Origin of the sequence: Kosakonia sp. (assembly GCF_032052965.1) — a bacterium.
Classification (GTDB): domain Bacteria; phylum Pseudomonadota; class Gammaproteobacteria; order Enterobacterales; family Enterobacteriaceae; genus Kosakonia.
In genome coordinates, this window is record NZ_DAMBVN010000006.1 from 56,600 (window position 1) to 114,270 (window position 57,671).

Here is a 57,671-nt window from a genome sequence, read left to right on the forward strand (position 1 = left end):
TGGAGTTTTGGGCCATCCGTAGCCCGACTGAATAATACAGCGAGCACACAATATGCAGGAACAACAAGCCTCCGGCAGTGATGCCGCCCTGGCAGGAGCAAGCGGTAACAACCCGCTGGTTGCAGCGGCCAATCCGCTGCTCAATGCGATACCGCAAATTCGCCATTCGGTTTCTCATGATGATCAAACGGGTCTGCGTCAACATTTGATTGATGAGATCCGCCGTTTTGAAGTGCGCTGCCAGCAGTCTGGTCTGGCTTACGAGGTGATCGTTGGCGCGCGCTACTGTTTATGCACCGCGCTGGATGAAGCGGCTGCGCTGACTCCTTGGGGAAGTCGCGGCGTGTGGTCCGGCAGCGGTCTTCTGGTGACGTTCCATAACGAAACCTGGGGTGGCGAAAAGTTCTTCCAGCTGCTGGCGCGCTTGTCGCAAAACCCGCGCGAGCACATTGCGCTGCTGGAACTGATCAACTTCTGCCTGTTACTGGGTTTTGAAGGGCGTTACCGGGTAATGGATAACGGCCGTACCCAGTTAGAAACCATTAAACAACGTCTGTGGCAGATGATCCGGGGTGTGCGCGGTAACTATCCGCCGCCGCTGTCGCCGCATCCGGAAGATCAGCCAGTCATGCGTAAACTCTGGCGACCGGTGATCCCATTATGGGCCTGTGCCGGACTGGCAGGCTTCCTGGCCTGCCTGTTCTACATCGTGCTCAACTGGCGTCTGGGTGACAACACCAGCCCTGTGCTGGCAAAAATCTACCAGACGACATTACCGGAATCCTCGGTGACCCAGCCTGTGCAGAGTCTGCCGCCAGTGCTTAACTTGCGTGCTTTCCTGCGGCCTGAGATTCAGGCCGGGCTGGTGTCGGTGCGCGATGAAGCGGATCGCAGCGTAGTGACCCTGAAAGGGGATGGGCTGTTTGCTTCCGCCTCCACGGTTGCCCGCGACAGCTACGAACCGGTTATTGACCGGGTCGCGCAGGCGATGAATAACGTCAGCGGTAAGGTGCTCGTGGTGGGCTATAGCGATAACGTGCCGATCCGCAGCGCGCGATTTGCCTCTAACTATGAGCTCTCGCTGGAGCGTGCCCGCTCGGTACAGTCGCTGCTGCAAAAACATCTTTCGCGCCCGGAAAGGGTCAAAGCCGAAGGGCGAGGGGAGATGGATCCCATCGCGCCGAACAATACGGCGGAAAACCGCGCCCGTAACCGTCGCGTGGAAATTACTTTGCTGGTTTCGCCGGAAAATACGGCGGCCGAGCTGAACGGACTGCCGCAAGGAAACTAAGGATGAATATGTTGCTTTCATTGCTGACCAACCGCATTTTGTGGGGTTTCCTTGGTGTAACCGGGCTGGCAGCCGTTATCTGGATGATTGGCCCGCTGCTGTCGGTAGTGGATTCCCGCCCGCTGGAGTCAGAGCAAAACCGCATGATCACCATTGCGGTGATGTACCTGATCTGGGTCCACAGCCACATTGTGCCGCGCCTGTATAACGCGTGGCTCAACCGCAAGTTGATGGACAACCTGAAAAGCGAAGAGGCGAAAGATCCGACCGAACGTAAACGGCTGACCAGCGATGATCAGGTGTTAAACGATCGCTTCGAAGAAGCGGCGCAGGTGCTGAAAAAAGCCCATTTCAATCAGCCGGGTCAGCGTGGCCAGTGGTCGCAGCGTTTCAGTACCCAGTACCTTTACCAGTTGCCATGGTATGTGATCATTGGTGCGCCGGGTTCTGGTAAAACGACTGCGCTGGTCAACTCCGGTCTGCAATTCCCGCTGGCCGACAGGTTTGGTAAAACGGCGCTGCGTGGCATTGGCGGTACGCGAAACTGTGACTGGTGGTTTACCAACGAAGCCGTGTTACTGGATACCGCAGGCCGTTACACGACGCAAGAGAGTGAACAGGCGCAGGATGCCAGCGAATGGCTGAAGTTTCTGGGTCTGTTGCAAAAATACCGTCGCCGCCAGCCGATCAACGGCGTGATCGTGACGGTGAGCATTGCCGATCTGCTGACCCAGTCCGCAGAAGCGTCTCGCGAGCAGGCGCTTAACTTACGTCAGCGTTTGACCGAACTGCACGAACAACTGGGTATTCGATTCCCGGTGTATGTGCTGGTCACCAAGGCGGACTTGTTAAAAGGCTTCCGTGCATACTTCGCCGGGTTTGACAAAGCGCAGCGTGATCAAATCTGGGGATTCACCTTCCCGTGGGAAAAGGCCAGGCTGGCAGACTTCGATCTGCAGGGCAGCTTCCTGCAGGAATTTGCCCTGCTGCAACAGCGTCTCGATGCGGCGCTGCCAGACACACTGCTGCGTGAAAGTGATGCGCAGGCGCGTGCGGAGTGCTTCCTGTTCCCGCAGGAGTTTGCCGCCATTCGTCCATTGCTGGCCGAGTACCTGAACACCATTTTTGCCCGATCAAACTTCGAAACCGAATTCTCACCGCGTGGCATCTATTTCGCCAGCGGTACGCAGGAAGGCTTGCCGTTTGACCGGGTAATGGGTGAACTCAACCGTGCCCTGTCACTGCCGCAAGGGAAATCCAGTGATAACTGGGACGCCGTCAGCAAAGATGAACCGGTGCCGGGCGGGAAAGGGCAGAGTTTCTTTATTAAGCATCTGCTGCAAAATGTCATTTTCCAGGAAGCGGGCATTGCCGGGCAAAACCGCTGGTGGGAACTGCGCAGCCGGGCGGTGATTTGGTCCGGGTATGCAGCGTTGCTGGCGCTGCTGGTGATCCTCAGCGCATTGTGGTTTACCAGCTACGGCAATAACAAAGCCTATCTGGATGAGGTACAGGCGAAAGTTCCGGCGCTGGATCAGGAGATCAAAGCCCTGCGCAACCGCCAACAGGGCGACCTGTTTGCACTGTTGCCGCTGCTGAATGGCCTGTCGGCGTTACCGCAAAGCGAAGCGTTTGACATCAACCACCCGCCTGTTACCCGCCGGATGGGGCTGTATCGCGGTAATGATGTTGCAGATGCCTCGCAGACCCTGTACCAAAAAGCCTTACAACAGATGCTGTTGCCGGAAGTGGCGATGCGTATTACCACCTGGTTACGTAATGACAATGGCAGCGATGTGGAATACAGCTACGAAGCGCTGAAAGCCTACCAGATGCTCTATCAGCCGAAGCATTATGACGGCAAGTTCCTGCATTCCTGGGTCATGCTGAACCTGGAACGTAATCTGCCGCAGAATGTTACCAAAGCGCAGATTAACCAGCTGGAGTGGCACCTGCGCCAGTTGCTGGAGCCGCAAATTCAGTCTTCGCCGTATGCCAAAGATGAAGCGTTAATTGCCCGTGAACAGGCGTTGATTAACCAACAACCGCTCTCTACCCGGGTATATGGTCGGCTAAAGCGCCTACTGGAGCGGGATGACAACCTCAAACCGGTGTCGCTGGCCTCCCTGGGCGGCCCGCAGAGTGAACTGGTATTCTCCCGTAAAAGTGGCAAACCGGTCGGTGAGGGGCTGCCGGGACTGTATACCCCGGATGGTTACTGGAACGTGTTCAATGCGCAAATCGCGCCGGTCACGGCGTCGCTGCACGAAGATGATGCCTGGGTTCTGGGATCTACCACGCAACCGGAAGACAAACAGCAGACCGATAATGCCGTGCGTCAACTGTATGCACGCGATTTCATCACCCTGTGGGACAGCTTCTTAAGCGATATTCAGCTCAACAACAGTGCGGATCTGAACCAGCGCATTAACACCGCGCGTCTGCTCTCTGGCAACAACTCGCCGCTGCGCCGACTGGTCATGAACTTAAGTCAGCAACTCAAACTGACGCGTGATGAGCCAGCCGACGGCAAAGACGAGGCACAAAAAAGCAGTAATCGCGGCACGCAAATGTTGGAAACATTGTTCAGCAACCGCGACGGCGCTGCCGCCACCACCAATGCGGCCGCAAGCCAGACGCCAGAACAGCGCGTAACAGAACACTTTATGCCCATCATCGAACTGGCGCAGCCGCTGGAAAAAGGCGGCAAGACCATCGTGTTTGATGATTTTCTCAAACAGGTCGATGAGTTGTACCGCTATCTGACCGCGGTGCAGGATGCCGCCAACAGCGGAATGCAACCGCCGGGTGGCGAAGCCATCAGCCGTTTGCAAGCCAGCGCCGGGCGTTTGCCGGGTGGTCTGCAAACCATGTTCAGCAATATGGCGGTCGGCGCAAGCAGTGATACCCAACGCCGGGACCTGGAAAATGTGCGCAAGCGCATTAGCGTCGAAGTCGGCAGTTTCTGCCGCCAGGCCATTGCCGGACGTTACCCGCTGGTGCGTTCTGCCAGCACCGAAGTGACACCGGACGATCTGGCCCGTATGTTCGCGCCGGGTACTGGCCTGATGGATGTTTTCTTCCGTGACAATCTGACCAATAAAGTCGATACCACGCAGTCGACCTGGCGCTTTATGCCGGGCATTGATGGCAAAACGTTGCCGGGCAGTGAAGGGCTGTTGGTACCGTTCCAGCAGGCGCAATCAATCCGCGACGCGTTCTTTGCCAACGGCAGCGGGACACCGTCGTTTCGCACAACGGTGCGTACCGTGCGCATGGATAACACTATCCTTAATATGACGCTGGATGTGGATGGGCAGTTATTGCGTTACAGCCACGGCCCGCAGGCGGTGCAGGTGGTGAGCTGGCCAGGAACCGGCGGCACCAACCAGGTGCGTATGCAACTTGGGCTGACCAATGGCACGACGGCTACACTGGTAACCAACGGGGCCTGGGCGTTAAATCGCTTCTTTGATAAAGCGCGTGTCAGTCCTGGCAGCAGCAGTCTGAGCCGCCAGGCGACATTCACGGTTGACGGGCATCAGGTGACGCTGGAGTTTGCGCCGAACAGTATTCGCAACCCGTTCCAGCTCCCCCGTTTCGCATGTCCTTGAACTGCAAAGGAACGCCAATGACTACGACTACTGCAATTAGTTGGTATGGAAAACTGCCCACTGCCGGTGACTTTTTACAGCGTCGCTTTCCGGACGCCCTGCAACGTCAGTGGTCTCACTGGTTTCAGGTGGGGCTGATGAGCTGGCAAACTGAGGATCAGCGTGCCAGTGACAGGCAGTTCAGCAATGCGCCGATCTGGAATTTTGTTGTCCCGCCGATGCTTGGAGGGCAGCAAGTGCAAATGGGCTGCTTATTACCCGGTCGTGACAGCGTCGGACGGCAATACCCGGTCTGCGCGCTGATGGCGATTAACCCGCTGGAGTGGACACCGCGCCATCTGGCGCAGGCGGGCGACTGGTACCAGCATCTTGGCCGCACGCTGTTGCATGCGGTGCGTAATGGCTACTCGCCGGAACAGCTGGACCAGGCACTATTGTCGATCCCGCCGGTGCAACTGCTGGAGCCGGAAACACGCTCAGAAATTCTGGATGTGATTGGTTATGAAGGTGACGGCGAAACGACCATTGGCTGGCGACAGGCCGCCGAGTGTTTTGATCCGCTGCGCCAGATCAGTTTCTGGTGGACCAACCGCAGTGACGGCTACCCGCTTTACACGCATGTGCATAGCGGGAATTTTACCGGTCAGTTATTCACGCTGCTGTTCGACCCGGCAGGCGGCGCAAGACCGGGTCGCCACGGACTTTATCCACCGATGTTTGAAGAGTAAGCAGGTAGCGGATGACGATTGAATCTTTACTGGCTCCGGTCACGGCGGAGCAGCCATGCGGCGAAAACCTGGAATACGATGCTGATTTTCTGGCAATGGAACAGGCGAGCCAGGGAAAAGCCGAACAGCAGTTTGGCAGCACCATTATTCCGGCAGAGCCGGCCGACTGGAACCGCGTAGAAAGCCTGGCGACCAGCCTGCTGGAGCGCACCAAGGACATTCGCGTGATGCTGGCGTTAACCCACGCGTGGACACGCCGCCGCGGGCTGGAAGGCTATGCAGACGGTCTGTTATTGCTGGGTCAGGCGCTGGCGCTGTACTGGGATCAACTGTGGCCATCGCTGAATGATGGCGGTGAGTTTGATCCGTTTTACCGCATTAACGCGCTGGCGGCGCTGAGTGATAAATCGGCACTCACCACCACGCTGCGCCAGTGCACACTGCTGCGCAGCAACGGTGATGAACTGAACCTCCGCGATGCGCAGGCCTTGCTGGACGGCAGCAAAACCGACTGTGCGGGTTATCCCGGCGGGCGGGTACGCCTGATTGACGAACTGACGCGCGGTGGCCAGCCCGGCATTGCTGCGGTCGGTCAAATTGAAGAGCGGCTGAAGACGATCCGTACATGGCTTCTGGAACAACTTGGCGAAAGCGGGGTACCGGAAATGGAACAGCTCCTGAAAACTGTCGGCACCATTACCGGTGCCAGCCGCGCCAGCCACGCCGACGCACCGCAGGAAACGGCAACGCAACCGCAGCCGACAACCAGCGCGCCCCAGCCAGTGGCCACGCCGCTGCCTGCCAGCGCTGACTGGCGCAGTGCGCAGGTGACGACCCGGGCGGACGCGCAACTGATGCTGGAAAAAGTGAAGCAATATTTCACCCAGCATGAGCCGAGCCATCCCGCACCGCTCATGATTGACCGCGTTCAGCGGCTGATCGAACTGGACTTTATGGAGATTATTCGCGATCTGGCGCCCGATGGCGTAAATCAACTGCAAAACATCTTTGGGCGTCAGGATTGACGCGAACCGAGTTATGACGGCAGGCGTCTTGCCTGGCCTCAAACCTTCACCGCGCATATTCGATGGAGAACATCATGGCAATAAGTAACAGTGGTCAGAAATTTATCGCACGTAACCGTGCGCCGCGCGTACAGATTGAATACGACGTGGAAGTCTATGGCGCGGAGCGCAAAATCCAGCTGCCGTTTGTGATGGGTGTAATGGCAGATCTGGTCGGCAAGCCGGTGGAAAACTTACCTTCTATTGAGGATCGTAAATTCCTTGAGATTGACGTCGACAACTTTGATGAACGCATGAAAGCGCTGAAACCGCGCGTTGCGTTCAACGTCGACAATACCCTGACCGGGGAAGGCCGCCTGAATGTCGATCTTACTTTCGATAGCATGGACGACTTCCTGCCAGATGCCGTGGCCCGCAAAGTTGAACCCCTCAATAAACTGCTGGAAGCGCGCACGCAGCTTTCTAACCTGCTGACCTATATGGACGGCAAAAACGGCGCTGAAGAGCTGATTGCCAAAGTGTTGCAGGATCCAACACTGCTGAAATCGCTCAGCCAGTTACCGAACAGTGAAGACAGTGCGCAAGGTAAAGAGGAGTAAACCATGAGCAATCCTTCTCAACTGCAAGAACAGCAGCAGGGCGCACAGGCCTTTAGCCAGGATGAATTTAGCGCGCTGCTGAGTAAAGAATTCCGCCCAAAAACCGATCAGGCACGTTCTGCGGTGGAAAGCGCGGTCAAAACCCTGGCGCAGCAGGCGCTGGAAAATACCGTCACCTTTTCTAACGACACGTACCGCACTATTCAGAATCTGATTGCCGGTATTGATGAAAAGCTGTCACAGCAGATCAACCAGATTATTCACCATGAAGACTTCCAGAAACTGGAAAGCGCCTGGCGTGGCCTGAGCCACCTGGTGAACAATACTGAAACTGACGAGATGCTGAAAATCCGCTTTATGAGCATCACCAAGCAGGAACTGGGTCGTAACCTGAAACGCTATAAAGGCGTGGGCTGGGATCAAAGTCCGCTGTTCAAGAAAATCTACGAAGAAGAATATGGCCAGTTCGGTGGTGAACCGTTTGGCTGCCTGGTGGGCGATTACTACTTCGACCACAGCCCGCAGGATGTTGAACTGCTGGGTGAAATGGCGCGTATCGGTGCGGCGGCACACTGCCCGTTCATTACCGGTACTGCCCCGAGCGTGATGCAGATGGAGTCCTGGCAAGAGCTGGCCAACCCACGCGACCTGACCAAAATTTTCCAGAACACCGAATACGCGGCATGGCGTTCGCTGCGTGAATCGGAAGATGCCCGCTATCTGGGACTGGTGATGCCACGCTTCCTCTCGCGCTTACCTTACGGCATTCGCACTAACCCGGTTGACAGCTTCGACTTTGAAGAAGAAACCGATGGTGCAAACCACAACAACTATTCGTGGGCAAATGCCGCTTATGCGATGGCGACCAACATCAACCGCTCCTTTAAAGAGTACGGCTGGTGTACGTCGATTCGCGGTGTGGAATCCGGTGGTGCGGTAGAAAACCTGCCGTGTCACACCTTCCCGAGCGATGACGGCGGCGTGGACATGAAATGTCCGACCGAGATTGCCATCAGCGATCGTCGTGAAGCGGAACTGGCGAAAAACGGCTTTATGCCGCTGATCCACCGCAAAAACTCCGACTTTGCCGCCTTTATTGGCGCGCAGTCGCTGCAAAAACCAACGGAATACCATGATGCCGATGCCACTGCTAACGCGCGTCTGGCGTCCCGTCTGCCGTATCTGTTCGCCTGCTGCCGCTTTGCGCATTACCTGAAGTGCATCGTTCGCGACAAAATCGGTTCTTTCCGTGAGCGTGACGAAATGGAACGCTGGCTGAACGACTGGGTCATGAACTATGTCGATGGCGATCCGGCGAACTCCTCCCAGGAAACTAAAGCCCGTAAACCGCTGGCGGCGGCGGAAGTGCAGGTACAGGAGATCGAAGATAATCCGGGTTACTACGCGGCCAAATTCTTCCTGCGTCCGCACTATCAGCTGGAAGGGCTGACCGTGTCACTGCGTCTGGTGTCCAAACTGCCTTCGCTGAAGACCAAAGAGGCGTAATCACGCCAGGTCGCAGACCGTCAACGTCTGCGACCTGCGTTATTTTCAGTAACAAAGGGAAAGGTGATGAAAATAAGCCGTGTGTTAGCGGGCAGTCTGTTGGTGGTATCGACCCTGGTTGCCGGGCAAACAAAAGTTTACGAATATCCGCGCGCAGAGTCGTTGCCCGAAGACGACACGGCCGTGTTCCAGCGCGATCCGGCATTGTTAAGCAGCCAGGATCTGCATATGAGCGGCGAGCGCTTTTTGAATGCCTGGACCTCAAAAACAAACGAACGTGAACGCATCAAAGCCGATCTTTATCTGCAAGGTGTCCTGGATACCACGGAAGGAACGGTGTGGTGTGGCTACAACCGCTTAAAAACCACCAGCATCCATGAAGTGGTGTACAGCTATTTCAGCCATCTTTCGCCGCAGCGCCTGCAACAGACGCGCGCCACGGTATTAATTCTCGAAGCGATGACGCAGCAGGGTACGGGTCATTGCCCGCGCAAAAAGCCCTAGCACAGACATAACGATTTTGGCCCGTCAAACTCATCTACCAGAAGGAAAGTGATAATGAGCAACAGACCATCATTTGTCGCCGCCTGGGGCGCCGCTGCACAAATCTACGATCCTCAGGATCCGTTAAGCAAAGTGAAAAATACCATTGGCGGCAAAGTGCGCACCAATTTTGAAATTCCGGAAAGCGAAGGCGGCTGGGTAAACAGTTGCGCGGTACGCATGAGTTATGTGCTCAATTATACCGGGTACCCGGTTCCCCGTATCAATGGGCTGACCGTGTCGGGCGCGGATAAAAAATGGTATTTCTTTCGCGTTCAGGACGTTATTGACTGGCTGACCCGACAGTGGGGAAAACCGGATTTAATTGTTAGTTATCCTTCGCTGCCGGTAGAAAAACTGCAAAATAAAAAAGGTATTATTTTATTTTCGGTGAAGGGATGGAGTGATGCCGCAGGCCACGCCACCTTCTGGAATGGATTAACCTGCTCCGACCATTGCTACTTTAATGCGCCGGACACGAATTACACGACAACCAAAGCCAGTTTTTGGGAGTTACCATGAGACACGTATATTTCGGCGCGCTGCTGATGTGCTGCAGTTCATTAGCCAGTGCGGCGACGGATTCGATGGCTTTTGTCAAAGAGATGCCTTACCGGCAGGTGGTCAAAGATATGGTGCTGGCGCGCTGTATCGCCCAGGTTTCGGAGCCAAATTCCGCCTATTCGCTGGATGCAGCGCGCAGCGCAAATGCGCTCAGGGAATGGGTGCCATTTGATATTGAAAATGGCAATGAAAAAATTAATGCATTAATCAATAAATTCAAGAATATTCCCAATCAGTTCCACACAGAGAGCGCGCAAAATGTGAAGGGCGTAACCCTCAATTGCCTGCGTCTGTATCACAGCGCGGAACTCGATACGTTAGCAAAAGACGTTTTAGTGAAAGATCCTGATCACACTTGGAATCAGGATAATGCGAATCCGTAATTAAGACTGGTAATGACGGAATGAATTCTTTCCCTCATCCGAGGGGATGAGTATTTCTGAATGGATATATTATCTATCCGGAAATAATAGAGGCAGAGGTAAAATATGGACGGTTTTATTCGGCCCCATGCTTACCCGTTTGCCATATAAGCGCTTTTTCGAAAGCAATATTTATCATTAACGAAGAGTAAATATTATGGCTATTGATATGTTTCTGAAGGTCGATGGAGTTACGGGTGAATCTAAAGATTCAAACCACACCGGCTGGACTGATATCACATCTTTTTCCTGGGGTGCTTCTCAACCGGGAAACATGAGCGTTGGCGGTGGCGGCGGTGCCGGTAAAGTCAATTTCAACGACCTGCATGTTAACGCACTCATTGATAAATCCACGACGGCAATCCTGAAACACTGCGCAAGCGGTAAACACCTGACAAAAGTTGAACTGTCCGTGTGCAAAGCAGGCGGCCAGCAGGTTGAATATGCGCGCATCACGCTGGAAGACGTGCTGGTGACTTCTGTTCAGTACACCGGTGCTGACAACGGCGACACCGTAGGCGTGACCTATGCATTCCAGGCTGCGAAAGTGAAACAGCAGTACTGGGAGCAGTCTTCTTCCGGCGGTAAAGGTGCTGAAACCAGCGCTGGCTGGAACATCAAAGAAAACAAAGAAGCGTAAGCACGTATGGCGATCCCGCAAGGGATCGCTACTCTTTTTGGGATCGGCTATGGCTAACTATCTTATTTCTGTAAAACGCCTCTGGGAAACCAATAACTCCACCATTTCGACGTACGAAATCTCTGGCAGCACCATTAAAGGTTATTTTCTGGAGCGTCCCGGACCGGACACCACGGCTTCAGGCCAGCTAAAACGGATACCAGAAGGTTCTTACCGCCTGAAATGGCACAACTCGAACATTTCAACCGTGCAGGCGCACAACCCTGTACCACTGCTCTACAATGCGGATGTACCGCAATCGCGTTATATTCTGATCCACAACGGCAACTACCCTTACAACACAGAGGGATGCCTGCTGATCGGCAGCTCCAAAGGTACCGATTTTGTCGGGGGCAGCGTGCCAAAACTCACTGAGTTAAAAACATTTCTGACCGAGCAAGGGATTGAGAACTTTACGCTGATGATCACCTCCTGCTATGTCACCTGTAACAACCAGAACGGTTAAGGCTATGCTAAAACGAATCATTTTGCTGATGCTGTGCGCGGCTTGCGCATTACCGGCGATGGCCGCTCAGACCCTGAAAAATGGCGTATTGCAGGCCTACTGGTTGCCGGTATGGAATAACGAAGGGACGAAAAGCACCGCTGAATTAAAGTACCGCTACTTCGTGCTTACCCCCGCCGGCAAGGTGGATAAAGTCATTAATGTCACCTTTGCCGATAATGACGCCATCGTTAAACGTGCGTTTTCTCAGTTACCGCCTTCCTTTATGAAATATTCGGAAGGGCATGCAGAGCAGGCCGGTCAGCTCACTATCGACGGGTTGAAGGCGCAACCGGAGTGCGATCGCCATCTCTACAGCGCAAAAGCGGTGAAATTTACCCCGACTGCGGGGCAGGCACCGGTAAAAAACCTCGAAACAGCGGCCGGGTGCGAAGCCTATCCATGGGCGGTGACCTATACACTGAAAACGGGCCTTGCCGATCAACATTTCAAGCAACAGCCCGAGGCAACGGCAAAAGATTTACAGCCCGTTTTGCCGGAGCAACCTCTGATTAAAATTGAAACTGTCGACGGTGACTGGATCCGCGCCGCCGTCCTGGATCAAAGCAAAAGTGACCTTATCGGCGAACCGCAGGGTTACCTGCGTTTAGAGACATTACAGCCAGTCAACTGAGTCACGACGTGACATCTGAAGAATTACCGGTCGAGGAAAAACACAAAAAATGCCCGGATGCGCAAACACCTTCACACAGCAAATTACGCCGCTGACCCTGGTCGCGGCACTTTTCACCACGTTGATGACAAACGCCGTTGCCGTGACACCCGCCGAAGGGATTCAGGGGCAGTGGCGTATTGTTAGCGTCAACACCGATCAGCGCGCCACGACCTATCCCGTCATTAAATATAATGATCCACGGTTAGTAGGGCGTGTGCTGAGTTTCAGCCAGGATGCCATTCGTGGCGACACGGGCGAGGACATGGAATGCCTGCAACCCTCATACACTGCGCAGCCAGAAATGACACTGAATGCGGCCATCCAGCAGACCTCCGGCGAACATAATGACGAACCCGTTACTCCAGTGGCGGAAGATTATGAGCTGAAGCTCCCTGGTGGACAAAAAATCACGCCACTGCTGGTCAGCTGTAAACAGGGCATGTTTGGAGAGGATGGCGTGGTGATGAAAAACTGGATTGCGTACGTCTCCCCCGACCGGTTGATTACAAATGGGTCAGAAAACGGTTATTTAATGTTGCAACGGGTAAAACCGGGTGAAAAAACCGCGCCGAGTTTTTCATGTAACGCTAAGCTAAGCACCGTTGAAAAAACCATTTGCGACAGTGATGAACTCTCCGCCTGGGATCGCAGCGTGACCGACGCCTGGCAAACCTGGTTGCTTGAGCAAAAAGAGGTCCAGCCGGAAGATAAAACATCCATTGGTGCCATGAAAACGGCGCAGCGCAACTGGCTGGCGAAACGTAATCAGTGCCAGAGCGATACCGACTGCCTGAAGAAAGTGATGCGTGCGCGCGTCTCTGAGATCATGGAAAAGGTTTATTAGCCGGTCGGGAAAGTAAGAACAGGTTTTGACCCGGCGCAAACGTGCCGGGTTACGCCGCCACCGTTAATGCTTGTTGTTGTCAAACGCAGCCGCTTTTGCCAAAACGGCGCCGTTTGAGTGCACATAACTCCAGCAGGAATACGCGATGCGATTCACAATTATTACCAGTAAACCCGGTCATCAGCCGCCGCAAAGCCGCTGCGACTTTTACCCTCCGGGCGGCACCATTGGCCGCGGCACTGATAACAATCTGGTGTTGCCGGATAATGACCGTTCTATCTCACGCCTGCAGGCTATTGTTCATATCGCCGGAAATGGCGAATGCCGTGTCACTAACCGTGGCAATGTCACTCGTGTGGTATTGAACGATATTCCCCTGGAGCGTGGTCGCCAGGTTGAACTCCAGGATGGCGACATTCTGGGCATCGACGAATACCGCATTGAAGTTACCGACCTGATTCAGGATACGCAGCCCGTAAGCCGTATGGCGGCCAGCATGCAGGCGGAGCTGTTCCCGCCGCCGGTACAGCAGGCAAAACCAGCGCCTGCCGCGCCTGCGCAGAACAAAGCGGGTGATAACGCCCCTGCGTCGGTGCCGACCGAAATCTGGGACAGCCTGATGCAGGAGTTTTCCATCTCTGACAGCATCTCCAGCAGCCGTGCGAAGCAGGCCGAGCCGCAGAATCTGAACCCGTTTGCCGCCCCGAAAGAGCCGGAGCGTAATCCGGAAGATCCGCTCGCTCTGCTGAACAACAATGAGCCGCTGGTGAGCCCGAAATCACTGGCGTCCGATCAACTGTTCAATGACGAGCAGTTGTTTAAAAACGACAGCATCTTTAATGACGCTACGCCGTCGACGCTGGTACCGCCCGTGGAGCCCGCAAAGCCATCCTACGCACCTGCGCCGGAGCAGGATGAACTGGATCCACTGGCATTGTTTGGTGGCAGCGGCGGAGCGGTGTCTCAAACACGCAGCGATGATCCGCTGGGCCTGCTGAGTGGTGCGGTACCGCTGGCTAATGCGGATGAAATCGGCCAGGCCAAACAGCCTGCGCAGCCCATTATTACCGATCCGACTACGGTGGAAGCTCCGCAGCCGCCGCAGCAGCCGATCATTACGGAACTGACGACCGAAGCGCTGACCGGAACGCCGTTGTTTGCAGAAGAGGAACCTGTCGCTGCGCCGGAAGAGCCGCAGGATTATGCCGGCATTACCTTGCCGACGCCGCAGGCGGTGCAGCGCAGTGCTGCGCAGACGCCGAAAGGGCGTCTGCGCATTGACCCGGTACAAAGCAACATGGCGCAAAGCCCCAGCAGCGGTGACAGTGGTGATGTGCTGAAAGGTGAATTGCTGGACGCGTTGCTCGAAGGGATGGGGCTGGGCGATATGCAGCCGGTGCCGCAGTTTGATAAAGAGAATATGCGTCAGTTTGGCCAGATGTTGAGCATGTTCTCGCAGGGTACGGTGGCGTTGCTCTCTTCACGCTCGATCCTGAAACGTGGCGTCAAAGCAGACATGACCATGGTGCTGGACGATGCCAACAACCCGTTCAAATTGCTGCCCTCGGGCAAAACCGTGTTGATGCAGATGTTCGGCAACCGTATGCCGGGCTTTATGCCGCCGAAAAAATCCGTCCGCGATGCGCTGATCGACTTGCAGGCGCACCAACTGGGGATGATCTCCGGCATTCGCGCCATTATTGCCGCCATGTTGCAGTCGTTTAACCCCGAGCAACTGGAAGAAGACGCCAGACGCGACGGTGCCATTGCACGGCTTGGCATGCTGTCGAACCGTAAAGCGGCGCTGTGGGATTACTTTGTGCGGACCTATTCGCAAACCGCCGGTGAGATTGATGATGACTTCCATACCCTGTTCGGGGAAGCGTTCCTTCACGCTTATGATATGGAGGTTAACCAGTACAAAGACTCACAAAGCGGATCGGAAGAATGAATATCAGCACCGCCTCCATATCCAGACAAGGTGAGCGTGCCAGCAATCAGGATCAGACCGGTGAAACGATTGGTGAGCGTGCCGCCTGCTTTGTGGTTTGCGACGGCATCGCCGGCTTGCCGGGCGGTGACGTGGCGGCTGCACTGGCGCGTAATGCCATCATCACGCAATTCGATGGCGACGAGCATTTGAATGCGCAGTACATTCGCCGCTACATCAACGAGGCAAACCGCGCCATCCGCGAAGAACAAAAAGCGGTGCAGGATTATCACCGCATGGGCACCACCATGGTCAGCCTGTTTATCGACAGGGATTACAAACTGGCCTACTGGGCGCATGCGGGCGATAGCCGCCTGTACCTGTTCCGTCGCGGCTGGTTGTATCATGTCACCACCGATCACAGCCTGGTTCAGCAGATGAAAGATGCGGGCCACCAGACGGAAGGCATCAACGGCAACTTGCTCTATTTTGCGCTCGGTCTTGGTGAAGATGAGCGGGAGCCAAGCTACAGCGACGTGGTGCCGATCGAAGATGGCGATGCCTTTCTGTTGTGTACCGACGGTTTCTGGCACGGTGTAACCGAAGAGCAGATGCAGCAATCCCTGCATATGGTCAATACGCCAGATGAATGGCTGACCTTAATGAATCAACTCCTGCTGAAAAACGGTGTCGGGGCGCAGACCCAGCAGGATAACTATAGCGCCGTAGCGGTGTGGATGGGCACGCCTCAGGAGACGACGCTATTGCATTCGCTCTCTGAGGCGGCGCAGTTTTTCCCTCTTCGTGATTGATACAGCTTACAAGGACTTTTATGAAACTTTGGCTACCGGGTCTGGCGCTGCTTGCCGTATGTGGCAGCGTCCATGCAGAAAATTTCCGCATCGCGCAATCGCCGTCACAAAAACTGGATGTCTGGATCGACAACATCGCGGATAACACGCCAAAAAGCTGGTGCGCCCGTGAACTGCCGCTGCGTATTGTTGCCAACGGCGACAAAAAACCGTCCGTACTGAACAACTTCTTACCGCGTCTCGGCACGCTGTTGGAAAACCAGTGCGGCACCCTGACGCAGGTGCGCTGGAAGCTGACCGATGCGCAGGGCGCAACGCTGGCGGAAGGGACGGCAGACAAAGCGAAAGAGTGGGCCGTGGTCGTCACGCCTGGCGCAACGTCATCCACGAGTACTTCGACGACACTGACTCCGCCGGCCGGCCGTGCTGAAGATCTCTCCCCGCTGGCTAACCGCGCGCCATGGCAAGAGTTCACTTTGCAGGATGGTTGCCATTTACGCACCTTCTGGCAGGGCGACGCCAACGCACCCGCGCTGTTTATTCCGGCCAAAGAAGACGGTAAATGCGAAAAAGGCGGCTGGCTTAACGGGCGCAGCGATGTGACACAACTGAGTAATGGCGTGGAAAAGAAAACCACCATGACCTTTGTGCACGGTTTCCCGGTGAGCGGTCTGAGTGAAAGCGCCGATGCCGACCGTCTGCTGATCACCACTGTGAACAATGAGCGCATGGTCGTCAGCGAGGGCACCCTGGCGCAAAGCTGGATGATCCTGCCTTATGTGCAAAGCCTGAATGGCTGGAAAGCCAACGGTACGGTGGCGGTAGAAATCTCCCGTGATGTTGCCAGTGATGAAACCCGTCTGCGCGCGCGCATTGATGAAGTCCGTAAAGTGTGGGCGCCGTGGTTCGAGCCGGGTACCCGCCTCAATATTCTGCTGATTGATTCGCTGCATCCGCAGCTGCGCGACCCGGCGGTCGGGAAGTACAGAACCCTGAACTAAGGAGCGGCGATGAACACTCTGATGCAACAACTGGCCGGCGAATCGCTGCAGGAGAGTCTGGCGAAGCTGGAAAGCCGTATCCGTAGCCAGCCGGGCGACGCTGACTTACGGGCGGCCTTTGCGCAAATGCTGTGCCTCGACGCTAACTGGTCGCGGGCACTGGCGCAGCTAAAGAGCTGGGCCGCGCTTAAGCCGCAGGCACAGCCGACCGTCACGCTACTTGAGCAGGCGATCAATGGCGAGCGCCAGCGTGAAGAGGTGCTGGCGGGGCGCGCGCGTCCGGTCACGCCGGAGCAGCAGTGGCCGTGGCTGGCAGGAATGATTGCCTCGCTCGATCCGCACGCCAGCGAACCCGGTGCGCAGCGCGACGCCGCGCTGGCAGAGGCGGAAGCAAACCCCGGGCAACTGACCACGCAGGATGGGCAAACGCTGGCTTTTGACTGGCTAATGGATGGCGACAGCCGGTTTGGCCCGGTCTGCGAGGCGATTGTCAACGGCCGCTATTTCTGGCTACCGTTCAGTGCGATTTCCGCTATGCAGTTCCAGCCACCCGCCAGCGTCACTGACCTGGTCTGGCGCCACACGCTGGTGCGTTTGCAGGATGGCAGCGAGCAGGTGTGCCAGATCCCGGCCCGCTATCCGGTGGATCACGGCACGGATGATCGCTTTAAACTCAGTCGCGTCACCGAATGGCAGACCCTGCCGGGCGATCTGCCGCACTACCTCGGTATGGGGCAAAAAGTGTGGCTTAACGACAGTGTTGAGTTCCCGGTGCTGGATCTGGCAACGGTCAGTTTTACTGCGGAAGCCACGCATGAGTAATTCTGCTCAGGATCAGGATAGCGATCTGCTGCGCAGCGGCTGGCGTTCTCGCCGTGGCAAAGAGACTGTCGGCGCGCGCGATAAGATGCAGCCGTCGCTGTTAGATCGTCTGACGGATGATGCGCCCGATAAAGTGCAGGAGCCGGTGAACAGCAACCTGATTTCGCATTCGGCGTTGCGCCGCCACGTGCTGCGCGATCTGCAATGGCTGTTTAATACCATCAATAATGAAGCACAGCAGGATCTCAGCGGATTCGATGAAGTTCGCCGTTCGGTGGTTAATTTTGGTGTCTCGCCGCTGGCGGGAAAACGGATGTCTGATATCGAGTGGCAGGACATTCAGCGCAAACTTACCGACGCGATTTTGCACTTTGAACCGCGCATTCTGCCGCAGGGGCTGCAGGTGCGCTGTGTTTCCGACACCCAGTCGCTGGATCTGCATAACGTATTGTCCATTGAGATCAAAGGCCGCCTCTGGTGTGTGCCTTATCCGCTGGAGTTCCTGTTTCGTACCGATGTGGATCTGGAAAACGGGCATTTCGAGTTGAAAGACGCGGGGTAACGATGGAAAGCAAATTACTGGAGTACTACAACCGCGAACTGGCCTGGCTGCGCGAAATGGGGCAGGAGTTCGCCGGACGTTACCCGAAAGTGGCGGGGCGTCTTGGCATGCGCGGAATGGATGTTGCCGATCCCTACGTTGAACGGTTGATGGAAGGTTTTGCTTTTCTGACCTCCCGCGTGCAACTGAAAATGGATGCCGAGTTTCCACGCTTCTCTCAGCGTTTGCTGGAAATGGTGGCCCCAAATTACCTGGCCCCCACACCTTCAATGGCGATTGCGGAACTGCAGCCGGACAGCGCAAAAGGGGATTTGAGTAAAGGGTTTGTGGTGCCGCGCGGCACCATGATGGACAGCCAGGTGATGAAAAAGAACGGCGTCACCTGCAGCTACACCACCGCCCACGATGTAACGTTACTGCCGCTGACCATTTCGCAGGTAGAGCTTGGCGGCGTACCCGCCGATCTACCGCTGGCACAGGTAGGAATGAGCCAGCGTGGCGCACAGAGTGCACTGCGTATCCGCGTCAGTTGCGATGGCCCAGTGAACCTCAGCCATCTTGATTTTGACCGCCTGGAACTGTTCCTTAGCGGGCCAGATATGCAGGCGCTGAAGTTGCTGGAACTGTTGATGGGTCACCAGGTTGGGATCCTGTGTCAGGCGAACGGGCAAAAAACGCCTCCGCTGGTGCTGGCGGACGATGCGCTGCGCCAGGAAGGGTTCAGCCCGGATCAGGCGTTGTTGCCGGATGATTTACGCAACTTTGATGGTTACCGTCTGTTGCAGGAGTACTTTGCTTTCCCGTCGCGTTTTCTCTTTATCAGCCTGCAAGGGCTACGCCCGATGCTGGCGCAAAGCGGCGAAGCCAGTGCTTTCGATATTGTCATTTTACTCGACAAAGCGGATGGCCAACTGGAGCGGGTGGTCGATAAAAACCACCTGGCGTTGCACTGCACGCCAGTGGTTAACCTGTTCCCGAAGGTGGCAGAACGGCAGAAACTCAGCGACAACCAGCATGAATATCACCTTGTGGTGGATAACATCCGCCCGTTGGATTACGAAATCTATGCGGTGAACAAAATTCACGCCAGCGTGGATGGTCAGCGTGACGAACAAACCTTTCGCCCGTTCTGGAGCAGCTGGAGCCAGGATAATGGCAACTATGGTGCCTATTTTTCTCTGCGCCGAGAGCAGCGTTCGCTGTCTGAACGGGCGCAGCGCTACGGTACCCGCACTGGCTACATTGGTTCAGAAGTCTTTGCCTCGCTGGTGGATGAACAGCATGCGCCGTGGCGCGACGACCTACGCTACATCACGGCTGAAGTGCTGTGTACCAGCCGCGATCTGCCGCTGATGCTGCAACAGGACATCGGCCATTTTGTGATGCCGGATTCGCTGCCAGTCAAATCGCTGCAGTTGCGTAAAGGTCCGACGCCGCCACGCCCGGCGCTGGCAGAAGGGCTGAGCACCTGGCGGCTGATCAGCCAGTTGCAAATGAACTATCTCAGCCTGATGGATGGTGAAGAGGGCGCGGGTGCTGCGGCTTTACGTCAGTTACTGGGGTTATATACCCGGCTGGCAGAAGCACCTGTCGCGCGGCAGATTGAAGGTGTGCGGCACTGTGTACTGGAGCCGGTACACCGCCGCGTTCCGGAACCGGGGCCGATTGTCTTTGCTCGCGGCATTGGTATTACGCTGACGGTCGATGAACAGGCGTTTTCCGGTTTTAGCCCGTATCTGTTTGGCAGCGTGCTGGAGCGGGTGTTCGCCCGGCTGGTCGGCATGAACAGCTTTACCGAATTTACGCTAAAAAGTCAGCAGCGCGGTGAAGTTGGCTACTGGCCGCCGCGTATGGGCAAAAGGGCGCTGATATGACAGAAACCGTCACCCATTTACCGGCCATCAGCCGGGCGAATGCGCTGCCGGAGGCGTTCTGGCAAAACGTGATGGCGACACCGTGGCGTTACGACCTGTTCACGTTGCTACGCCGGGTCGACGCACAGGGTGGCGAGCGTTATCCGCTCGGGCGCGCGCCGTTACCCCGTTTCGAATCTCTGCGCATTGGTCAGAAACCGTCGCTCGGTTTTGCACCGTCAACGCTGGCGGGTGTCAGCAAACGCCAGGATTCACCGCTGTATGACGTCTCAATCCTCAGTTTTGGTCTGTTTGGCCCGAATGGCCCGCTACCGATCCACCTGACCGAATATGCCAGCGAACGGATCGATCACCACCAGGATAACAGTCTGAGCGCGTTTGCCGACGTGTTTCATCACCGCCTGTCGTTGCTGTTTTATCGCGCCTGGGCCGATGCGCAGCCAACGGTGTCGCTCGACAGGCAGGACAATAAACGCTTTGAGCAGTACATTGCCTCGCTGGTGGGCATGGGGCAGCCCGGGCAGCTGGAAAAAGGCAGCCTCAGCGCCCATGCGCGCTTTGCGGTTGCCGGGCACCTGACCCGAAACGGGCGGGATCCGGAAGGGCTGGAGAAGATCCTGCGCAGCTACTTTAATGTGCCGGTACGTATTGTGGAAAACGTGCCGCAGTGGATGCCGCTCAGCGAACGCGAACGCGCCCGCCTGCAGGGGGGACGCCACGCGCCGCGGCTTGGCCAGTCGGCTTTTCTTGGTGAAGCGGTGCGCGATGTCTGTCATAAATTTCGCATTGAAATTGGCCCGTTGCCGGCAGAAACCTACAGCCGTTTTATGCCAGGGGAAAAGTATGTCACAGCCTTGCGCGACTGGGTTCGCCAGTATCTTGGCATTGAATACCAGTGGGCAGTAAAAGTGATTTTGCGCAGCGAAGATGTCGCGGGCGCAGCGCTGGGCGGCTCAGGTCGCCTGGGGTACAGCGCGTGGCTCGGTACGCAACCGCAGCCGCAAGCGCGTGGAGATTTGGTTTTCAGCCCGGAGGGGTAACCTTCGTCATCTGACTTATGCACAGCTTTCAGCGTGTTGTATTGCCACCCACCCGGCGGCAGCGCGAAGAGCGGCGTGCAAACTAACTATGAATAATGGATGAACTCATGTCAGAAATCAGCCGCGCCGTCCTGTTCGGCAAACTTGATACGTTGTTATTTACCTCGCTGGAAAGCGCCACCGCATTTTGCAAACTGCGTGGCAACCCGTATGTCGAACTGGTGCACTGGCTGCACCAACTGATGCAGCAGTCCGATGGCGACCTGCAACAGGTGATCCGTCACTTTTCACTCGACGAGCAGGCGTTAACCCGCGACATCGTCACCGCACTCGATAAACTGCCGCGTGGCGCCAGTTCCGTGTCTGATTTGTCGGAACATATTGATACCGCCGTAGAACGCGCCTGGGTATACGGCTCGCTGAAATATGGCGTTAACCGCATTCGCGGTGGCCATTTACTGGTCGGGATCCTGAAAACGTACAGTCTGGCAAATGTGCTCAAAGGCATTTCGTCGCAGTTTGAACGCGTTAGCGCCGATGCGCTGCTTGACCATTTCGACGCGATTTTTGCTGACAGCAAAGAGGCGCAGCAGTCCGTTGCCACTCTGGATGCCAACCCAGGTGCCGCACCGCAACAGCAGGGGACGCTGGCCCAGTACGGACAGGATCTCACCGCCCGCGCCCGCGACGGGAAAATTGATCCGGTGGTTGGACGTGACGAAGAGATCCGCCAGATGGTCGATATCCTGATGCGTCGTCGCCAGAACAACCCGTTACTGACCGGTGAGGCGGGGGTGGGTAAAACAGCGGTGGTGGAAGGCCTGGCGCTGCGCATTGCCGCAGGCGATGTGCCAGAGCCACTGGAAAATGTTCAACTTTGGCTGCTGGATATTGGCATGCTGCAGGCAGGCGCGGGCATGAAAGGCGAATTTGAAGCACGCCTGCAAGCCCTCATCAATGAAGTGCAGTCCAGCCCGACGCCGATAATTCTGTTTATCGATGAAATTCACACGCTGATCGGCGCGGGCGGCCAGCAGGGAACGGGTGATGCCGCTAACCTGTTGAAACCGGCGCTGGCGCGTGGTCAACTGCGCACCATTGGTGCCACCACCTGGGCGGAATATAAAAAATACATTGAGAAAGATCCGGCGCTGACCCGCCGCTTCCAGACGGTGCAGGTCATGGAGCCGGATGAAGAAAAAGCGGTATTGATGCTGCGTAGCACGGTGTCGGCGCTTGAAAAACACCATCGCGTACTGTTGCTGGACGAAGCTGTCGTTGCTGCTGTGAAACTGTCGCACCGTTATATTCCGGCGCGCCAGTTACCGGACAAAGCCGTGGCACTGCTGGATACTGCCTGTGCGCGTGTGGCGGTCAGCCAGAGTTCGCCACCGCCGCAGCTGGAAGATTGCCTGCACCGTATTGCCGGGCTCGAGGTTGAGATTGAAATCGCCAACCGCGAGGCGAAAATGGCGGCAGGCGACAGCGAGCGCGTCGTGAAGCTGCAGGCGGAACTCACCGCTGTGGGTGTACAGCGTGACGAACTGACTCAACGCTGGGAACAGGAACAGGCGCTGGTGGATGCGATTATCGATCTGCGTGCGCAACTGCACAACGCACCGGAAGAGGCGCTGGCGGGCCTGCGTGAAACGCTGTCACAACAGCAGAGCGCCCTGCGCGCATTGCAGGGCGATGCGCCGTTGCTGTTTACCTCGGTAGATGCCAATGTGGTGGCGGCCGTGGTTTCGGACTGGACGGGCATCCCGCTTGGGCGAATGGTGAAAAACGAGATCGACGCGGTGCTGAAACTGGCCGATACGCTGAACGAACGCGTGATCGGTCAGCGCCATGGCCTGGAGCTGATTGCCAAACGCGTACGTACCTCGCGCGCCCGTCTTGACGATCCGAACAAACCGGTCGGCGTGTTTATGCTGTGCGGCCCATCCGGTGTAGGTAAAACCGAAACCGCGCTGGCGCTGGCGGAGTCGCTCTACGGCGGCGAGCAGAACGTCATCACGATTAACATGAGCGAGTTCCAGGAAGCGCATACCGTGTCGACGCTCAAAGGTGCGCCTCCGGGATACGTAGGTTACGGCGAAGGTGGGGTGTTAACCGAAGCCGTCCGCCGCCGTCCGTACAGCGTGGTGCTGCTCGATGAAATCGAAAAAGCGCACCCGGATGTGCATGAGATTTTCTTCCAGGTCTTTGATAAAGGCTGGATGGAAGATGGTGAAGGCCGCCATATTGATTTCCGCAATACCATTATTATTCTGACGTCAAATGTGGGAACTGAACTTATCACCGCAATGTGCGCCGATCCGGAACTGATGCCAGAGCCCGATGCGTTGCGCGATGCGCTGCGCCCGCCGTTGTTGCAGGTGTTCCCGCCTGCGCTGCTCGGTCGTCTGCTGGTGGTGCCGTACTATCCGCTGAGCGATGAGATGCTGGCGTTGATTGTGCGCCTGCAACTGAAACGTATTCAGCGGCGGCTGCAAGATAACCACGGTATTGTGTCGGAGATTGATGACAGCGTGGTTGAACAGATTGTTCAGCGCTGTACCGAAGTTGAATCGGGCGGCCGTATGGTGGACGCCATCCTTACTAACACTCTGCTGCCGCTGATGAGTCAGCTATTACTCGACGCCAGCGCCCGCGACGAGCAATATAAGCGTTTGCGTGTCACGTTCGAGCAGGGTGAGTTTCACTGTCAGTTTGCGGCGTAAAGCCATTATCAAGAGAGTTTTCCACTATGACGGATCACGATAACAACCGGAGTGTACCGAACGCGCTGCCACCGGGATATCGCTTCAACGAATTTGAAATTAAAGAAGTGATTGGTGGCGGTGGTTTTGGCATCGTCTATCGCGCCTGGGATCACCAGCTTGAGCGAACCATTGCGATTAAAGAGTTTATGCCGTCTTCGCTGGCAGTCCGTAACGATGACATGACGCTGGTGTTACGCAGTGAACGCTTCAGCAAAGCGTTTACCGCCGGGTTAAACAGCTTTATTCAGGAAGCGCGTCTGCTGGCACGTTTTAACCACCCGAATCTGCTGCATGTGCTGCGTTTTTGGGTGCAGAACGACACCGCCTATATGGGCACCGTGTTCTACAGCGGGACGACGTTGTCGCGTTTGCGTGAAAAGAATCCCACGCTGATTAATGAAACCTGGATCCGCCGCATGCTGCCAATGCTGCTTGGGGCAATCAAAACCATCCATGACGAAGGATATCTGCACCGCGATATCTCGCTGGATAATATCCAGATTCAGGACAACGGCTTGCCTGTGCTGCTGGACTTTGGCTCCGCGCGCCGCAGCATTGGCTCGATTTCCGACGAAACGGAAACCATGCTGCGCCCAGGCTATGCGCCTATCGAGCAGTACACCGATGACAACGAAAGCGAGCAGGGCGCATGGACCGACATTTACGCTCTGGGCGCGGTGCTGCATACGCTGATCATTGGCTCACCGCCGCCGGTCAGTGTTGTGCGCAGCATTCAGGATACCTATGTGCCGCTGACCCAGCGTAATTTACCGGGGTATTCGCCGTCATTGTTGCAGGCTGTAGATCGTGCGCTGGCTTTAAAAATGGAAGATCGCCCGCAAACGATTGATGAGTTTGCCGCATTGATTGAGATGCCGGTCGCCGGGCTCGACGATGTGCTGAATGTGAAACAGCCTGGCACCATGTTGGTTCCGGTAGAAGAGACGGAAGAAAAACCAGCGGTACAAGGCTGGCAGCGTTATAAAGTGCCAGGCCTGGTGGCTGCCGGGGTACTGGTTGGGTTAATTGCGGGTGGCGCACTGTTTAGCAGTGGCAAATCAGATGACAACAACCCGGCGCAAACGGCCAGCACCGGTCAGGAGCAGTCGCCTGTACGCCAGCCGGAGCAGCAGCCCCCTCAGGATAACACCGCCAGCAACACATCGGCCTCTACGCCGCCTGCGCAAGCACAGACCCCAGCCCAGGCCACAACGCCGGTTGCCTCGCAGGAAGCGATCGCCCAGGTGTTTGTGCGCATGAATGATGGCGAGAAGATGACGTTGAATGGTGAATCGCAGTCGATCTCACCTGCCACGAATGGTTTTGCCTCGCTTAAGCTGCAACCGGGTCATTATGAACTGGTGTTGCAGGGCAACGGGCAGACCCGCATTCAGAACTTCTCTATCGCCAAAGCGGGTACCTGGCTTATCAACCCACAACCGAAGTAGTTATTGTCCCCCGGGCATTATCCTGCCCGGTCACCGTAAAGGGGAACGTCGTTCCCCTCTGCGCGCCATCCCGACATTGCTGCAATGCGCAATGGCTTCTTATGCCAATAATAACGATTGCACAGACCGACATATTTAAAAGACAGCGCTATGAATTTATTAACACACAGCAATAATGGTGGCAGTGAATTTACGTTCGTCGTGTCTCGCGCCAGTGCTCACGCCGATGATAAAGTTCACACCATTGCGGCCAGAAAAACCCGCGAACTGGAAATGACATTAACCGATTTTCATCTCGAGTCTTCGCAAATGCTGGAAGTTGATGGCTATCCGGCAGTCGAACTTTTTTATCAGTACAAAAATGATAATCACGTGATATTCCAGCGTCAGACGTTAATTTTGGTAGAAGATCCAGCAACCGGAAAAAAGATGGTGAGTTATGTAGGCACCTGTCCGGGGGAATTCAGCGATTATCATCAGAGGCAATATCAAGAAATTATTCAGAGCATCAAATTCCACCGGGCGAAATAAAGTGTGGGCATGGGTGAAATATTAAATTGATGCTGAACCAGGCTAAATGGAATAAATATCATGCAGAACAGAATAACCGTAAAATTGCCGGTAGACGGCTTACTATTCTGGAAACTGACCGGGCGCGAGGCGCTGTCAGAGTCGTTCGCGCTGTCGCTGACGGTATTAGGCACCGATGCACGCGTCGACCGCAGCAAATTGCTGGGGCAATCCGTCACGGTGGCGATCCCGACGCAAAACATCGGCGGAACACGCTATATCAACGGCAAAGTCACACGTGTTGCGGTCAGCGCCGTCGAACTTTCGGGCACCCGTTATGCGGTGTATCAACTTACGGTAGAACCGGATTTGTGGCCGATGAAACGTGACCGCAACCTGCGTATCTTCCAGGGTCAGACTGTACCGCAGATTGTGAAAACGCTGCTGGGCGAATATCAGGTGAACCTGGAAGACAAGCTGGCGGGCAGTTACCGTGTGTGGGATTACTGCGTGCAGTATCAGGAATCCAGTTTCGATTTTATCAGCCGTTTGATGGAGCTGGAGGGGATCACTTACCACTTCCGTCACGAAGAAGATCGTCACGTAATGGTGCTAACGGACGCGGCAACAGAACTCAAACCGTTTAGCGGTTATGAAAGCATTCCGTACCATCAGACTCCATCCGGAGGCAGCACCAGCGAAGAGGGGATAAGCCAGTGGGCGCTGGAAGACAGCGTAACGCCGGGGATCTACAGCCTCGACGATTATGACTTTCGCAAGCCCAATGCATGGATGTTCCAGGCGCGGCAAAATCCTGCCTCACCGCAGCCGGGCAGCATTGATGTGTACGACTGGCCGGGGCGTTTTGTTGAACACGGCCACGGTGAATCTTATGCCCGCATTCGTCAGGAGCGCTGGCAGGTTGAGCACCAGCAGATTCAGGGAACAGCGACCGCCATTGGCGTGGCGCCGGGCAGCACGTTTGCGCTGTATAACGCACCGTTTTTCAGTGACAACGGCGAATACCTGACCACTGAAGCCAATTACTTCTTCGAGGAAAACCGCTACGCCAGCGGTAGCGACAGTGAAACGGAACACCGCATTGATTTTACGGTGATACCCGCATCGGTGGTGTATCGCCCGGCAGCGGTGACGGCATGGCCAAAAACGTACGGCCCGCAAACAGCGAAGGTGGTGGGGCCGGAAGGCGAAAGCATCTGGACCGATCGCTATGGCCGCATTAAGGTCAAATTCCACTGGGACAGGTTGGCGAAAGGTGACGATACCAGCTCATGCTGGGTACGCGTCTCAAGTGCCTGGGCCGGTCAGGGGTTTGGCGGCGTGCAGATCCCGCGCGTCGGCGATGAAGTGGTGATCGATTTTATCAACGGCGATCCGGACCGCCCGATGGTCACCGGCCGGGTGTATAACGAGTCCAGCATGCCGCCATGGTCACTGCCAGATGATGCCACGCGCATGGGCTTTATGACCCGCAGCAAGGATGGCAGCAAAGATAACGCCAGCTATTTATTCTTTGAAGACAGATTGGGTAGTGAAGCTGTTGAATTGCATTCCGAGAAGGATATGAAAGTCTCGGTGGAGAATGATAAAACCGTTAACGTCGATGGCAATCGCACTACGAAAATTCTGAAAGAACAAAGGGATGATGTTACTGGAGACGGCACGTTTTATTATCGAGCCAAACGCACCACAACGGTCGATCAGGCGGAAACCACGATCTTCAATAATGGCCAGACTGAAACCATCAAGAATGGAAGAACGCTGAATATTACCAGCGGTGGAGATGCTGTCAGCGTTAAAGGTGGTCGTGTCACCGAAATTGAAGGGACGGAATTGCACCATGTTACTGAGCTGATAACCGAAAAATATGACAGTGGTCAGATGACGACGATCGCATCCGGCGGACGAGCAGAAACAATTAATGGTGGTGTCACTATTGATGTAAATAGTGGTGACTGGACACAGAATGTCAAATCTGGCGAAATCACAATAAAATCACCAAAGAAAATTAAATTGATCAGCTCTGAAGCAATAACGCTGGAAGCGCCAGCTGCTAAGTTTGAACCGAAATTCCACAGCTCATCTGTAACCGCATTTAATGAAAGCGCGACGGGTGTGAGCTGTGCATTCACGGGATTATCTCTGGCGTTTGCGACAACCTCTGTCTCCTTCAATCCCGCGTCATTTAATATAACCGGTGTGAAGATGAGTAATAACCCTATTACCATCCTCTACGATAACGGTTTTAAAGCCCGAGTGGCCGGGGTGAAATGGGACAATACGAAAATGACTATTCAAGCTGCTATTGCATTTATGTTCATATGAAAAGGTTAAAAATGAATATATCGTACTTTACAACGTACCCTTTGCTTTTTATTTCCGCGATCGCCCTGATTTTCTTTATTTATGGCATTATTAAAGCCAGCACTAACGGGGTCAGGATCGATCCAGAGGATGCAATCGATACGCAAGGGGAAATAATCAGCATAAGAAGTACAAGCGGCGAAAATTCCGCATTTATCAATGTCGTCATCCAGGTAAAATTCACTACGCGTGATAATAAAACCATAACCAGTGAAGGTACATCTGTTATCGATGTTGTAAAAATCCCGGAATATCAGAAAGGCGCTATCGTTCCCCTGGTGTATTCAAAATCCGATCCAAAAAAGATCAAGTTCAAAATAAAGTCCCCTCTGGAACGACGATAGATTTAATATGCGATGGCTGCAGGGGTGTGACTAAGGTTTCTTTTTTTCTTAGGCGCGGGAAGATTAAACACACTTCCGCGCTGTGTTTACCCCTACTTTCTGCTTAAAGAAATTATGTTTTCTAACCATGGTGCAAAGTTAATTCAGTGGGTGTTGAATACGATTCCGAAAAAATAGGTATGGTGTGTTGCTTTTTGATTTATTGTTAACATTGTTTTTCGCAAACATTTTATAAATGATTTCTCTTGTGATAATATTAAATTGAGTTGATATTTGCCAAAAAGGGATGATATGACAACTATTGTGGCGATTCTACTTTTTGGGGGCTTCTTTATTTATACGGTAAGCCTGTTTTATAAGGATGCAAAGATCAACCGAAATGGCACCGTGCTTAATGCAAAAGTTGAAAATATGCGGGCCATCAGCGCTAATGAGAGTGGAAGTACAAATATTGTTTACACATTATCTGTGGAGTTTTCTGATGGGCCACGACAGGTAAATGGGTCAGGAATTATCCCGACTTTTTACGCCAGCCAGTTAGAACCTGGCAAGGAAATCAGAATAAAATATCTGGATGATAAAAACATATCATTCATCTTTCGTGAGTAAAAATTTTTTAACCTGAACATGATTTCTACGGAAGAGAGTTCAGTGAATTTTCCAGGTTGTCATTAATTGCATTACATTAGTAAACCTGTTACATACCCAGCGATTAGGGGTTTATTTCAATTAACACTTCATAATGCGTGGTTGTTGTGGAAATAATTCACGATGCAATGCCGTTTTTTGGCTTTTTCTTTTTTATTTTCTTTTTTATTATCAGCGTAAGAGGTATCAAGGATAAAGGAGAAACTTTTACCTTGCTCAAAAACTGGGCTGCAATATCACATCCGCAAAAAAAAGGTGAAATGGCAATCGGCACGTTGCTCAACTGGAAGCAAACGTCCACCATGAATAATTTTGATTACTATTTTATTTTCACCTTTGAAGCAGAGATTGAAGGTAAGAAGAAAACCTATGATGCTGCTGCAGTTGTGAAAGTCGCAGACATCAGTAAATTAAAACAAGGCCTGCCTGTGACGTTTAAATACACCGGTAACCCGCCGGACAAGTTAGCGGTGCTCGATGTCGTATATAACCCACAATAAAATGAATACAGACCTGCCTCTTGATTTCAGTAACCAACGTTGACTGGTTACTGGCGGGTAAAGTCGAATTATGATTTCTGAGAAGATAAACTTGAAGAGCTACTGATATGCAATATCTCAAGTATTTGAACTACCTGTTGCCGGTGTTTGTCGCTTACATTTTCCTGTCAATCGCGCTGCGCAATTACAAAAATGGACGTATTGAAAAACAAATACGCAGTAACCCGGTATATGTGAATGCGACGATTACAGAGATTGTTCCCGATACACCATCTAAGCTTGGCGTTGTGAGCATCACACTGGATTATGAATTTAATGCGGAAAATGGGATGAAGTATCAAAATAAGCATGCGCGCACGGTGGTTAAAACCATGGACTTATATAACTATAAGGTCGGTACAACGGTGCCTGTCGTCTATCTGAAAACGGATCCCGCCCTTAACATACTCAATGTACAGAATGAGATGCTAAAATAATGCACTTGCATTTAGTAGGGATGGTTTGATGCAGAAGAACGTCATCAGGCCAGGTTATTCTCTTCGTTGGGCATTATTTATCTGCAATTATTGAATCGTACTCCAGCTCAGAATATAAACGACAGTGATCTAAGGCAAAGGCATGTCAAACTCAACAATGTGGTCCATCGTGATTACGGCATTCGTTGTGGGATGGATGATTTATAGCATATTCAAAGCAGGGGCCGATGATGATAAATTCAGAGCAAAGGGAACCAAGGCAGAAGCTAAAATAATTAACAAAAAGAATATTGGCGTCTCGGGTACGGGTAATATGAAATTTAAGATGGAACTTGAGTTTCAAACAGAAAATGGCGTAATCAGAACGCATGCGCGACGTTTTTTCACTCCGGAAGAGTTAATTAAAATAATGCGAAGAAACACAGTTCTTCTGTATTATTTACCTGAGGATCCCCAAAAAGTCTATTTAGTGCCAGGCGATATGGAATAAATTCTACGGTGCAGTTAAAGACTAACACAAAATCAGTCTGTCTGAATTCAATAAAAAGCCGCGCCTTGCCAGGGGTGAGTGACGGTTCGAAGGGTATTTAACGTGGCAATCGGTGAAAGTATTGGGGCAATCGTCAGCATTGCCGTTCCCTGTGCACTGATCTACTGGGTTTACCACACCGGTAAAGTGTATGACGATTTTAAAGCGAATGGGATTAAAACCGTTGCGGTTATTACCCACATTAAGCAACTTTCCAGTTCCGGGAGCGGCTCGCCAAAATGCGTTTTTACACTGGGCTTCACCACGCAGGATGGGGTTGAAATCACGACAATGCTGACCCAGGTGGTGGAAGTCGTAGCGTTAATGCGACTGGAGCGTGAGCGTAAAGTCGCCCTCTATTATAAAAAAACGGCTCCGCAAAAAGTCTGGCTGATTGTTAATGATGATACGCAGCAAGATTAACACCTGCGAGGAAGGGTAATGGCGCTTGAGGATTACTCGGCATATTTTATGTACGGTGGGATGGTTGTCACCGTGGCAGCAACGGCTATTTTCTGGTGGTTGGAAAAAAGAGAGGATAGTGAGGTCGCCGGTATCAAACACTGTCTGACCAGTGCTGCATGGCCTGGCGAAGTGTTTGATTCGTATATTGCGTCATGGCAGCAGACCAACGCGCGTTATGGCAATGCGTTTTTTTACGATATCTCTTTCTGCCTCGACGGGGAGGGAAAAATGTTTACGGCTAAAGCATTGGTTAACCCCGGCGAGATGCATTTGCTTAAAAAAGGTCTGGGGATCAGGGTCAAGAAAGGGAGCAAAAACCGTATTGCCGTGATAGCAATTATGTTCGCAGATGCGTAAGCCGTATCGCCTGTCGTGTCTGCAGAGATTTTATTTTTTATCGTTCAGGAATAACTGAAATGGAAACAGTGATGCTGAGCATCAGCATTTTCTTCAGTACTTTCATTTTGTTAGGGTTTATCACGCTTATCGTCGTGATACTGCGTAAAGATGCCAAAAAAGAGAAAGTTAAAAACGAGATCCGCGAGCACGGGATTTTGACGCTGGCTACCATCAAACGCGCCTTTAGTCGCTCGGGTGGCAACTCAGGGTATATCAATGCCACGCTGGAACTGGTTTTTGAAACTGAAAAAGGCGAAAAAATCGCCTGTAAAGCGGATACGGTGATTGATGCGATCGCGATGCAGAAATATCAGGCGGGTGAGCAGATCCCATTGCGCTATTTACCAGCCGATCCGCATAAAAATATGCTTGATGTCCCCAGTACGTTTGACTTAATGAAGCGGCACTGATGGCGACGATTAATTATCGCCGCTTTGAAAATGCCAGTAGGCTGTTTAATGATGTAAAGGATTGCCCATTATGATGGAATTTATGGTGCTCGTCGTTGTGCTGATCGCTATCTATTTTTTTTGCAATATCTCCGTTAAGCGGCATGAAAAAATTATCCGCGATGGCAGACCGATTATGGCGACGATTAAAAGTATTCGCCCCGCCGGGAGTGACGGCTCAGGATATATGAATGTGGAATATGTCCTCAATGCTGAAGGTCGGATTCTTAAGAGAAAGGAATCGATTAATCCTCTCTATGCCCCGCAGCTTCAGCCGGGTATGACCATAAAAATCATGTATGTGGACGAGAAACATTATGTACTGATGTTTAATGAACAGGCGTGATAATCGCCCGTCCATATCACATCCGATGCCATGAACCGACCGCGCGGTCGGTAGCACGTTGAGTTGAGAAACTATGGAAATCGTTGCGTATGTTCTCGCAGCCCTCTGCCTGTTACTGGCGTATGTGCTGTTTTATTTTCTCCTGCGGAGTGTGAAAAGGCAGGGCGACGACTACCGGATGCAAAAAAACTGGCTGGGACTGGCCAGGTCCGGTGGCGCCACTGAAACGGTGCCGGGAAAATTACTGCACTGGAAAAAAACGGCCGCCATCAAAGGCAACGATCATTATTATATTTTGACCTTTACCGCCACGTTGTCGCGCCGACAAAAGCGTTATCGCGCCGCTGCCGTGCTTTCCACTACGGACGCGGCAACGCTCACTGTGGGGTTGCCTGTTGTCGTGAAATACAGTACACAGTCTCCGAAAAAGATGGCCGTTGTTGCCGTAAACACGTCCGTAGCGCCCGGTGACGATGGCAAACCACCTCAGGATAATCAATAAGCGAACGAGCAATGTCGACAGACCGCTGATCCCCGGTGGTCGGTAAAGTGCCTGCGCGTCCGGGCGCTGATGAGAGGGCATAATGGTTAATATTTCCGGGCTTCTGGTGTTATTGGTTGCGACGCTCCTTATTATCTCCCTGTGGGTGTACCGCAGGCGTACTGTCGCGCCAAAAGGGGAAGCCTTACTGATTGAGGAGTGTATTGCGCAAAGTAGCTGGCACGGACCATTGCGGGAAGCGCAGCTGGAATCGTGGCAGCAAACCGATGCAATGCATCAATCCGATCACTATTTTATTCTCACTTTTACCCTGGAAATTGCCCGACAGAAGCAACAAAAATCGGCGGCATTTATCATCAGAAGCGCCGATGTTGGGCTGTTAAAACGCGGAGTAACAGTGCTGGTGAAATACCAGGGATTACATGCTAAACGAATTGCAGTAGTAGAAGTCCTTTTTAATGAGAAATAACAGACGATGATAATGGAATACCTGCATTACCTTAAATACCTTGTTTATATTTTCCCGCTGGGGATGGTGTTGGCGATAGTCCAGTCCTCAATTCGCAATAAAAAAGAGGGGGCTCTCAAACAGATCATTGATAGCGACCCAGTGTATATCGACGCGCGAGTCACCCGCATCGTACCCGGTACACCCACGGCGAATGGTATCGTTTGTGTCCAGATGGACTATGAATTTGTCGATGAAAAGGGGAGAAGCTTCGGCAATAAGAATGTCGAGGCGACGCTGAAAACCATGGAGTTGTATGACTACAACGTGGGTGCCAGTGTGCCAGTAAGCTACTGCCGTCACGATCCGGAAAAAAATAAACTGCTGTTGCCAACCATTCTTTCTGCGTAATGGCTCATGACGTCTTTTTCTGGTTCGCGTAGGTGAGCGTGCCGTTGACGCACCCGTCAAAAATAACTTTGCTGCAGGATGTTTATGTCGGTATGGACTGAGTACCCGTTGGTGATTGGCATTGCGCTGAGCGTACTGGCGCTGGTGCCGATGTGGTTAACGCTGAAGGGAGATAAAAAAACGCTGACCCGGATACGTGACTGGAAATTACGCGATTCATGGCAGGGTGAAACGATCACCACGCCGGCCGAAACATGGCAACGCACTGAGACAAAATTTGGCGACGACTATTTTTATGATTTTTTCTTCAGTGCCAGCCTTAATAATATTCATCAACAGTGGTGCGCCCGTGGAATAGTTGAGCCGGACCAAATCCACAAGCTTAAAAAAGGCATCACGATTACGGTGAAATACAGTACGGACAGGCCTCCCCGACTTGCTGTTACCCATATTCATTTCTCGTGATAATGCCGTGATGTCATATAAACGCGCATTACACTTCGTAAACTGCACACGCATAAGATTAATCTTCCTAAGGACGTAATATGAAGATTATTAAACCGCTGCGACTGAGCGTATTGAATCGACCGTTCCGTCTGCAGGGGCAAAACCATCTGGGCGTTTCGGTACTGGCGCTTGCCGATATGAGCGCTACGCCACAACTCCGACCCGAAATAGAACTGTGGCAACTGGCCGCCAGCGAACTGCAAACCAGCGGTGGTGTACTTGATATGGCCATGCCGAAAGCCCGGGCCGAGTTCCTGGCCACCGGTTACGCCTATACGCATCACCAGCAGGATAAAACCGCCTGTGCGGTACGCGTTGAGGTCGACAACCTGAGCAAGACCCTGGCGGTAACCGGCGATCGGTACTGGGCGGGATCGCGCCCGACGGCCGCGCAGCCCTTTGAAGAAATGCGCCTTGACTGGAGCCGGGCTTACGGCGGGGAAGGTTATGAAGAAAACCCGCATGGCATTGGCGCGGTGGTAGAAAACCATAACGGTACGCAATACCGTCGCTTGCCCAATATCGAAGCGCTACAGGATCGCATTCTCTCACCGCGTGCAAAACCTGAGCCGGCCGGTTTCGGGCCGCTGGATCTGACGTGGCCGCGTCGCTTTCGTCGCATGGGCAAAAATTACGACGCACACTGGTTACAACATGATTTCCCGGGTTTTGCGCCAGACATCGACTGGCGTGTGTTTAACGCAGCCAGCCCCGATCAGTGGTGGGAAGATCGCGATACTCTCCCGCCGCAGGCGGCATGGCGTATCTGGAATATGCACCCGCAAAAACACCTGCAGGAGGGGACACTACCCCCGTGGCAGGCGCGCTGCTTTATACAACGCCAGCGCGGCGATGAGATCCTGTTTGAAGAGATTGCATTGCGCGCCACCACTGTGTGGTTTTTTCCGCACCTGGAACAGATGGTGCTGATCTGGCAGGGCAACCAGCGGATCAATGAAGATGATGCTGCCGACGTGTTGCAACTGATGCCGGCACTGGAGAAAACCGGCGCGACGCGTTCCGTTAACCACTACCGAAAAGTCCTGACCCAGCGGCTGGATAAAGAAAAAGGGGCCTTGTTTGCCTTTCGTGAAAAGGATCTGCTGCCGGAAGAGGTGATTGGACCCTGGATCGACAGCGAGGTGCAGGAAACGCCCAGCCCGATGCGGGAAAACCAGTACAACCGCGCCATGCAATTGCGTGAACAGCATCGTGCCCGGCTTGAAGCACAGGGCCATGACGTCAGTGAAATGCTGGAGCCTTTCGAAGAACCGGCTATGCCGAAACTTGAAGATCTGCCTGAATTTATTGAGCAGATGGAGCGTAAAGCCGCTGAGATGCAGCAGCAGGCCGAGGCGCGTAAAGCCGAAATGGAGGCTCGCTATCCGGAAATCGCAGCGCAGGATAACCGACCCCGCGGCCCGGAGTCCATGTTGCGTATGCAGGAGTTACTGGCGCGTAATAACAGCCAGCTCAGCGACAAGAAACTGGCACAGAGCCGCGAAGCACTGCACAAACTCTACCTGATGTCGGTAGCGCAACAACCCCCCGCGATTAAACTGACCGGGGATATCGCGCTGATCATTCGCCAGCGGGCAGAACGCACCCTGGCCCAGGGCGGGGACTTCAGCGGCCTGGATCTCACCGGGGCAGACTTCTCTGGCCTGGATCTGCGTGGTGCGAATTTTCGCCATGCGTTGCTGGAGTGCGCCAGTTTGCGCGATTGTCAGCTCGATGGCGCGGACTTCACGCAGGCAATGCTGGCGCGCACGGATTTGACAGGGGCGTCACTACGCGATTGTTGTTTTAACAATGCCAGCCTGGCGCTTGCGCAATGCCATGAAACGGTCTTTAGCGGCGCCACGTTTACCGAAACCGACATCACCGGGGCGTTATTTGAGGCTTGTGACTTCAGCCACGCCCATATGGTGGGCTTGTTATTACGTGAAACAGGATTCAGTGACTGCCGGTTCCACCACGCACAGCTTGATAATTGCGTGTTTATGGAGCTGACATTGCCGAAGCCGGACTTTAGCCATGCGCGGATGATAAAAAGCAGCTTTATTAAATGTGAACTGCAGAGCGCCAGCTTCGCGCAGGCGCACCTTGAGAGCTGCTCATGGGTGGAAAGCCAACTGGTGCAGGCAATATTTGCCGGCGCAACGCTGGTGACCTGTGCTGTCGCGTCTGGCGGGACGCTGGCCACTGCCGATTTTACCGGTGCGCACCTGAAGCAAAGTAACCTGCGCCAGGCGGTGCTAACGGGCGCGGCATTTACCCGCGCGCGGCTGGATAACAGCGATCTCAGCGAAGCGCAGTGCGAAGGTGCCGATTTTCGCGGTGCCACCCTAACTGGCAGCCTGTTTATGCGCACGGATTTTCGTCGCGTGCGTTTTAACGATGCCAACCTGATGGGCGCGATGATGCAAAAAAGTCGGCTTGAGGGTGCCGATCTGAGCGGCGTGAATCTGTTTCGCGCCGATCTGTCACAGTCGCTGACGGACACGCATACCCTTTTTCACGATGCCTATACCAAACGGGTAAAAACCCTGCCGAAGCGTGATGGAGAAGTGATATGAGCGCATTAACCGCGGCAGAGCTGCAACAGAAAATCAAAGGCGGCGAAGCGGTAGCAGAGGTCAACCTCGACGGTTGCGACCTGCGGGGCTGCGACCTTTCCGGCGGGATCTTTCAGGAGGTGTCGCTTCAGGGGGCAAATTTGCAGGGCGCAAACCTGACCGAAACCGTATTCACCGAATGTATGTTAAACCGGGCCACGCTCTGCGAGGCGCAGTTGCAGGAAACGGTGTTTAACCAGTGTGAACTGCCGCAAGCCAGGTTGCGCGGCACCACGCTGGTGCGCTGTGTGTTTAATGAATGCACGCTAAGCGGTAGCGACTTTTCGCACTGCACCTTTGATACCACACAATTTATGCGCAGCCCGCTGGCGAAAAGCCAGTTCAGCCACTCCCGCTTCGATCGCACTATGCTGTTTGAAACCCCGCTTGATGAGGCGCAACTCGACAACAGCCATTACTTGCTGACCACATTTTATGGCATCGATCTTCGGCAGACCGACTTGCGCGGTAGTCAGTTTGAACGGGCCGTTTTTTTTAATTGCGATCAGCGTGGGAAAAACTACGCGCAGCAGCAGTTTACCGGCTGCCAGTTTACCGACAGTCAGCTCGATGGTGCCGATTTTACCGGCGCGCAACTGACACAGTGCAATTTCAAAGGCGCATCGCTTAAACAGGCGCTGTTACGCAAGGTTAACGCCACCCAGGCGCTGTTTATGGAAGCCGACCTCAGCGGTGCGAACGCGCAGTCCAGCCTGTTTGATCAGGCGATATTTGTGGGAGCAACACTGCAGCAGGCCTCGTTTAAACAGAGCCGTTTTTTCCAGAGTGTTCTGCAGCGGGTGCGTGCAGAGCGGGCTGATTTCACGCTGTGCGATTTTACCTACGGTGACTTTTCCGGGGCCGATGTACGCGAAGCGGATTTTCGCGGTGCGGCGTTTTCCCGAACCCGTTTTCATCGTGCCCGCCAGGAGGGGGCGCGTTTTGCCGATCGCAAAGGCATCCTTGAGTACGACGAAGAGCTACTGGCGGCAGAAGCCTGGAGCGCAGAACGCCAAAGCCGAATTTATGGAGACAAAGCATGACCAAGATTAATCACCAACTGGCGCTGGCGGCGATGCCTGCTGGTCAATTCTCCGCCCGCGTCACCCACGGTTTTGAAGACGGCAGTCTGATGGTGGAATGTGAAGGGCGCGGCTGGCACTGTCGACGTGCAGTCAGCTGTGTTATCGCCCCACAGGCTGGCGACACCGTACTGATAAGCGGGGTGGATAACCAGATGTGGTTGTTGGCCGTGCTGGAGCGCGCTAACCCACAATGTGCGGAACTGAGCGTGCCGGGCGATCTGCATATTTGCAGCAGCGGAGCTTTAAGTCTGAGCAGTGAAGCGTTGAAAGTCAGCGCCAGCAAAGGCGACTGTCATATCAGCGATATGAATTACAGTGGCGATCGCGTCTCCGCCTGGGTCACGCTCTCGCGCGTGGTGGGTAAGCGGGCCGAGTCGGTCTGGCAGACGGTCACGCAAATCAGCCAGAGCCTATTCCGCACTACGCGCCAGACTGAACAGGTGCGCGCAGGGCAACTGGATATAAAAGCCGAAGATTATCTGCGCATGCATGCACATAACACGGTGATCACCTCGAAGGCGATCACCAAAGTCGATTCTGAACAGATCCACATGGGGTGAGGGAGCATTATGTTTGCAAATTGTCAGTTAATGGGGGTGGATCTGGCGTTTCCGGATGTCTGCCTGACCCCGATGCCCGCGCCGACGCCGATTCCGTATCCGGACATTGCGCTGGGGCCAACCGCTATACCGAATGCGCTCAATATTCTGTTTATGGGGATGCCCGCGCACAATATGGCGACCGTGACGCCACTGACCAACGGCGATAACCCGGGCGTTGCGACCGGAGTGGCATCCGGTACGGTGATGGGGCCATCACGGCATCTGACCGGAGCGTTTACCGTGCTGCTGAAAGGCACGCCCGCCACCCGTTTAACCAGTGTCAGTCTGCAAAACTCCACCAACGCGATTGGTATGCGGATTGTGCCGAGCCAGTTCAAAGTGCTGATGCTGGCACCCTAGGTGGTTTTCAGAAAATATGATGAAGACCCAAAGCCTACTCACCGCGCTGGCGCTGGCGATGACTTCTGGCTATTGTTCGGCGCAGTCTCAACACCCTGATTCGCAACCGCTCTGGCAGTTTGCTGAACAGATAAAGGGCACTATTGGGGCTGCGCCTGATTCGCTCAATGCCATCATGAAAACGCCCGTCACCCGGATCAATCCCGACTTTGCCGACAGATTAACTGCCCGCGCGCTTACGCTACCGGGCGGGCCAGGCATCAATAATATCGTTATTCGTACGGCTTACGGCAATCCGCAGCAGATTGCCATTGTGACGTTTGATGTGGAAAAAACCTGTATTGCGGTGGACGAGGCAAAACGCCAGTTCCCCGGCTTAAAACTGATGTGGGTGCCGCGCGGCGAATCGATTAACGAGACGTTTTCCTGGGTGGCGCCGATCGATAAAAAAGGCAACGCGATTGGCCTGGGTTTTTCGCAATCGGAGCCCTCCTGCCTGAAAAGTATCGCTATCCGCGACTTCTCCGACGAGATGTCTACCACAAATAGTAGCGTCAGGTAACGGCGCGAGTCGGGTACTATGGCAAAAAAATATTATCAAACAACGAGATGGCTAACTTTTCAGCAATCTCGGGTGTCGATAAGACGATAAGGATACAGGCGAATTATGCACGTTATGGGGCAAGGTAAACGGCGGTTACTCTCTGCGCTGGTGGTCAGCATGTTGCTGGGCTGCTGTGGCAGCGCGTCGGCGACGGTAGCGCTGAATCAATACGATAAACCAGAAACAGTGGCAGGCATTACCAACAATCAAGAGGTGCAAGCGCAACTGAAAAGCCTGCTCGGCAATGAATATGATGCCTTTATCCTTAACTATGATGTTTACGGCGAGCCCAAATACACCGCCGACGGCGGGTTAATGGTTGAAGGCTGGTTACAACACTTAGCACAGGAAAACGCCTCGGTTTTTATTCTCTATCCTGATGGTAAGCTTTTTGCAGCATGGATATCACCTGACAGCAACCAGCTTTACTACCGAACTAACAGTGCTGAGCAGGCCATCAATCGCGATATCCAGCAATGGGCCAGCCGCTTCGAGGATAAGATTTTGCTGGCAGCACCACAGCCAGCGGCGTTGGATTTTAGTGGGATGTGGCAAGGCGCAGATCAGGATGCTTCCACCTTCACCCTGAGGTTAACGCAGCAGGGCAACCAGCTCTCCGGCACCGTCTGTTTTATTACCCGGCAGGGCAACCGGATCGATTGCCCGGAGCAGGGCGACACGAATGTGCATGGCGAGATTGCCAATAACCGTGCGATGCTGACCTTTAATTCCACCTTTGGCGGTATGAATGGCAAGGCTGAGGTCGTGATAACAGGCGACAAGATGCAGTGGCGAATGACGCAGCCACCCGTTGGCGGTGAGTATTATGCGCCTGAAAGCTATACGCTGGTCAAAACGCCGGAACATAAAGGCGCATCAACCCGTTTGTTGAGCACCAATAAGTTCACTATTGCTATCCGTAATAACTGCGGTGAGTTTGCCGCGCCTTGCGATAGCGTGGACTATATTGGAACGCGTAACAGCGACCGCAGCCAGATCACGCTGAAAGGGAAAACACTATTGGGTAGCGTCGGTCAGGTCATTGGCGCAGAGTTCAATAATGGTAATGTCACCTACCGGGTAAATTATGCGCCGCCGCAGCTGGTGGTATTGCAGGGCGAGAAAATTCTGGTCAATCAACCGGCAAACTGGCTTAAATAATTCCTTATCTCAGTAACATACTTTCAACGGTGGCAGGTTATGACCAAAGGTTTTCTCGTTTCAGTCTCGCTGTTACTGGCCGTTTCAGGCATCGCGCAAGCGCAAGCTCCCCTGAGCGATCACGATTTTACTGTACAGCTGAATCAACAGACTGTTGCACTGGGCCAGGCGTGGAATGATGCGCTTAGCGCCTCTTTAGGGGAAACCACCTACGACGGTTTTGTTGGTGAAGTTCCGTTTGGCGACGCCAGTTACAAGTTTTACCGTCATAACTTTGATGGCTTCGACATCTATAGCGCCAACCTGTGGTGGGATGATCAGGGTAAAAGCGTCGACAGCTATATTATCGGGCAGATCACCCTGCACAGCCCGACGCTGCGCACCGCGCGCGGTGTAGGTCCTGGCAGCACAAAAGAGGCCATTATCAACAGCTATGGCCCCGGTGAAACCGATAACAGCGACGGAAGTGAATGGATCAGTTATTCGTTTAACAATAAGCATCTCGCTTTCTCGGTGGTGAGCGGGAAGGTCGATAGCATCAATATCAATTTTGATGATGATTAAGCGCTGAACAGCCAGTCATTGTCATCGCCTGGTGCTGTAGTCCGTTTTGATAAGGGATCACGTTATGTTAATGCTCTGCCCATTGCATAAAAAAGCGGAATGGACCCGCGTCTCGTGCAAAGTAAAAGCGCTGGCGCAACAGGGCTGCCCGCCAGGCGACTACCAGTTCTGCTACGTTACGGTGCTCGAAATGGATAATGGAGTGGCGACCCGGCAGCTCAGTTACCTTTTTGAAAAAGAGGATGTGATCGCGCTCGGGCTCACCTTTTCCCCTGAAGTGATCATTGTTGACCGCGACAAGACATTAAAACAACAAAACGACCGACAATTGAGCCTGAAGCTGCGGCAAAAACTGGTTACGCTGTGTGATGACTGCTTTTCACCGGTGCAGTTATATCTTAATGCGCAAGGCATATGTGCGCCGGAAGGGCGTAGCGTGGGCTGAAGATGAACAGGCGCAGCTGGCAACAGGATCTCGACTACCTTGAAGCCTGGTTTACGCAGATGATCAGCGATCCGCAAAGCCTTGCGGCCATGCGTGCGCTGTTACAGGGATCGCGGGCGCATCAGACCGTCACCATCCGCGCCATTGACAGGCATTTCATGCACTACCGCCAGACGTTCAGGGACTTTTCAGCGCCTTCTGAATCGGAACAGAAAATGTGGCAGGAGCTTCTTAATTACTGGCAATAAAGTGGGAACCACCGTGCCGGCAGTGACGTACCAGGGCGTTCGTCGACGGCATACTGTTAATTATTGGCATAAAAAACGGCGGGTTTCCCCGCCGTTTGTTTTTACTTAGCGCTGGTTACAACCTGCGCACTGTTTGTTCTGAATCTGCTGGAAGAAATCATTGCCTTTATCGTCCACCAGAATAAACGCCGGGAAGTCTTCTACCTCAATCTTCCAGATCGCCTCCATTCCCAGTTCCGGGTACGCCACACACTCAAGGCTCTTAATGCTCTGCTGGGCCAGTACAGCTGCCGGACCACCAATACTTCCCAGATAGAAGCCGCCATGTTTGGCGCAGGCATCGGTCACTTGCTGGCTGCGGTTGCCTTTTGCCAGCATGATCATGCTCGCGCCATGCGATTGCAGCAGATCCACATACGAATCCATGCGACCCGCGGTGGTGGGGCCGAGTGAACCCGAAGCATAGCCTTCCGGCGTTTTCGCCGGGCCTGCGTAGTAAATCGGGTGATCTTTAACGTACTGCGGCAGGGGTTCGCCGTTATCAATCAGCTCTTTCAGTTTCGCATGGGCGATATCGCGCGCCACAATAATGGTGCCATTCAGCGATACACGCGTCGAAACCGGGAAGGCGGAAAGCTGGGCGAGAATATCTTTCATTGGCTGATTGAGATTAATTTTCGCCACATTGCCTTCGCCCTGCTGGCGCAGCGCGTCCGGAATGTACTGCCCCGGATTGTGCTCCATCTTCTCGATCCAGATACCTTCACGGTTGATCTTCGCTTTGATGTTACGGTCGGCAGAGCACGAAACCCCCATGCCGATAGGGCAGGATGCACCGTGGCGTGGCAGGCGGATCACGCGGATATCATGGGCGAAATATTTCCCGCCAAATTGTGCGCCCAGCCCCAGGTTCTGGGCCTCTTGCATCAGTTCCTGTTCCAGCTTCACATCACGGAATGCCTGACCATGCTCGTTCCCTTCCGTCGGCAGACCATCGTAGTAACGGGTTGACGCCAGCTTCACGGTTTTCAGCGTGGATTCCGCTGAGGTGCCGCCGATGACGAAGGCGATGTGGTAAGGCGGGCAGGCTGCCGTACCGAGGGTGCGCATTTTTTCGACCAGGTAGTTTTTCAGTTTTGCCGGCGTGATAAGGGCTTTGGTTTCCTGATACAGATACGTCTTATTGGCGGAACCGCCGCCTTTCGCAATGCACAGGAATTTGTACTCGTCGCCATCCACACTATACAGATCGATCTGTGCGGGCAGATTGGTGCCGGTATTCACTTCTTTATACATATCCAGCGGCGCGTTCTGCGAGTAGCGCAGGTTATCTTCGATATAGGTGTTATACACCCCGCGCGCGAGTGCTGCTTCATCACCGCCGCCGGTCCACACGCGCTGACCTTTTTTCCCCATAATGATTGCGGTGCCGGTATCCTGGCAGGTCGGCAGCACGCCTTTGGCGGCGATTTCGGAGTTACGCAGGAATTGCAGCGCAACGTATTTATCGTTTTCGCTCGCTTCGGGGTCGTGCAGAATAGCGGCTACCTGCTGCTGGTGGGACGGACGCAGCATGAATGACGCATCGTGGAACGCTTGTTGCGCCAGCAGCGTCAGCGCTTCGGGTTCAACTTTCAGGACCGGCTGACCATTAAAATCGGTAAGCGAAACATGTTCGCGACTCAGTAGGTAATATTCCGTATTGTCTTTCGCCAGCGGGAACGGATCCTGATAAACAAAGGGTTTGTTCGACATAGCTCTCTACTCCATAAAATAAAACCGCCGGGAAAGCCCGACGGTTATGAATCAGAACATCATGGAAATCCACGGATAACCAATCAACAGCAGGGCAGCGAGGAAGATCGCGCCGAAGATGGTGCCCAGACGCCAGTAGTCTTTTGTTGGCAGATAGCCGCTACCGTAGTAAATGGGGCTTGGGCCAGTACCGTATGGGGTGATGATACCCATCACGCCGAGCGAGGTGCACAGCACCAGCACCACCACTTCCATATTGATGCCAGGAATGGTGGCGGCAATGGTCAGCATGGCTGGCAGCAGTGCCGTGGTGTGCGCGGTAGTACTGGCAAACAGGTAATGCAGCAGGTAGAACGCCAGCAGCAGAACGATAGTCGCCATCCCCGGAGAGATACCGCCCATCAACACGCCACCTTCTTTACCCAGCCAGGCGATAAAGCCAGTAGACGAGAGGCCATCGGCCAGCGCAACCAGGGTGGCGAACCAGACGAAGGTGTTCCAGGCCGGCTTGTTGCTGGTGATGTCATTCCAGGTCAGTACGCCGGTCCACAGCATCAGCACCACCACTAACAGCGCCGCGAGTGCAGGTTCGATAAAGTCGGCGGCAAAAATCCACATCAGCAGCGCGCAGCAGACAAACACCAGCAGCAGGATTTCGTTACGGGACATTTTGCCCAGTTTTTCCAGCTCACGACTCGCCCACAGCGGCACTTCATCATTCACCTTCACTTCCGGTGGGTAGAACCAGTAGGCCAGCAGCGGCATAGTCAGGATAAGCAGCACCCCCAGCGGCAGGAAGGCGATAAACCACGAACCCCACGAGATACTAATGCCCACCGTGCTTTTCACCAGCGCCAGCGCCAGCAGGTTCGGCGCGAGAGCGGAGAGAAACATGGAGCTGGTGATACAGGCAGCGGTGATCGCCACCCACATCAGATATGAGCCGATGCGGCGCGCGCTTGGATCGTTCGGTTTGGAACCATACAGCGGCGGCAGGTTGGCGATAATCGGGTAGATTGTCCCGCCGCTACGTGCGGTGTTAGACGGGGTGAACGGTGCCAGCAGCAGATCGGCGAAGGTAATCGCGTAGCCGAGCGTAAGGCTGCGGCGACCCAGATATTTCACCAGAATCAATGCCAGCCGACGGCCAAACTGCGTTTTGTCGTAACCGGCGGCAAACATAAAGGCGCCAAAGATAAGCCAGACGGTTGAGTTACCGAAACCACTGACCGCCCATTTAAAAGACTGTCCGGCCATTTTGAATTTCGGGTCAGCCAGTTGTTCCGGGCTGAACAGCACCCACTGGCTGCACAGGGCGATGATCACCACCCCGGTCATCCCGATCACCGCGCCGGGTAACGGTTCGAAAATCAGACCCACAATAACGCCGACGAAGATGGCGAAGTAATGCCAGGCGTAAGGGGGCAAACCTTCAGGGACAGGAACAAATAGCAGGAGTACTGCCACCACGATCGGCAGTGCCATCATTAGCAGGCGGTTTTTATTTCCAGCCTTTGCACTGGCTGCGCTGGCAGACGGTGCGGTTGTTGTTTTCTCTTTCATAATGAGCATCTACAAGTAGTTAAAAATTCGTTGTCGTTGCGGAACAGTGGCTGCGGTTAATTTAGTTACAAAAGCTTTTTTTAGTTATTAAACGCCTGCTTTTTTATTCCAGGTGCGATTACTTAACGCCAATCTATACGCGTTAAATTAAAAAATCTTTGTATTTCTATATTGCTCTCACACGCAATAATACCTTTGATTGAGATCAAAAAAATGAAAAGGCGAGCGCTTTTTTTAATGCTTTTGATACCCACATAGAGTTATGGGGTTATCGGGTTAAAAAACCGCTAAATGTTAATTAATTGTACTGATAATAAATCTCATTAAAGTGACTGTTTAATTTATATTGTTGAAATTAATCGTTATTTTTAATAGTGAAAAGACGTTTCATTTATTGGTGTGGTAATCATGATGTTACGGGTAATTAATGGTGTGTGAATGCTTTATTTAAAAATGATAATACGCTGGAGGTAGCTGTGTTATGTGGGGTATTAAATAGTTTATTAACTAACGTAATTAATTTGGTAAGTAAAATTCTCGGTATATTAAATACATGACATAAGGATAAAGAAACATAACCAGAAATAATATCCGTCACCGAATTCTGAATTTTAATTTTAAGACTTTGGAGTTTTATTATGACCCGCAACGAACGCATTCTCAGCCCCTTTACATTACCGAATGGCGCAGAACTGAAAAATCGTTTGTTAATGGCGCCCATGACCACCTGCACCGGATATTTCGACGGTACGGTCACCAGTGAGCTGGTGGAGTATTATCGTGTCCGTGCCGGGAGTATTGGCGCCATTATTGTTGAGTGCTGTTTTGTCGACGATCTTGGTCTGGCATTTCCTGGCGCTATCGGCATTGATAATGATGAAAAAATTGCCGGACTGGCGAAAATTGCCGCGGCCATTAAAGCGGAAGGTTCAAAAGCGCTGCTGCAGATTTACCACGGCGGACGCATGGTAGAGCCGAAGCTGATTGGCGGTCGCACGCCGGTTGCTCCAAGCGCCATTGCCGCGCCACGCGAGGGTGCAGCGACCCCGGTTGCGTTGACCACGGCTGAAGTTGAAGCAATGGTGGTGAAATTCGGTGAGGCGGTTCGCCGCGCCATTCTGGCCGGTTTCGACGGTGTCGAAATTCACGGTGCCAACACCTACCTAATCCAACAATTTTTCTCGCCAAACTCTAACCAGCGTGACGACGAGTGGGGCGGCAGCCGCGACAACCGTGCGAAATTTCCGCTGGCAGTACTGGACATCACCCACAAAATGGCCCGCCAGTATGCCGATGACGCCTTTATTATTGGCTACCGTTTCTCACCGGAGGAGCTGGAAGTCCCGGGTATCCGCTTTGACGACACCCTGTTCCTGCTGGAAAAACTGGCGGCGCGCGGTGTCGATTATCTGCACTTTTCTGTCGGGTCGGCACTGCGTTCCTCTATTAACGACACCTGCGATCCTACGCCACTGATCGATAAATATTGCGCTCTGCGCTCCGACACGCTGGCGCAGGTGCCGGTAATGGGCGTTGGCGGCGTAGTTAACGCCGAAGATGCTGAGCAGGGACTGGATCACGGCTACGATTTGATGGCCGTCGGGCGTGCCTGCATTGCCTATCCTGACTGGGCTGCGCGTATTGCCAGCGGTGAGAATCTGGAGCTGTTCATCGACAGCACGCAGCGTGAAGCGTTGAACATTCCTGAGCCGTTGTGGCGTTTTTCGCTGGTAGAAGCGATGATCCGCGATATGAGCATGGGCGCGGCGAAATTCAAACCCGGCGTGTACGTTGAAACGGTGCTGGATGATGTGAATGAACTGGTTTTCAACGTCAGCCTGGAAACCGACCGCATTGTCGATATTGAACTGGCCTCCAGCCCGGTGCAAACGGTGGAATTCACCAGCAGTTTTGAAGAGATCCGCGGCCGTATTCTTGACGCCAATACTCCACATGTTGATGCCATCTCCGGCGCGACCAGCCAGAGTGAAGCAGTGAAAAAAGCCGTGTCGAAGGCGATGATCAAATCCAGTAAAGCGCGGGTCGCGGAAGAGGGCGGCGCACCTGCTGGCCCGAAAAGCTATGACGTCGTGGTGGTAGGCAGCGGCGGCGCCGGGCTGGCGGCAGCGATTCAGGCGCATGACGAAGGTGCCAGCGTACTGATTGTGGAAAAAATGCCGACCATCGGCGGTAATACCATTAAAGCGTCTGCCGGGATGAACGCCGCAGAAACGCGCTTCCAGCGCGTGAAAGGGATTCAGGATAGCAAGGAACTGTTTTATCAGGAAAGCCTGAAAGGCGGCGGCAACAAAAACAATCCGGCGCTGCTGCAACGCTTTGTTGAAAATGCGCCAGAAGCGATTGAGTGGCTTGCGTGTCGCGGCATTATGCTCAACGACATCACCACCACTGGCGGCATGAGCATTGACCGTACGCACCGCCCGCGTGACGGGTCGGCTGTGGGGGGCTACCTGATCAGCGGTCTGGTGCGCAACGTGACCAAACGCGGCATTGATGTGATGCTGGACACCTCCGTAAACGACATTCTGTTTAGCGAAGGGGAAGTGAGCGGCGTGCAACTGCTGACCGATGAGCAAGAGAGCATCACCGTGCAGACGACAAGTGTTATCGTCGCCACGGGCGGCTTTAGCGCCAACAGTGCGATGGTGGTTAAATATCGTCCTGATCTGGAAGGCTTTGTCACCACCAACCATAAAGGCGCGACCGGCAGCGGCATCGCCTTGCTGGAACGTATTGGTGCAGGCACCGTCGATATGGGGGAAATTCAGATCCACCCGACGGTTGAGCAGAATACCTCTTATCTGATTTCAGAATCGATTCGCGGTGGCGGTGCCATTCTGGTCAGCCAGCAGGGCAACCGTTTCTTCAACGAGATGTCGACCCGCGATAAAGTCTCCGCGGCGATCATCGCACTGCCAGAGCATTACGCCTACATCGTGTTTGATGAGCATGTTCGAGCCAAAAACAAAGCGGCCGACGAGTACATTGCCCGCGGGTTTGTGACCAGCGCCAGCTCACCGCGCGAACTGGCGGACAAACTCGGTATGGATATGCATGCGTTTCTTGCCACGCTGGAGCGTTATAACGGTTTTGTGGAAAAACAGCATGATGACGACTTCGGTCGTACCACCGCGCTACGTGCGCCGATCAACGAAGGCCCGTTCCACGCAATCCAGATTGCGCCTGGCGTGCACCACACCATGGGTGGGGTGACAATCAACACCCAGACCGAAGTGTTGAATACCGCCCGGCAGGTGATCCCCGGTGCCTATGCAGCAGGGGAAGTGGTGGGCGGGATCCATGGCGGTAACCGTATAGGGGGTAACGCCGTGGCCGATATCATCATCTTCGGTACCCTTGCCGGGCATCAGGCTGCGGTTCGCGCAAAACGCAGTTAACATCGTGCTACACTTCAGGCCTGCCATGTGCAGGCCTGAATGTTTACGCGCCGTCAGCCAGTCCGTAAGGAGAAACCGATGTCTGATAATCCTGTCTGGAGTTACTCTGCGGTTCTGATGGGGTCACCTGTCCTGCTAAAACTCTTTTCTCCCAATCCAGCCCTTGCTTCCCGCGTGTTTTCGTTAATCAAAAAATACGAAGATCTTTTTACCGTTAATCGCACACCCTCGCAGGTGATGGACATTAACCTCGCGGCCGGGCGTCATCCGGTTCATGTCAGCCGCCCGGTATATGAACTGATCAAATGTGCCAGGGACGCCAGCGTATGGCCAAATAGCACATTTAATCTGGCGATTGGTCCGCTGGTGAAACTGTGGCGCATCGGTTTTCAGGGTGACCGCGTGCCTGCCGCCAGTGATATTGCTGCACGTTTGCGTATTACCCGCCCACAAGACGTGGTGCTGGATGACGTCGCCGGCACCGTGTTTCTGGCGCAACCGGGAATGGAGATCGATCTTGGCGCGATTGCTAAAGGCTTTATTGCTGATCGCGTACGTGATGACCTTCATCAGCAAGGCGTGAGTGAAGCGTTGATCAATCTTGGCGGTAATGTACAGACACTCGGCACGCCGCACGGCGCCTGGACAATCGGCGTGAAAAAACCGTTCGCCGGGGCAGACGCGCTGGTGGGAACGATCGATGTTGTGAACAAATCGGTGGTGACGTCCGGTACGTATGAGCGCTATTTTGAGCAGGACGGCAAACGCTGGCACCATATTCTCGATCCGCGCACCGGCTACCCGCTGGAGAATGAGCTCGACAGCGTGGCCGTGATTTCCAGCGACTCGCTTGATGGCGATATCTGGACCACCCTGTTGTTCGGAATGGGCGTGGAGCAGGGGTGCGCTGCGCTTCGCCAGCGTGAGGACATTGACGCGATCTTCGTGACCAAAAACCGCGACATTATCCTCTCTTCGCAGCGGCAGTTCCGCTTTACGCAAACGGACGACAGCTACCGGGTTACTGACTGTACTGCTTAAGCAGACTGTATTGCTCGGCAATCAACTGATAGCGATACACCGGGCGCCCCGTTGCGCCGTAGTGAATGGTAGTATAAAGAATATTGATTTGCGCCAGCCAGATCAGGTACTTACGGCAGGATACGCGAGAGATATTTACCGCGCTTGCCAGTTCATCGGTAGAAAACTCAATGCCCGGATGGGCATCAATCCACTGACAAATGGTGCGCAGCGTTTGCGCGGTTAACCCTTTCGGCAGCTTACGCGTGTCGGCCACTTCCGGTGCGTTGCCATGCAGCAGGCGATCAACGTCGGATTGCTCGTAATAGGGCTGGGCATCCATCTGCTTGCGTTTCTCGCGCCAGGTGGTCAAGGCTTCTTCAAAGCGCGGGAACTGGAAGGGCTTAATCAGGTAATCAACCACGCCATAATGCAGCGAGGTTTGAATGGTGTTGGCGTCGGCGGCTGAAGTGATCATTATCACGTCGATGGCACGCCCCGAGGCGCGAAGGATCGGCAGCAGATCAAGGCCGCTATCCTGTTGCATATAAACGTCCAGCAGGACTAAATCGATGGACAGCCGTGGATCGTTCACCATCTCCCCGGCCTGACGCAGCGTAGATGCCGTGCCGCAGCACTGGAAACCGGGTATCTGTGTCACATACATCCGGTTCAGTTCGGCTACCATGGCATCATCATCAACAATTAATACATTTATCACGCGGTCTTCCTTTCACTATCCCAGGGGAGATGGACAAAAAATTGGGTGAATACGCCGGGTTCTGACTCAACGGATAACGTGCCGCCAAGTTCGCTAAGTTGCTGGCTGGCAAGAAACAGCCCCACACCCCGGTTATCGCCTTTGGTTGAAAATCCTTTACGGAAAATCATCCCGATATGCTCCGGCTCAATGCCCGGCCCGTCATCGCTGACCTCGCCTATCAGCCAGCCATTCTGATAATGCAGTAACAGGCTGACTTCGCCTTCTGCCTGCTGGCTCATGGCATCGAGCGCGTTTTCAATTAAATTCCCCAGCACCGTGACCAGCACAGTCACCTGCCGGGCGTTAGGGTTCTCCGGGACCTGGCTTTCATCGGCCAGGGTCAGCGTAAACCCGCGTTCTTTCGCGCGGTTGATTTTTCCTAACAGGAAACCCGCCACCACCGGCGATTTAATACGGTGCTGGATCGCGCCGATATCAGTTTGGTAATTCTGCGCGGTTTGCAGCACGTAACCCTCGAGCTTGTCGTAGCTTTTCATATTCAGCAGGCCAAGGATCACATGCAATTTATTCATAAATTCATGGGAAGTGGTGCGCAGGGCGTCAACATAATTCACCATCCCGTCCAGACGTTGCAGCAACTGGCTAACTTCGGTTTTATCGCGGAAGGTGCTAATGGCACCAATTACCGCACCCTGACTGCGCACCGGTACGGTATTGCACAGCAGTAGCAAACCATTATGCCCCAGTTCCCGGTCCTGACGTGGCTGGCCCGTTTTCAGCACTTCCAGCAGTTCAGCCATCAACGGGCCGTGCCCGGTTTCACCGGCGGCATTATTGCCGAGCAACATCTGCCGCGCGGCGTGGTTGAGCAGCGTGACGCGACCATCGGCATCAATGGCGATCACCCCCTCTTTTAATGACTGTAACATCGCCTGGCGCTGCTTGAACTGGGCAGAGATTTCATACGGCTCCAGACCGAGTAAAATCCGCTTCAGCACGCGCACCAACTGCCAGGTGCCGAGGGTGCCAATCAGCGCGCTGCACAGCAGGATCCACATACCTGCCCAGCGGCTGCGACTGACTTGCTCGTCCACTTTGCTCAGCGAGATACCAATCGACACCACGCCAATTTGCTGATGGTTGTCATCATACACGGGGGTAAACACGCGTAATGCCGGTGCCAGCACGCCGCGGTTAACCGCCACATTTTCATTGCCTTTTAGCGCGGGCTCCAGATCGTTGCCAATAAAATGCTGACCAATAATCGCGGTATTGGGATGAGAATAACGAATGCCCTGCATATTGGTGACCACCGCAAACAGCAGATCGTTACGCGTTGCCACCGCCTGCGCCAGCGGTTGGATCACATTGCTGTTCGGGGGCAAACGCAGCCCACGCTTGACTTCGGGCGCATCGGCAAGCGTGCGGGCAACGGCCAGCGCCGTCTCTTTTACGCCGTCACGCGTGGCATTGCTGATCTGCCAGAACCACAAAGCAAAGGCCAGCAACAGTACTGAACCGGTGACACTGCAGACCATTAGCGTGACCCGTGTACTGAGTTTCATCGGTCGCTTACGGGGCTTCACGGCGGCGGACGCAAAATCGTTCATAACAAACCCGATTATTAACAACGAGGTATCTATTATCGCCGATAGGGGGCAAATCATAAAGCGATGTAAAAAGATGAAAACTTACAAAAGGTGCCGGGAAGCGTGACCCCATTCTCAGGTCCAACATATAAATAACCTTATAGTGAGTGTGGAACCATTGAGAAGGAGCACTCTATGAGCAGTAAGCCAAACGGTTCGACCCAGGATCGCCGCAACCCTGACACCCGCCATATCGATCGCCTCGCGACCGGGGACATGCTGGCGCTGATGAATCAACAAGATCGGGGCGTCTGCGAGGCCATTGCCGCCTGCCTGCCCGACATCACCCGACTGGTGGACAACGCGAGCGCAACGGCCAACCGTGGCGGGCGAGTGGTCTGTATTGGCGCCGGGGCTTCAGGGCTGGCCGCCGTACGATTTGCCAGCGGATTTGCGCAGGGCGCTACCCACCCGCTGGTCGCGATAATGGCCGGCGGCGACCAAGCGCGTAACGCAGAGCAAAACATGGCCGCGGGCAGTGAAGCGCGCGGTGTTAGCGATCTGCAAGGAATTCGCTTTACTGCGAACGATATGCTGGTGGCGCTCTCGGTCAGTGGAGAAACGCCGTGGATCTGCGGCGCGCAGCGTTATGCCATGTCGCTCGGGGCACGCGTGGCGCTGGTTTGCCGCAACCGTGGCAGCGCGGCCGCACGGCTGGCTGATATTGTGCTGGCCCCCGAGACAGGCGCGGAAGTGATCAGCGGTTTTGCTGAGCCAAAAGCAGAACTGGCACGCCAGCAGATCCTGAATATGCTCGGTACCGGACTGGCGGTGCGCACCGGCCGGGTGTACAGCAACCTGCGGGTCGATATCCAGCCAACAGACACCCATTGGGCTGAACGCCAAATCGCAGTCGTGATGGCCGCTGCGCAGTGCAGCCGCGAGCAGGCGAAACAGGCACTCTCTGCCAGCGACGGCGAGGGTCGCGCGGCGATTTTAATGCTGCTTTCCGGGTTGAGTGCCGGGCAGGCGAAGTTGTTACTGGCAGAAAACCATCACCATCTACGCATTGCGCTGCGCGAAGCCAATGTGCAGGCGGCAGCGTTATAATCTTCCTGCACCGCCCGTTCAGCCGTTGCGCTGACGGGCGGTTACATTCCTTTTCTTTTCCAATATGGCGAAATAAAGGGCGAAATTATTTCCCGCTTCGCAATAACAAGCTGTTTGATATTCTGGCAATTTAAAAGAAATTACAGATTAATTAATTCCACACAAAATAAAGAAGCTCTTTTTTTAATTAAAAAAAGCAACCGCACTTTAATCGCAAGAATTGTCAAAATTGTGAATGATATTTTAAAAGAAGGTAAAAGTGCGTTAATATATGCCTTCTCGAATCACAGAATGCTATTTCATTTATCAAAATGCCTGCTATGAAAAAGACAACAACTTCGCTGACCGCGATCGCCATGCTGGTCGTTTCTGCGACCTCTGCGTATGCGGAAGAGACCCAAAAAACCGACTTTCTGCTGATTGGCGGCGGTATCATGAGCGCCTCTCTGGGCACCTGGCTGCAAGCGCTGCAACCAGAGTGGAAGCAGGTGATGGTCGAAAAACTAGACGGTGTCGCGCTGGAATCGTCGAACGGCTGGAATAATGCCGGTACCGGTCACTCAGCCAATATGGAACTGAACTATACGCCGGAACGCCCGGACGGTTCGATTGATGTGAGCAAAGCGCTGGAAATTAACGAACAGTTTATGATTTCCCGCCAGTTCTGGTCAGCCCAGGTGAAACGCGGTATTTTGAATAACCCGCATGCCTTTATTAATTCTACCCCGCATATGAGTTTTGTCTGGGGCGATAATGTGAATTATCTGGCCAAGCGTTATGCCGCATTGCAGCAAACAACCTTATTCCAGGGAATGAAATTCTCCACCGACCATCAGCAAATTAAGCAATGGGCACCGCTGGTCATGGAAGGGCGCGATCCGCAGCAAAAAGTGGCCGCAACCTGGACCCCGGTCGGCACCGATGTTAACTACGGCGAAATCACCCGCCAGCTGGTCGGCAGCCTGAAAAAAAGCAACAACTTCTCACTGCAGACCTCTTCAGAAGTCACCGACTTTAAACGCAATGCTGATAACTCCTGGCATGTGACGATCAAAGACGTGAACAATGGCAACGAACACGCTATTGATGCCAAATATGTCTTTATTGGCGCGGGCGGCGGTGCGCTGAAACTGCTGCAAAAAACCGGTATCCCGGAAGCGGATAACTATGCCGGCTTCCCGGTTGGTGGCTCTTTCCTGATGACGGAAAACCCGGCCATCACCAGCCAGCACATGCAGAAAGTCTACGGTCAGGCTTCGGTAGGTGCACCGCCAATGTCCGTGCCGCACATTGATGCCCGTTTTATTGATGGTAAACGCGTGGTGCTGTTTGGGCCATTCGCCACCTTCTCGACGAAATTCCTTAAACAGGGCTCTTTCTTTGATCTGCTGAGCACCACCACCACCAGCAACTTCATGCCGATGACCCACGTTGGCCTGGATAACTTTGACCTGGTGAAATACCTGGTGAGCCAGGTCATGCTGAGTGATGATGACCGCTTCGAGGCGCTGAAAGAGTACTATCCGAATGCGCGTAAAGAGGACTGGAAACTGATTCAGGCCGGCCAGCGCGTGCAGATCATCAAAAAAGATGAAGAGAAGGGCGGCGTGCTGAAACTGGGTACCGAAGTCGTCGTCGATCAGCAGAAAACCATTTCAGCCTTGCTGGGTGCTTCGCCGGGCGCGTCCACCGCTGCACCAATTACGTTAAATGTGATCAAGAAAATGTTCCCTGAACAGTTCAAATCTGCCGAGTGGCAGAACAAGATCCATGAAATCGTACCGAGCTACGGCCAGGAGATGAATGGTAATGTGGCGCTGACGCAGCAGGTGTGGGATGACACCGCCGCCACGCTGCAGTTGACCAAACCGCCGGTCATTCAGATGAACGTCCAGAACACCACCCCGCAAGCGAAGCCTGCGCAGGAACAACCTGCCTCCACGCCACAGCATGATATGGCGCTGTAAATAAAAAAAGCCTCTGGAAACAGGGGCTTTTTTATTATTGAGCGCAGTATAGTTTCCTCCGCAATTATTACGTTTTTTATTGTGTGGTTATTATTCAGCACACGCAGAAAATATATCGCTGGCAGAGGATTGCTCCCTGTTAGGAAAGACTCTATATTCAGTGTGGGTGCAATAAGAACTTTCCTGATTTGGCTGATCTAATAAATTGACCTGACAGATTTTTCTGCAAAGAAAATAATAAGCGTGCTTTCTTTCTATCTTCAGTAGCCAGGGTTAATCACGAATTTTTTGCGTTCTGGTGCATTTTGTATCAGGCATTTTTTATGCCTGAGCAGTTTGCCTGTGGGTGAAGAACCAATGCTCCTGCCGTCGTATAAAAAATAAAACTGTTAAACAGTTAATCATACTCTGGAGTAAAAATGATGACTCGCGCCTTTCCTGTCAAACCGCTGATGCTGGCGGTTTCCGCCGCCCTCGCGTCTATGTGTGCCGCTAACGCTTTTGCGACCAGCGGTTCTGTTACTGTCACCGGTACGGTGAGCGATTACACGGTAACTTCGTCGGAAAACTATGACGCCTTTGTGATCAGCAATACCGGTATCATCAATGGCAGCAGTACCGGTCTGAATACTTCGGGTACGCTAGGTACCTTGCAAAACAATAATACCATCACCGCGGGGTACTATGGCGTTCAGAACCAGGGCTCGATAACGATCCTCGACAATATCGGCACCATTAATAGTGACCGTGCGTATGGCATTCTTAATAATGGCACTATCGGCGTAATTAATAATACTGGTTTAATTCATGCCGGTTGGGGTTATTCGCTGGTGAACCAACAAGGCACCATCGGGGCGATAAACAACAGCGGTGTTATCAGTGCCGGAACCATTAACGGCTCGGCGATTATTAATAACGCGACCATGGGGCTGCTGACCAACTCCGGTACGGTGATTGGCAATATTGTTTCCTCTTCAGGTATGTCGATTGCCGGGGGGACTGGCGGGACGATCGGTACGCTGACCGGTTACACGCCTGGCACCACCCTGGCTACCGGGTTGATTAACATCTCCAGCGGCGATCTGAATTTTGTCTCCGGAGACTTGCTGCTCAACGACAACGTGACTTTAGCCTCCGGCACCCTCTACAACAGCGGTGCCGGGCTGTATGTGTCTAACCCCATTACCCTTTCCGGTAATTATGATCAGGCCGCCGCAGCTGCACTGAACATCAATGTGGCCAGCAGCGCGTTAACCACCGGCGATCTTACGTCTGATGCGGGCTATGGGCGCTTAAAAGTCAATGGTGCGGCTAATATCGCCTCGGGATCCTCGGTGAATCTGGTCAGCCAGGGCTATGCTTTCGCCAATGGACAGCGTTATGTGGTGGTTGATGCCACCGACGCGCTGAACACCAATTACAACGCGTCGGCCCTGAATTATTCCGCGACGTCATGGAACGGTGGGATCACCGGCACCAGCCAGACCGATACCACCACCGGCGATAAACTGCTGGTGCTGCAACTGGCACCCGCTGTCGTCAGTACACCGGGCGGCAATGGCACCACCACGCGCAACATCTTCGCCACCCTGCCGAATGCGAACACTGCGCTGTTTGGTTTGCAGAATTACACCGGCGTGTCGGATGCGCGCCTGCTGAATCTCTATAATGCCTCGCTGGCGATTGGCTCCACGGCTGAAGCGAACAAAGCGGGCGAGCAGCTCTCGCCAACGCAGAATATCAGCGCCGGGGCAGCCGCCAGCTCCACCACCTTCGATATGTTGAATGTGATCGGCTCACGCATTACCTCGTTGCAGGTTGCGCGAGCGGGCGGGCAGAGCGGCCTCGCAACGGGCGACAATGCGCTGGATACAGCCGCATGGGGCCAGGTATTCAGCGGCTGGGCCAATCAGGGCACGACGTCTGAGATGTCCGGCTACCGCGCCGACTATACCGGTGTGGTGCTGGGTGCGGATCAGGCGATCACCGATGCATGGCGTCTGGGGGCGGCACTCAGCTACACCTCAACCAATGTGAAGGGCAAAAGCAACCTCAACGGCTCCAACTCCTATGTCAACTCATGGGGGCTGACCGCCTATGCCAACTACATTGCCGAGCGCTGGTACACCAGCCTGTATGCCACCGCTGTGACGCAGCAGTTCAACACGCAGCGTAAGATCGACTTTACCGGTTACACCGGGACAGCTAACGGTAAGTTTGATGGTCAGCAATATGCGCTGAAAGCGGAAGTGGGTTATCCGCTGGCGTTGACAGAGAGTGTCTCCCTGACGCCGCTGGCTAACCTGAGCTACAGCTTTATGCATCAGGAAGGCTACAAAGAGACGAACGGTAACGGTGCCGCGCTGGCCATTGACGCTGCTCACAGCGATGCGATCAAATCTGGTCTGGGGGCAAAACTGGATACCGTGGCCGCAACGCCGTGGGGCGATGTTTCGCCATATGTTCAAGTGCTGTGGTATCACCAGTACGATAACAAGCCAATGAACGTCTCGGCGAGCTACGCGGCAGCGGTAGATGAAACCCGCTTTACCAGCCAGGGCAGTACCCCGGAAAAAGACAGCGTGGATGCCAGCATTGGCGCGACGTTGATCCACTCCGATACCACCAGCGTCACAGCGTACTACGACATCACAGCGGCTCAGGATTA

The 57,671-nt window shown here is 53.9% G+C and carries 56 protein-coding genes (2 of these 56 running past the window's edge); 52 read left to right on the forward strand and 4 right to left on the reverse strand.

Annotated features, from left to right (window positions below; translation table 11 throughout):
• The 47 genes from tssK to RTX30_RS09890 form a co-directional block, all read left to right on the forward strand.
• Window positions 1-35, forward strand: partial view of a type VI secretion system baseplate subunit TssK gene (gene tssK / locus RTX30_RS09660; RefSeq protein ID WP_312689240.1) — the final stretch only. The gene continues 1,309 nt to the left of window position 1, outside the view; only the last 35 of its 1,344 coding nucleotides appear in the window; its start codon lies off the left edge, out of view; its stop codon occupies window positions 33-35.
• Window positions 36-52: 17 nt separating this feature from the next.
• Window positions 53-1,291 carry a DotU family type VI secretion system protein gene (locus RTX30_RS09665; protein ID WP_312689242.1) on the forward strand — a complete coding sequence of 413 codons (1,239 nt, stop codon included), beginning with the start codon at window positions 53-55 and terminating at the stop codon, window positions 1,289-1,291.
• Between the two features lie 2 nt (window positions 1,292-1,293).
• Window positions 1,294-4,905: a type VI secretion system membrane subunit TssM gene (tssM, locus tag RTX30_RS09670; protein ID WP_312689244.1), complete on the forward strand. Its 3,612-nt coding sequence runs from the start codon at window positions 1,294-1,296 to the stop codon at window positions 4,903-4,905.
• 17 nt (window positions 4,906-4,922) lie between these two features.
• A complete protein-coding gene (gene tagF, locus RTX30_RS09675; protein WP_312689246.1) occupies window positions 4,923-5,633 on the forward strand; it encodes a type VI secretion system-associated protein TagF in 711 nt (236 codons plus the stop codon).
• Between the two features lie 11 nt (window positions 5,634-5,644).
• Window positions 5,645-6,658: a type VI secretion system protein TssA gene (gene tssA / locus RTX30_RS09680; protein ID WP_312689248.1), complete on the forward strand. Its 1,014-nt coding sequence runs from the start codon at window positions 5,645-5,647 to the stop codon at window positions 6,656-6,658.
• A gap of 74 nt (window positions 6,659-6,732) precedes the next feature.
• On the forward strand, window positions 6,733-7,257 hold the full coding sequence (tssB, locus tag RTX30_RS09685) for a type VI secretion system contractile sheath small subunit (protein WP_016495653.1): 525 nt from the start codon (window positions 6,733-6,735) through the stop codon (window positions 7,255-7,257).
• Window positions 7,258-7,260: 3 nt separating this feature from the next.
• On the forward strand, window positions 7,261-8,763 hold the full coding sequence (gene tssC / locus RTX30_RS09690) for a type VI secretion system contractile sheath large subunit (RefSeq protein WP_312689250.1): 1,503 nt from the start codon (window positions 7,261-7,263) through the stop codon (window positions 8,761-8,763).
• Window positions 8,764-8,829: 66 nt separating this feature from the next.
• Window positions 8,830-9,267 carry a Rap1a/Tai family immunity protein gene (locus RTX30_RS09695; RefSeq protein ID WP_312689252.1) on the forward strand — a complete coding sequence of 146 codons (438 nt, stop codon included), beginning with the start codon at window positions 8,830-8,832 and terminating at the stop codon, window positions 9,265-9,267.
• A gap of 54 nt (window positions 9,268-9,321) precedes the next feature.
• Window positions 9,322-9,828 (forward strand): type VI secretion system amidase effector protein Tae4, encoded by a 507-nt coding sequence (locus tag RTX30_RS09700; protein ID WP_312689254.1) that lies wholly within the window; start codon window positions 9,322-9,324, stop codon window positions 9,826-9,828.
• Entirely contained in the window at window positions 9,825-10,253 is a 429-nt protein-coding gene (locus RTX30_RS09705; protein ID WP_312689503.1) for a T6SS amidase immunity protein Tai4 family protein, read from the forward strand. Before RTX30_RS09700 ends, RTX30_RS09705 begins: the two co-directional genes overlap by 4 nt.
• 196 nt (window positions 10,254-10,449) lie before the next feature.
• On the forward strand, window positions 10,450-10,932 hold the full coding sequence (locus RTX30_RS09710) for a type VI secretion system tube protein Hcp (RefSeq protein ID WP_017457017.1): 483 nt from the start codon (window positions 10,450-10,452) through the stop codon (window positions 10,930-10,932).
• Between the two features lie 49 nt (window positions 10,933-10,981).
• Window positions 10,982-11,437: a DUF5675 family protein gene (locus RTX30_RS09715; RefSeq protein ID WP_312689261.1), complete on the forward strand. Its 456-nt coding sequence runs from the start codon at window positions 10,982-10,984 to the stop codon at window positions 11,435-11,437.
• 4 nt (window positions 11,438-11,441) lie between these two features.
• Window positions 11,442-12,110 (forward strand): hypothetical protein, encoded by a 669-nt coding sequence (locus tag RTX30_RS09720; RefSeq protein WP_312689263.1) that lies wholly within the window; start codon window positions 11,442-11,444, stop codon window positions 12,108-12,110.
• 49 nt (window positions 12,111-12,159) lie between these two features.
• Window positions 12,160-12,996 carry a lysozyme inhibitor LprI family protein gene (locus tag RTX30_RS09725; RefSeq protein ID WP_312689265.1) on the forward strand — a complete coding sequence of 279 codons (837 nt, stop codon included), beginning with the start codon at window positions 12,160-12,162 and terminating at the stop codon, window positions 12,994-12,996.
• 145 nt (window positions 12,997-13,141) lie between these two features.
• A complete protein-coding gene (gene tagH / locus RTX30_RS09730) occupies window positions 13,142-14,947 on the forward strand; it encodes a type VI secretion system-associated FHA domain protein TagH (RefSeq protein WP_312689267.1) in 1,806 nt (601 codons plus the stop codon).
• On the forward strand, window positions 14,944-15,738 hold the full coding sequence (locus RTX30_RS09735; protein WP_312689269.1) for a protein phosphatase 2C domain-containing protein: 795 nt from the start codon (window positions 14,944-14,946) through the stop codon (window positions 15,736-15,738). The genes tagH and RTX30_RS09735 overlap by 4 nt, the downstream gene beginning before the upstream one ends.
• A gap of 20 nt (window positions 15,739-15,758) precedes the next feature.
• Window positions 15,759-16,739, forward strand: a complete 981-nt coding sequence (locus tag RTX30_RS09740) for a hypothetical protein (RefSeq protein ID WP_312689271.1) — start codon at window positions 15,759-15,761, stop codon at window positions 16,737-16,739.
• A 9-nt stretch (window positions 16,740-16,748) separates the two neighbouring features.
• Window positions 16,749-17,561 (forward strand): type VI secretion system accessory protein TagJ, encoded by an 813-nt coding sequence (locus RTX30_RS09745; RefSeq protein ID WP_312689272.1) that lies wholly within the window; start codon window positions 16,749-16,751, stop codon window positions 17,559-17,561.
• Window positions 17,554-18,123: a type VI secretion system baseplate subunit TssE gene (gene tssE / locus RTX30_RS09750; RefSeq protein ID WP_312689273.1), complete on the forward strand. Its 570-nt coding sequence runs from the start codon at window positions 17,554-17,556 to the stop codon at window positions 18,121-18,123. Before RTX30_RS09745 ends, tssE begins: the two co-directional genes overlap by 8 nt.
• 2 nt (window positions 18,124-18,125) lie before the next feature.
• Complete coding sequence (gene tssF, locus RTX30_RS09755; protein ID WP_312689275.1) at window positions 18,126-19,997, forward strand: type VI secretion system baseplate subunit TssF; 1,872 nt, start codon at window positions 18,126-18,128, stop codon at window positions 19,995-19,997.
• On the forward strand, window positions 19,994-21,037 hold the full coding sequence (gene tssG, locus RTX30_RS09760; RefSeq protein ID WP_312689277.1) for a type VI secretion system baseplate subunit TssG: 1,044 nt from the start codon (window positions 19,994-19,996) through the stop codon (window positions 21,035-21,037). The genes tssF and tssG overlap by 4 nt, the downstream gene beginning before the upstream one ends.
• 107 nt (window positions 21,038-21,144) lie before the next feature.
• Window positions 21,145-23,760, forward strand: a complete 2,616-nt coding sequence (gene tssH / locus RTX30_RS09765) for a type VI secretion system ATPase TssH (RefSeq protein WP_312689279.1) — start codon at window positions 21,145-21,147, stop codon at window positions 23,758-23,760.
• Between the two features lie 26 nt (window positions 23,761-23,786).
• A complete protein-coding gene (locus RTX30_RS09770) occupies window positions 23,787-25,250 on the forward strand; it encodes a protein kinase domain-containing protein (RefSeq protein ID WP_312689281.1) in 1,464 nt (487 codons plus the stop codon).
• A gap of 150 nt (window positions 25,251-25,400) precedes the next feature.
• Window positions 25,401-25,781 carry a DcrB-related protein gene (locus tag RTX30_RS09775; protein ID WP_312689283.1) on the forward strand — a complete coding sequence of 127 codons (381 nt, stop codon included), beginning with the start codon at window positions 25,401-25,403 and terminating at the stop codon, window positions 25,779-25,781.
• Between the two features lie 60 nt (window positions 25,782-25,841).
• Window positions 25,842-28,106, forward strand: a complete 2,265-nt coding sequence (locus tag RTX30_RS09780) for a type VI secretion system tip protein TssI/VgrG (protein ID WP_312689284.1) — start codon at window positions 25,842-25,844, stop codon at window positions 28,104-28,106.
• A gap of 11 nt (window positions 28,107-28,117) precedes the next feature.
• Complete coding sequence (locus RTX30_RS09785) at window positions 28,118-28,489, forward strand: DUF3592 domain-containing protein (protein WP_312689286.1); 372 nt, start codon at window positions 28,118-28,120, stop codon at window positions 28,487-28,489.
• A gap of 291 nt (window positions 28,490-28,780) precedes the next feature.
• Window positions 28,781-29,098, forward strand: coding sequence for a hypothetical protein (locus tag RTX30_RS09790; protein ID WP_312689288.1), 318 nt, complete (start codon window positions 28,781-28,783; stop codon window positions 29,096-29,098).
• A 146-nt stretch (window positions 29,099-29,244) separates the two neighbouring features.
• On the forward strand, window positions 29,245-29,637 hold the full coding sequence (locus RTX30_RS09795; RefSeq protein WP_312689289.1) for a hypothetical protein: 393 nt from the start codon (window positions 29,245-29,247) through the stop codon (window positions 29,635-29,637).
• A 107-nt stretch (window positions 29,638-29,744) separates the two neighbouring features.
• Complete coding sequence (locus tag RTX30_RS09800) at window positions 29,745-30,113, forward strand: hypothetical protein (protein ID WP_312689291.1); 369 nt, start codon at window positions 29,745-29,747, stop codon at window positions 30,111-30,113.
• Window positions 30,114-30,255: 142 nt separating this feature from the next.
• Window positions 30,256-30,603 carry a hypothetical protein gene (locus RTX30_RS09805; protein WP_312689293.1) on the forward strand — a complete coding sequence of 116 codons (348 nt, stop codon included), beginning with the start codon at window positions 30,256-30,258 and terminating at the stop codon, window positions 30,601-30,603.
• 102 nt (window positions 30,604-30,705) lie between these two features.
• Window positions 30,706-31,065: a hypothetical protein gene (locus tag RTX30_RS09810; protein ID WP_312689294.1), complete on the forward strand. Its 360-nt coding sequence runs from the start codon at window positions 30,706-30,708 to the stop codon at window positions 31,063-31,065.
• Between the two features lie 18 nt (window positions 31,066-31,083).
• Complete coding sequence (locus tag RTX30_RS09815) at window positions 31,084-31,464, forward strand: hypothetical protein (protein ID WP_312689295.1); 381 nt, start codon at window positions 31,084-31,086, stop codon at window positions 31,462-31,464.
• A 59-nt stretch (window positions 31,465-31,523) separates the two neighbouring features.
• On the forward strand, window positions 31,524-31,916 hold the full coding sequence (locus RTX30_RS09820; protein WP_312689296.1) for a DUF3592 domain-containing protein: 393 nt from the start codon (window positions 31,524-31,526) through the stop codon (window positions 31,914-31,916).
• A gap of 70 nt (window positions 31,917-31,986) precedes the next feature.
• The gene (locus tag RTX30_RS09825; protein ID WP_312689298.1) at window positions 31,987-32,301 is read left to right on the forward strand and encodes a hypothetical protein; all 315 of its coding nucleotides are present in this window, start codon (window positions 31,987-31,989) and stop codon (window positions 32,299-32,301) included.
• Between the two features lie 73 nt (window positions 32,302-32,374).
• The gene (locus RTX30_RS09830; RefSeq protein ID WP_312689299.1) at window positions 32,375-32,803 is read left to right on the forward strand and encodes a hypothetical protein; all 429 of its coding nucleotides are present in this window, start codon (window positions 32,375-32,377) and stop codon (window positions 32,801-32,803) included.
• An 82-nt stretch (window positions 32,804-32,885) separates the two neighbouring features.
• Window positions 32,886-33,272 (forward strand): hypothetical protein, encoded by a 387-nt coding sequence (locus tag RTX30_RS09835; RefSeq protein ID WP_312689300.1) that lies wholly within the window; start codon window positions 32,886-32,888, stop codon window positions 33,270-33,272.
• 12 nt (window positions 33,273-33,284) lie between these two features.
• On the forward strand, window positions 33,285-33,662 hold the full coding sequence (locus RTX30_RS09840) for a hypothetical protein (RefSeq protein ID WP_312689301.1): 378 nt from the start codon (window positions 33,285-33,287) through the stop codon (window positions 33,660-33,662).
• A gap of 84 nt (window positions 33,663-33,746) precedes the next feature.
• Window positions 33,747-34,127, forward strand: coding sequence for a hypothetical protein (locus RTX30_RS09845; RefSeq protein ID WP_312689302.1), 381 nt, complete (start codon window positions 33,747-33,749; stop codon window positions 34,125-34,127).
• 80 nt (window positions 34,128-34,207) lie between these two features.
• Window positions 34,208-36,748: a DUF2169 domain-containing protein gene (locus RTX30_RS09850; RefSeq protein WP_312689303.1), complete on the forward strand. Its 2,541-nt coding sequence runs from the start codon at window positions 34,208-34,210 to the stop codon at window positions 36,746-36,748.
• A complete protein-coding gene (locus RTX30_RS09855; protein WP_312689305.1) occupies window positions 36,745-37,830 on the forward strand; it encodes a pentapeptide repeat-containing protein in 1,086 nt (361 codons plus the stop codon). The genes RTX30_RS09850 and RTX30_RS09855 overlap by 4 nt, the downstream gene beginning before the upstream one ends.
• Window positions 37,827-38,432 carry a DUF3540 domain-containing protein gene (locus tag RTX30_RS09860; RefSeq protein WP_312689307.1) on the forward strand — a complete coding sequence of 202 codons (606 nt, stop codon included), beginning with the start codon at window positions 37,827-37,829 and terminating at the stop codon, window positions 38,430-38,432. Before RTX30_RS09855 ends, RTX30_RS09860 begins: the two co-directional genes overlap by 4 nt.
• Window positions 38,433-38,441: 9 nt before the next feature.
• Window positions 38,442-38,834 carry a DUF4150 domain-containing protein gene (locus RTX30_RS09865; RefSeq protein WP_007371701.1) on the forward strand — a complete coding sequence of 131 codons (393 nt, stop codon included), beginning with the start codon at window positions 38,442-38,444 and terminating at the stop codon, window positions 38,832-38,834.
• A 16-nt stretch (window positions 38,835-38,850) separates the two neighbouring features.
• On the forward strand, window positions 38,851-39,396 hold the full coding sequence (locus RTX30_RS09870) for a hypothetical protein (RefSeq protein ID WP_312689309.1): 546 nt from the start codon (window positions 38,851-38,853) through the stop codon (window positions 39,394-39,396).
• Window positions 39,397-39,501: 105 nt separating this feature from the next.
• Window positions 39,502-40,599 carry a hypothetical protein gene (locus RTX30_RS09875; protein ID WP_312689311.1) on the forward strand — a complete coding sequence of 366 codons (1,098 nt, stop codon included), beginning with the start codon at window positions 39,502-39,504 and terminating at the stop codon, window positions 40,597-40,599.
• 39 nt (window positions 40,600-40,638) lie between these two features.
• The gene (locus RTX30_RS09880; protein WP_312689312.1) at window positions 40,639-41,163 is read left to right on the forward strand and encodes a hypothetical protein; all 525 of its coding nucleotides are present in this window, start codon (window positions 40,639-40,641) and stop codon (window positions 41,161-41,163) included.
• Window positions 41,164-41,227: 64 nt separating this feature from the next.
• Entirely contained in the window at window positions 41,228-41,608 is a 381-nt protein-coding gene (locus RTX30_RS09885; protein WP_312689313.1) for a hypothetical protein, read from the forward strand.
• A gap of 2 nt (window positions 41,609-41,610) precedes the next feature.
• Entirely contained in the window at window positions 41,611-41,856 is a 246-nt protein-coding gene (locus RTX30_RS09890; RefSeq protein WP_312689314.1) for a hypothetical protein, read from the forward strand.
• Window positions 41,857-41,961: 105 nt separating this feature from the next.
• On the opposite strand, the gene fumA is transcribed toward RTX30_RS09890, so the two are convergent.
• Entirely contained in the window at window positions 41,962-43,611 is a 1,650-nt protein-coding gene (gene fumA, locus RTX30_RS09895; RefSeq protein WP_312689315.1) for a class I fumarate hydratase FumA, read from the reverse strand.
• A gap of 51 nt (window positions 43,612-43,662) precedes the next feature.
• Window positions 43,663-45,174: an anion permease gene (locus tag RTX30_RS09900; RefSeq protein ID WP_312689316.1), complete on the reverse strand. Its 1,512-nt coding sequence runs from the start codon at window positions 45,172-45,174 to the stop codon at window positions 43,663-43,665.
• Between the two features lie 638 nt (window positions 45,175-45,812).
• Here RTX30_RS09900 and RTX30_RS09905 point away from each other — a divergent pair.
• Together RTX30_RS09905 and RTX30_RS09910 are read left to right on the forward strand one after the other, a co-directional pair.
• The gene (locus tag RTX30_RS09905; protein WP_312689318.1) at window positions 45,813-48,593 is read left to right on the forward strand and encodes a flavocytochrome c; all 2,781 of its coding nucleotides are present in this window, start codon (window positions 45,813-45,815) and stop codon (window positions 48,591-48,593) included.
• A 78-nt stretch (window positions 48,594-48,671) separates the two neighbouring features.
• Entirely contained in the window at window positions 48,672-49,634 is a 963-nt protein-coding gene (locus RTX30_RS09910; protein WP_312689320.1) for an FAD:protein FMN transferase, read from the forward strand.
• Here the strand turns inward: RTX30_RS09910 and dcuR are convergent.
• Complete coding sequence (dcuR, locus tag RTX30_RS09915; RefSeq protein ID WP_312689322.1) at window positions 49,615-50,334, reverse strand: two-component system response regulator DcuR; 720 nt, start codon at window positions 50,332-50,334, stop codon at window positions 49,615-49,617. The genes RTX30_RS09910 and dcuR overlap by 20 nt on opposite strands.
• Window positions 50,331-51,947 carry a sensor histidine kinase gene (locus tag RTX30_RS09920; RefSeq protein WP_312689324.1) on the reverse strand — a complete coding sequence of 539 codons (1,617 nt, stop codon included), beginning with the start codon at window positions 51,945-51,947 and terminating at the stop codon, window positions 50,331-50,333. The genes dcuR and RTX30_RS09920 overlap by 4 nt, the downstream gene beginning before the upstream one ends.
• 174 nt (window positions 51,948-52,121) lie before the next feature.
• Between RTX30_RS09920 and RTX30_RS09925 the strand changes: the two genes are divergently transcribed.
• The 3 genes from RTX30_RS09925 to RTX30_RS09935 all read left to right on the forward strand — a co-directional run.
• Complete coding sequence (locus tag RTX30_RS09925; protein WP_312689326.1) at window positions 52,122-53,036, forward strand: N-acetylmuramic acid 6-phosphate etherase; 915 nt, start codon at window positions 52,122-52,124, stop codon at window positions 53,034-53,036.
• 311 nt (window positions 53,037-53,347) lie between these two features.
• Window positions 53,348-55,003 (forward strand): malate dehydrogenase (quinone), encoded by a 1,656-nt coding sequence (mqo, locus tag RTX30_RS09930; protein ID WP_312689328.1) that lies wholly within the window; start codon window positions 53,348-53,350, stop codon window positions 55,001-55,003.
• Window positions 55,004-55,422: 419 nt separating this feature from the next.
• Window positions 55,423-57,671, forward strand: partial view of an autotransporter domain-containing protein gene (locus tag RTX30_RS09935; protein ID WP_312689330.1) — the 5' portion only. Its footprint extends 43 nt past the window's final position; the window shows 2,249 of its 2,292 coding nt (coding positions 1-2,249); its start codon is at window positions 55,423-55,425; its stop codon lies off the right edge, out of view.

Coding starts and splice junctions, on each gene's coding strand:
- RTX30_RS09665 (WP_312689242.1), top strand. CDS start 53: ATGCAGGAACAACAAGCCTCCGGCAGTGATGCCGCCCTGGCAGGAGCA.
- tssM (WP_312689244.1), top strand. CDS start 1,294: ATGAATATGTTGCTTTCATTGCTGACCAACCGCATTTTGTGGGGTTTC.
- tagF (WP_312689246.1), top strand. CDS start 4,923: ATGACTACGACTACTGCAATTAGTTGGTATGGAAAACTGCCCACTGCC.
- tssA (WP_312689248.1), top strand. CDS start 5,645: ATGACGATTGAATCTTTACTGGCTCCGGTCACGGCGGAGCAGCCATGC.
- tssB (WP_016495653.1), top strand. CDS start 6,733: ATGGCAATAAGTAACAGTGGTCAGAAATTTATCGCACGTAACCGTGCG.
- tssC (WP_312689250.1), top strand. CDS start 7,261: ATGAGCAATCCTTCTCAACTGCAAGAACAGCAGCAGGGCGCACAGGCC.
- RTX30_RS09695 (WP_312689252.1), top strand. CDS start 8,830: ATGAAAATAAGCCGTGTGTTAGCGGGCAGTCTGTTGGTGGTATCGACC.
- RTX30_RS09700 (WP_312689254.1), top strand. CDS start 9,322: ATGAGCAACAGACCATCATTTGTCGCCGCCTGGGGCGCCGCTGCACAA.
- RTX30_RS09705 (WP_312689503.1), top strand. CDS start 9,825: ATGAGACACGTATATTTCGGCGCGCTGCTGATGTGCTGCAGTTCATTA.
- RTX30_RS09710 (WP_017457017.1), top strand. CDS start 10,450: ATGGCTATTGATATGTTTCTGAAGGTCGATGGAGTTACGGGTGAATCT.
- RTX30_RS09715 (WP_312689261.1), top strand. CDS start 10,982: ATGGCTAACTATCTTATTTCTGTAAAACGCCTCTGGGAAACCAATAAC.
- RTX30_RS09720 (WP_312689263.1), top strand. CDS start 11,442: ATGCTAAAACGAATCATTTTGCTGATGCTGTGCGCGGCTTGCGCATTA.
- RTX30_RS09725 (WP_312689265.1), top strand. CDS start 12,160: ATGCCCGGATGCGCAAACACCTTCACACAGCAAATTACGCCGCTGACC.
- tagH (WP_312689267.1), top strand. CDS start 13,142: ATGCGATTCACAATTATTACCAGTAAACCCGGTCATCAGCCGCCGCAA.
- RTX30_RS09735 (WP_312689269.1), top strand. CDS start 14,944: ATGAATATCAGCACCGCCTCCATATCCAGACAAGGTGAGCGTGCCAGC.
- RTX30_RS09740 (WP_312689271.1), top strand. CDS start 15,759: ATGAAACTTTGGCTACCGGGTCTGGCGCTGCTTGCCGTATGTGGCAGC.
- RTX30_RS09745 (WP_312689272.1), top strand. CDS start 16,749: ATGAACACTCTGATGCAACAACTGGCCGGCGAATCGCTGCAGGAGAGT.
- tssE (WP_312689273.1), top strand. CDS start 17,554: ATGAGTAATTCTGCTCAGGATCAGGATAGCGATCTGCTGCGCAGCGGC.
- tssF (WP_312689275.1), top strand. CDS start 18,126: ATGGAAAGCAAATTACTGGAGTACTACAACCGCGAACTGGCCTGGCTG.
- tssG (WP_312689277.1), top strand. CDS start 19,994: ATGACAGAAACCGTCACCCATTTACCGGCCATCAGCCGGGCGAATGCG.
- tssH (WP_312689279.1), top strand. CDS start 21,145: ATGTCAGAAATCAGCCGCGCCGTCCTGTTCGGCAAACTTGATACGTTG.
- RTX30_RS09770 (WP_312689281.1), top strand. CDS start 23,787: ATGACGGATCACGATAACAACCGGAGTGTACCGAACGCGCTGCCACCG.
- RTX30_RS09775 (WP_312689283.1), top strand. CDS start 25,401: ATGAATTTATTAACACACAGCAATAATGGTGGCAGTGAATTTACGTTC.
- RTX30_RS09780 (WP_312689284.1), top strand. CDS start 25,842: ATGCAGAACAGAATAACCGTAAAATTGCCGGTAGACGGCTTACTATTC.
- RTX30_RS09785 (WP_312689286.1), top strand. CDS start 28,118: ATGAATATATCGTACTTTACAACGTACCCTTTGCTTTTTATTTCCGCG.
- RTX30_RS09790 (WP_312689288.1), top strand. CDS start 28,781: ATGACAACTATTGTGGCGATTCTACTTTTTGGGGGCTTCTTTATTTAT.
- RTX30_RS09800 (WP_312689291.1), top strand. CDS start 29,745: ATGCAATATCTCAAGTATTTGAACTACCTGTTGCCGGTGTTTGTCGCT.
- RTX30_RS09805 (WP_312689293.1), top strand. CDS start 30,256: ATGTCAAACTCAACAATGTGGTCCATCGTGATTACGGCATTCGTTGTG.
- RTX30_RS09815 (WP_312689295.1), top strand. CDS start 31,084: ATGGCGCTTGAGGATTACTCGGCATATTTTATGTACGGTGGGATGGTT.
- RTX30_RS09820 (WP_312689296.1), top strand. CDS start 31,524: ATGGAAACAGTGATGCTGAGCATCAGCATTTTCTTCAGTACTTTCATT.
- RTX30_RS09825 (WP_312689298.1), top strand. CDS start 31,987: ATGATGGAATTTATGGTGCTCGTCGTTGTGCTGATCGCTATCTATTTT.
- RTX30_RS09830 (WP_312689299.1), top strand. CDS start 32,375: ATGGAAATCGTTGCGTATGTTCTCGCAGCCCTCTGCCTGTTACTGGCG.
- RTX30_RS09835 (WP_312689300.1), top strand. CDS start 32,886: ATGGTTAATATTTCCGGGCTTCTGGTGTTATTGGTTGCGACGCTCCTT.
- RTX30_RS09840 (WP_312689301.1), top strand. CDS start 33,285: ATGGAATACCTGCATTACCTTAAATACCTTGTTTATATTTTCCCGCTG.
- RTX30_RS09845 (WP_312689302.1), top strand. CDS start 33,747: ATGTCGGTATGGACTGAGTACCCGTTGGTGATTGGCATTGCGCTGAGC.
- RTX30_RS09850 (WP_312689303.1), top strand. CDS start 34,208: ATGAAGATTATTAAACCGCTGCGACTGAGCGTATTGAATCGACCGTTC.
- RTX30_RS09855 (WP_312689305.1), top strand. CDS start 36,745: ATGAGCGCATTAACCGCGGCAGAGCTGCAACAGAAAATCAAAGGCGGC.
- RTX30_RS09860 (WP_312689307.1), top strand. CDS start 37,827: ATGACCAAGATTAATCACCAACTGGCGCTGGCGGCGATGCCTGCTGGT.
- RTX30_RS09865 (WP_007371701.1), top strand. CDS start 38,442: ATGTTTGCAAATTGTCAGTTAATGGGGGTGGATCTGGCGTTTCCGGAT.
- RTX30_RS09870 (WP_312689309.1), top strand. CDS start 38,851: ATGATGAAGACCCAAAGCCTACTCACCGCGCTGGCGCTGGCGATGACT.
- RTX30_RS09875 (WP_312689311.1), top strand. CDS start 39,502: ATGCACGTTATGGGGCAAGGTAAACGGCGGTTACTCTCTGCGCTGGTG.
- RTX30_RS09880 (WP_312689312.1), top strand. CDS start 40,639: ATGACCAAAGGTTTTCTCGTTTCAGTCTCGCTGTTACTGGCCGTTTCA.
- RTX30_RS09885 (WP_312689313.1), top strand. CDS start 41,228: ATGTTAATGCTCTGCCCATTGCATAAAAAAGCGGAATGGACCCGCGTC.
- RTX30_RS09890 (WP_312689314.1), top strand. CDS start 41,611: ATGAACAGGCGCAGCTGGCAACAGGATCTCGACTACCTTGAAGCCTGG.
- fumA (WP_312689315.1), bottom strand. CDS start 43,611: ATGTCGAACAAACCCTTTGTTTATCAGGATCCGTTCCCGCTGGCGAAA.
- RTX30_RS09900 (WP_312689316.1), bottom strand. CDS start 45,174: ATGAAAGAGAAAACAACAACCGCACCGTCTGCCAGCGCAGCCAGTGCA.
- RTX30_RS09905 (WP_312689318.1), top strand. CDS start 45,813: ATGACCCGCAACGAACGCATTCTCAGCCCCTTTACATTACCGAATGGC.
- RTX30_RS09910 (WP_312689320.1), top strand. CDS start 48,672: ATGTCTGATAATCCTGTCTGGAGTTACTCTGCGGTTCTGATGGGGTCA.
- RTX30_RS09920 (WP_312689324.1), bottom strand. CDS start 51,947: ATGAACGATTTTGCGTCCGCCGCCGTGAAGCCCCGTAAGCGACCGATG.
- RTX30_RS09925 (WP_312689326.1), top strand. CDS start 52,122: ATGAGCAGTAAGCCAAACGGTTCGACCCAGGATCGCCGCAACCCTGAC.
- mqo (WP_312689328.1), top strand. CDS start 53,348: ATGCCTGCTATGAAAAAGACAACAACTTCGCTGACCGCGATCGCCATG.